51 protein-coding genes, 2 tRNA genes and 1 pseudogene (2 of these 54 cut by a window edge) are annotated in these 56,714 nt (G+C 54.9%); 27 read left to right on the top strand and 27 right to left on the bottom strand.

Features of this window, described 5'->3' with window-relative positions:
- The 4 genes from ACR0NA_RS04115 to fabI form a co-directional block, all read right to left on the bottom strand.
- On the bottom strand, positions 1–344 hold the start of the coding sequence (locus ACR0NA_RS04115) for a peptidyl-prolyl cis-trans isomerase (RefSeq protein ID WP_480726294.1). Its footprint begins 1,501 nt before the window's first position; only the first 344 of its 1,845 coding nucleotides appear in the window; the start codon lies at positions 342–344; its stop codon lies off the left edge, out of view.
- Between the two features lie 79 nt (positions 345–423).
- Positions 424–1,599, bottom strand: a complete 1,176-nt coding sequence (locus tag ACR0NA_RS04110; protein ID WP_480726292.1) for an aminotransferase — start codon at positions 1,597–1,599, stop codon at positions 424–426.
- 71 nt (positions 1,600–1,670) lie between these two features.
- Positions 1,671–2,180 (bottom strand): xanthine phosphoribosyltransferase, encoded by a 510-nt coding sequence (gpt, locus tag ACR0NA_RS04105; protein ID WP_480726289.1) that lies wholly within the window; start codon positions 2,178–2,180, stop codon positions 1,671–1,673.
- A gap of 5 nt (positions 2,181–2,185) precedes the next feature.
- Positions 2,186–2,992, bottom strand: a complete 807-nt coding sequence (gene fabI / locus ACR0NA_RS04100) for an enoyl-ACP reductase FabI (protein WP_480449426.1) — start codon at positions 2,990–2,992, stop codon at positions 2,186–2,188.
- Positions 2,993–3,126: 134 nt separating this feature from the next.
- Here fabI and pdxH point away from each other — a divergent pair, with 134 nt between their 5' ends.
- The 4 genes from pdxH to ACR0NA_RS04080 all read left to right on the top strand — a co-directional run bounded on the left by pdxH (position 3,127) and on the right by ACR0NA_RS04080 (position 4,978).
- A complete protein-coding gene (pdxH, locus tag ACR0NA_RS04095) occupies positions 3,127–3,732 on the top strand; it encodes a pyridoxamine 5'-phosphate oxidase (RefSeq protein WP_480726286.1) in 606 nt (201 codons plus the stop codon).
- 142 nt (positions 3,733–3,874) lie between these two features.
- Positions 3,875–4,381: a cold-shock protein gene (locus ACR0NA_RS04090; protein ID WP_480449430.1), complete on the top strand. Its 507-nt coding sequence runs from the start codon at positions 3,875–3,877 to the stop codon at positions 4,379–4,381.
- Between the two features lie 9 nt (positions 4,382–4,390).
- Positions 4,391–4,858, top strand: coding sequence for a DUF192 domain-containing protein (locus tag ACR0NA_RS04085; protein WP_480726282.1), 468 nt, complete (start codon positions 4,391–4,393; stop codon positions 4,856–4,858).
- 43 nt (positions 4,859–4,901) lie between these two features.
- Positions 4,902–4,978, top strand: a tRNA-Pro gene (locus tag ACR0NA_RS04080).
- Positions 4,979–4,986: 8 nt separating this feature from the next.
- Here ACR0NA_RS04080 and ACR0NA_RS04075 read toward each other — a convergent pair.
- Positions 4,987–5,421 (bottom strand): hypothetical protein, encoded by a 435-nt coding sequence (locus ACR0NA_RS04075; protein ID WP_480726279.1) that lies wholly within the window; start codon positions 5,419–5,421, stop codon positions 4,987–4,989.
- Positions 5,422–5,951: 530 nt separating this feature from the next.
- Between ACR0NA_RS04075 and ACR0NA_RS04070 the strand changes: the two genes are divergently transcribed.
- A complete protein-coding gene (locus ACR0NA_RS04070; RefSeq protein ID WP_480726277.1) occupies positions 5,952–9,581 on the top strand; it encodes a vitamin B12-dependent ribonucleotide reductase in 3,630 nt (1,209 codons plus the stop codon).
- A 555-nt stretch (positions 9,582–10,136) separates the two neighbouring features.
- Positions 10,137–10,382, top strand: coding sequence for an EF-hand domain-containing protein (locus ACR0NA_RS04065; protein WP_170655742.1), 246 nt, complete (start codon positions 10,137–10,139; stop codon positions 10,380–10,382).
- A gap of 63 nt (positions 10,383–10,445) precedes the next feature.
- Here the strand turns inward: ACR0NA_RS04065 and ACR0NA_RS04060 are convergent, their stop codons facing one another.
- Positions 10,446–11,990 (bottom strand): trimethylamine methyltransferase family protein, encoded by a 1,545-nt coding sequence (locus tag ACR0NA_RS04060; protein WP_480726275.1) that lies wholly within the window; start codon positions 11,988–11,990, stop codon positions 10,446–10,448.
- A 496-nt stretch (positions 11,991–12,486) separates the two neighbouring features.
- Here ACR0NA_RS04060 and ACR0NA_RS04055 point away from each other — a divergent pair, with 496 nt between their 5' ends.
- Entirely contained in the window at positions 12,487–13,005 is a 519-nt protein-coding gene (locus tag ACR0NA_RS04055; protein WP_480449436.1) for an outer membrane protein, read from the top strand.
- Positions 13,006–13,028: 23 nt separating this feature from the next.
- On the opposite strand, the gene ACR0NA_RS04050 is transcribed toward ACR0NA_RS04055, so the two are convergent.
- Together ACR0NA_RS04050 and ACR0NA_RS04045 are read right to left on the bottom strand one after the other, a co-directional pair.
- A complete protein-coding gene (locus tag ACR0NA_RS04050) occupies positions 13,029–14,216 on the bottom strand; it encodes a pyridoxal phosphate-dependent aminotransferase (RefSeq protein ID WP_480726272.1) in 1,188 nt (395 codons plus the stop codon).
- A 59-nt stretch (positions 14,217–14,275) separates the two neighbouring features.
- Positions 14,276–14,620 carry an MmcQ/YjbR family DNA-binding protein gene (locus tag ACR0NA_RS04045; RefSeq protein WP_480726270.1) on the bottom strand — a complete coding sequence of 115 codons (345 nt, stop codon included), beginning with the start codon at positions 14,618–14,620 and terminating at the stop codon, positions 14,276–14,278.
- Positions 14,621–14,832: 212 nt separating this feature from the next.
- Between ACR0NA_RS04045 and cysS the strand changes: the two genes are divergently transcribed.
- Genes cysS through ACR0NA_RS04030 form a run of 3 tightly spaced genes read left to right on the top strand, consistent with a single transcriptional unit; the run spans position 14,833 to position 18,631 of the window.
- On the top strand, positions 14,833–16,203 hold the full coding sequence (gene cysS, locus ACR0NA_RS04040) for a cysteine--tRNA ligase (RefSeq protein WP_480726268.1): 1,371 nt from the start codon (positions 14,833–14,835) through the stop codon (positions 16,201–16,203).
- A complete protein-coding gene (cimA, locus tag ACR0NA_RS04035; protein WP_480726266.1) occupies positions 16,203–17,852 on the top strand; it encodes a citramalate synthase in 1,650 nt (549 codons plus the stop codon). Before cysS ends, cimA begins: the two co-directional genes overlap by 1 nt.
- Complete coding sequence (locus ACR0NA_RS04030) at positions 17,804–18,631, top strand: phytoene/squalene synthase family protein (protein WP_480726264.1); 828 nt, start codon at positions 17,804–17,806, stop codon at positions 18,629–18,631. The genes cimA and ACR0NA_RS04030 overlap by 49 nt, the downstream gene beginning before the upstream one ends.
- An 8-nt stretch (positions 18,632–18,639) precedes the next feature.
- Here ACR0NA_RS04030 and ACR0NA_RS04025 read toward each other — a convergent pair whose 3' ends face one another.
- Positions 18,640–19,851 (bottom strand): MFS transporter, encoded by a 1,212-nt coding sequence (locus tag ACR0NA_RS04025; RefSeq protein WP_480726970.1) that lies wholly within the window; start codon positions 19,849–19,851, stop codon positions 18,640–18,642.
- A 100-nt stretch (positions 19,852–19,951) separates the two neighbouring features.
- Between ACR0NA_RS04025 and ACR0NA_RS04020 the strand changes: the two genes are divergently transcribed.
- The 3 genes from ACR0NA_RS04020 to ACR0NA_RS04010 are packed head-to-tail and all read left to right on the top strand — an operon-like array spanning position 19,952 to position 21,737.
- Positions 19,952–20,584: a DNA-3-methyladenine glycosylase family protein gene (locus ACR0NA_RS04020; protein WP_480726262.1), complete on the top strand. Its 633-nt coding sequence runs from the start codon at positions 19,952–19,954 to the stop codon at positions 20,582–20,584.
- Positions 20,581–21,246 carry an alpha/beta hydrolase gene (locus ACR0NA_RS04015; RefSeq protein WP_480726260.1) on the top strand — a complete coding sequence of 222 codons (666 nt, stop codon included), beginning with the start codon at positions 20,581–20,583 and terminating at the stop codon, positions 21,244–21,246. Before ACR0NA_RS04020 ends, ACR0NA_RS04015 begins: the two co-directional genes overlap by 4 nt.
- Before the next feature lie 2 nt (positions 21,247–21,248).
- On the top strand, positions 21,249–21,737 hold the full coding sequence (locus ACR0NA_RS04010; RefSeq protein WP_480726258.1) for an N-acetyltransferase family protein: 489 nt from the start codon (positions 21,249–21,251) through the stop codon (positions 21,735–21,737).
- Here the strand turns inward: ACR0NA_RS04010 and ACR0NA_RS04005 are convergent.
- Both ACR0NA_RS04005 and ACR0NA_RS04000 read right to left on the bottom strand, forming a co-directional pair.
- On the bottom strand, positions 21,734–22,159 hold the full coding sequence (locus tag ACR0NA_RS04005; protein ID WP_480726255.1) for a VOC family protein: 426 nt from the start codon (positions 22,157–22,159) through the stop codon (positions 21,734–21,736). The genes ACR0NA_RS04010 and ACR0NA_RS04005 overlap by 4 nt on opposite strands.
- Before the next feature lie 31 nt (positions 22,160–22,190).
- The gene (locus ACR0NA_RS04000) at positions 22,191–22,796 is read right to left on the bottom strand and encodes an rRNA large subunit pseudouridine synthase E (protein ID WP_480726252.1); all 606 of its coding nucleotides are present in this window, start codon (positions 22,794–22,796) and stop codon (positions 22,191–22,193) included.
- A gap of 213 nt (positions 22,797–23,009) precedes the next feature.
- Between ACR0NA_RS04000 and ACR0NA_RS03995 the strand changes: the two genes are divergently transcribed.
- Entirely contained in the window at positions 23,010–23,597 is a 588-nt protein-coding gene (locus tag ACR0NA_RS03995; protein ID WP_170655718.1) for an HNH endonuclease, read from the top strand.
- 2 nt (positions 23,598–23,599) lie between these two features.
- On the opposite strand, the gene ACR0NA_RS03990 is transcribed toward ACR0NA_RS03995, so the two are convergent.
- From ACR0NA_RS03990 to ACR0NA_RS03975, 4 genes are all read right to left on the bottom strand, one after another.
- The gene (locus ACR0NA_RS03990; RefSeq protein WP_480726249.1) at positions 23,600–24,064 is read right to left on the bottom strand and encodes a disulfide bond formation protein B; all 465 of its coding nucleotides are present in this window, start codon (positions 24,062–24,064) and stop codon (positions 23,600–23,602) included.
- On the bottom strand, positions 24,061–24,639 hold the full coding sequence (locus tag ACR0NA_RS03985) for a YqaA family protein (protein ID WP_170655714.1): 579 nt from the start codon (positions 24,637–24,639) through the stop codon (positions 24,061–24,063). The genes ACR0NA_RS03990 and ACR0NA_RS03985 overlap by 4 nt, the downstream gene beginning before the upstream one ends.
- A 479-nt stretch (positions 24,640–25,118) precedes the next feature.
- Positions 25,119–25,442: a hypothetical protein gene (locus ACR0NA_RS03980; RefSeq protein WP_480726244.1), complete on the bottom strand. Its 324-nt coding sequence runs from the start codon at positions 25,440–25,442 to the stop codon at positions 25,119–25,121.
- Positions 25,443–25,527: 85 nt separating this feature from the next.
- Complete coding sequence (locus ACR0NA_RS03975; protein ID WP_480726240.1) at positions 25,528–27,672, bottom strand: pentapeptide repeat-containing protein; 2,145 nt, start codon at positions 27,670–27,672, stop codon at positions 25,528–25,530.
- 382 nt (positions 27,673–28,054) lie between these two features.
- Between ACR0NA_RS03975 and ACR0NA_RS03970 the strand changes: the two genes are divergently transcribed.
- Complete coding sequence (locus tag ACR0NA_RS03970; protein ID WP_480726237.1) at positions 28,055–28,513, top strand: hypothetical protein; 459 nt, start codon at positions 28,055–28,057, stop codon at positions 28,511–28,513.
- A 370-nt stretch (positions 28,514–28,883) separates the two neighbouring features.
- Positions 28,884–28,969, top strand: a tRNA-Leu gene (locus tag ACR0NA_RS03965).
- Positions 28,970–29,073: 104 nt separating this feature from the next.
- Here the strand turns inward: ACR0NA_RS03965 and ACR0NA_RS03960 are convergent.
- The 3 genes and pseudogenes from ACR0NA_RS03960 to ACR0NA_RS03950 form a co-directional block, all read right to left on the bottom strand.
- Positions 29,074–29,195: pseudogene (locus tag ACR0NA_RS03960) on the bottom strand (IS5/IS1182 family transposase); the annotation flags it as partial.
- 109 nt (positions 29,196–29,304) lie between these two features.
- Positions 29,305–30,300 carry a hypothetical protein gene (locus ACR0NA_RS03955; protein ID WP_480726235.1) on the bottom strand — a complete coding sequence of 332 codons (996 nt, stop codon included), beginning with the start codon at positions 30,298–30,300 and terminating at the stop codon, positions 29,305–29,307.
- A gap of 1,097 nt (positions 30,301–31,397) precedes the next feature.
- Complete coding sequence (locus ACR0NA_RS03950; protein ID WP_480726233.1) at positions 31,398–31,640, bottom strand: site-specific integrase; 243 nt, start codon at positions 31,638–31,640, stop codon at positions 31,398–31,400.
- A gap of 321 nt (positions 31,641–31,961) precedes the next feature.
- On the opposite strand from ACR0NA_RS03950, the gene ACR0NA_RS03945 reads away from it, so the two are divergent.
- The 5 genes from ACR0NA_RS03945 (at position 31,962) to ACR0NA_RS03925 (ending at position 38,106) form a co-directional block, all read left to right on the top strand.
- Entirely contained in the window at positions 31,962–33,896 is a 1,935-nt protein-coding gene (locus ACR0NA_RS03945) for a PrkA family serine protein kinase (protein WP_480726231.1), read from the top strand.
- Between the two features lie 15 nt (positions 33,897–33,911).
- Positions 33,912–35,234 carry a YeaH/YhbH family protein gene (locus tag ACR0NA_RS03940; RefSeq protein ID WP_480726229.1) on the top strand — a complete coding sequence of 441 codons (1,323 nt, stop codon included), beginning with the start codon at positions 33,912–33,914 and terminating at the stop codon, positions 35,232–35,234.
- Entirely contained in the window at positions 35,227–36,711 is a 1,485-nt protein-coding gene (locus ACR0NA_RS03935; RefSeq protein WP_480726227.1) for a SpoVR family protein, read from the top strand. The genes ACR0NA_RS03940 and ACR0NA_RS03935 overlap by 8 nt, the downstream gene beginning before the upstream one ends.
- Before the next feature lie 478 nt (positions 36,712–37,189).
- Complete coding sequence (locus tag ACR0NA_RS03930; protein WP_480726225.1) at positions 37,190–37,666, top strand: hypothetical protein; 477 nt, start codon at positions 37,190–37,192, stop codon at positions 37,664–37,666.
- Positions 37,667–37,704: 38 nt separating this feature from the next.
- Positions 37,705–38,106 carry a ribonuclease E inhibitor RraB gene (locus tag ACR0NA_RS03925; RefSeq protein ID WP_480726223.1) on the top strand — a complete coding sequence of 134 codons (402 nt, stop codon included), beginning with the start codon at positions 37,705–37,707 and terminating at the stop codon, positions 38,104–38,106.
- Between the two features lie 27 nt (positions 38,107–38,133).
- Here ACR0NA_RS03925 and ACR0NA_RS03920 read toward each other — a convergent pair whose 3' ends face one another.
- Both ACR0NA_RS03920 and ACR0NA_RS03915 read right to left on the bottom strand, forming a co-directional pair.
- Positions 38,134–38,928, bottom strand: coding sequence for a carbon-nitrogen hydrolase family protein (locus ACR0NA_RS03920; RefSeq protein ID WP_480726221.1), 795 nt, complete (start codon positions 38,926–38,928; stop codon positions 38,134–38,136).
- A 2-nt stretch (positions 38,929–38,930) separates the two neighbouring features.
- Positions 38,931–40,088 (bottom strand): M24 family metallopeptidase, encoded by a 1,158-nt coding sequence (locus ACR0NA_RS03915; protein WP_480726219.1) that lies wholly within the window; start codon positions 40,086–40,088, stop codon positions 38,931–38,933.
- 140 nt (positions 40,089–40,228) lie between these two features.
- On the opposite strand from ACR0NA_RS03915, the gene ACR0NA_RS03910 reads away from it, so the two are divergent.
- Positions 40,229–40,915, top strand: a complete 687-nt coding sequence (locus ACR0NA_RS03910; protein WP_480726217.1) for a GntR family transcriptional regulator — start codon at positions 40,229–40,231, stop codon at positions 40,913–40,915.
- Positions 40,916–41,274: 359 nt separating this feature from the next.
- Here the strand turns inward: ACR0NA_RS03910 and ACR0NA_RS03905 are convergent, their stop codons facing one another.
- Complete coding sequence (locus ACR0NA_RS03905) at positions 41,275–42,285, bottom strand: sulfotransferase family 2 domain-containing protein (protein WP_480726215.1); 1,011 nt, start codon at positions 42,283–42,285, stop codon at positions 41,275–41,277.
- Between the two features lie 752 nt (positions 42,286–43,037).
- Between ACR0NA_RS03905 and ACR0NA_RS03900 the strand changes: the two genes are divergently transcribed.
- The 4 genes from ACR0NA_RS03900 (at position 43,038) to ACR0NA_RS03885 (ending at position 49,006) form a co-directional block, all read left to right on the top strand.
- Positions 43,038–44,006, top strand: coding sequence for a TAXI family TRAP transporter solute-binding subunit (locus ACR0NA_RS03900; RefSeq protein WP_170655692.1), 969 nt, complete (start codon positions 43,038–43,040; stop codon positions 44,004–44,006).
- 108 nt (positions 44,007–44,114) lie between these two features.
- Complete coding sequence (locus ACR0NA_RS03895) at positions 44,115–47,132, top strand: TRAP transporter permease (RefSeq protein ID WP_480726212.1); 3,018 nt, start codon at positions 44,115–44,117, stop codon at positions 47,130–47,132.
- Complete coding sequence (locus ACR0NA_RS03890; RefSeq protein WP_170655688.1) at positions 47,129–47,560, top strand: universal stress protein; 432 nt, start codon at positions 47,129–47,131, stop codon at positions 47,558–47,560. Before ACR0NA_RS03895 ends, ACR0NA_RS03890 begins: the two co-directional genes overlap by 4 nt.
- Before the next feature lie 57 nt (positions 47,561–47,617).
- Positions 47,618–49,006 (top strand): alpha/beta fold hydrolase, encoded by a 1,389-nt coding sequence (locus ACR0NA_RS03885; RefSeq protein ID WP_480726210.1) that lies wholly within the window; start codon positions 47,618–47,620, stop codon positions 49,004–49,006.
- A gap of 43 nt (positions 49,007–49,049) precedes the next feature.
- Here the strand turns inward: ACR0NA_RS03885 and ACR0NA_RS03880 are convergent, their stop codons facing one another.
- From ACR0NA_RS03880 to ACR0NA_RS03870, 3 genes are read right to left on the bottom strand one after another with little or no spacing between them, the layout of a single operon-like run.
- The gene (locus ACR0NA_RS03880) at positions 49,050–50,087 is read right to left on the bottom strand and encodes a lipocalin-like domain-containing protein (protein ID WP_480726208.1); all 1,038 of its coding nucleotides are present in this window, start codon (positions 50,085–50,087) and stop codon (positions 49,050–49,052) included.
- Positions 50,077–52,491 (bottom strand): FtsX-like permease family protein, encoded by a 2,415-nt coding sequence (locus ACR0NA_RS03875; RefSeq protein ID WP_480726206.1) that lies wholly within the window; start codon positions 52,489–52,491, stop codon positions 50,077–50,079. The genes ACR0NA_RS03880 and ACR0NA_RS03875 overlap by 11 nt, the downstream gene beginning before the upstream one ends.
- On the bottom strand, positions 52,488–53,135 hold the full coding sequence (locus ACR0NA_RS03870; RefSeq protein ID WP_480726205.1) for an ABC transporter ATP-binding protein: 648 nt from the start codon (positions 53,133–53,135) through the stop codon (positions 52,488–52,490). Before ACR0NA_RS03870 ends, ACR0NA_RS03875 begins: the two co-directional genes overlap by 4 nt.
- 189 nt (positions 53,136–53,324) lie before the next feature.
- Between ACR0NA_RS03870 and ACR0NA_RS03865 the strand changes: the two genes are divergently transcribed.
- Entirely contained in the window at positions 53,325–53,759 is a 435-nt protein-coding gene (locus tag ACR0NA_RS03865) for a potassium channel family protein (RefSeq protein ID WP_480726968.1), read from the top strand.
- On the opposite strand, the gene cls is transcribed toward ACR0NA_RS03865, so the two are convergent.
- The 3 genes from cls to ACR0NA_RS03850 all read right to left on the bottom strand — a co-directional run.
- A complete protein-coding gene (gene cls, locus ACR0NA_RS03860) occupies positions 53,756–55,168 on the bottom strand; it encodes a cardiolipin synthase (protein ID WP_480726203.1) in 1,413 nt (470 codons plus the stop codon). The two genes, ACR0NA_RS03865 and cls, sit on opposite strands and share 4 nt — an antisense overlap.
- A 22-nt stretch (positions 55,169–55,190) precedes the next feature.
- The gene (locus ACR0NA_RS03855; RefSeq protein ID WP_480726201.1) at positions 55,191–56,165 is read right to left on the bottom strand and encodes an HAD family hydrolase; all 975 of its coding nucleotides are present in this window, start codon (positions 56,163–56,165) and stop codon (positions 55,191–55,193) included.
- Between the two features lie 74 nt (positions 56,166–56,239).
- Positions 56,240–56,714 carry the 3' end of an arylsulfatase gene (locus ACR0NA_RS03850; RefSeq protein WP_480726199.1) on the bottom strand. The gene runs 1,034 nt beyond the window's last position, so the window shows 475 of its 1,509 coding nt (coding positions 1,035–1,509); its start codon lies beyond the right edge, outside the window; it ends in the stop codon at positions 56,240–56,242.

Below are 56,714 nucleotides of genomic sequence, written 5' to 3'. Positions count from 1 at the left end.
ATCTCTTTCTGCAGGTTCTCATCGCCGATCGAGATACCGATCTGTCCAACTTCGCTGTCCAGAGCGGCCAGTGCGACAAGGCGTGACAACGCGAGTTGATCAAGGCCAAACTCCCGCGCCTGAGACATTTGCAGCGGTTGCCCAGTCTGAGCTTCGATGGCCCGAATTTCGCGCTGAAGCTCCCGGACATAATCATCGATGCTGACGGATTCATCACCCACTTCGGCCACTGTTGTGACAGTTCCCGAGAGATTGACGGCACCAAACCCTGCTAGGCCCACGATCAGCAGACCCATCAGGATCCAGACAAAGGTTTTTGAAAAGCTTTTCATGCCTGCGGCCATGGTGCCCTCTTGTTTTGTGGCTGGTCTCTGCCCTGTCGATTGCGGCCCTGAATACGACGCGCGCCGCCGGGGGGCAAGCTCAGAAGGACAACGCCTGAAGACGCATGAACATTTCTTCGATTCCCGAACGGTCCAGATTGGCGAACGCGATGCGAACCTGTCTTTGTCCCATGACGTCATGATCCGGCATGAACATCGTGCCAGGGAGCAGCAGAATGCCTGCTTCACTAACCAACCTGCGGGCCAGTTCGTCCGAAGGGATGTCAAACGGATGCTCGAGATAGGCAAAATACGCGCCGAGCCCCAGCAGCTTCCAACCTTTGGACTGCAGCGCGGGCATGCCATCGGAAATAGCCGCGCGGCGGTCAAGTATTTCAGCCCGTTCACCGGCCAGCCATTGGGAAAGGTTCTGTATTCCCCAAAGGGCCGCAAACTGGCCAATCTGACCGGGGCAGATGGCGACCGTGTCCAGGAATTTTTCGATTTCGGCCAAAAGGCTAGGGCTTGTTGCGACGGCGCCGACCCGGTGGCCGGTCAGCCGGTAGGCTTTGGAAAACGAATAGAGATGAACCAGCGTGTCATCCCACTCATCAGCCGTGAACAGCGAATGGGGCGCACCATCGCGGCTGTCAAAATCCCGATATGTCTCATCCACAAGCAGGCGAATGCCGTGTTCCCGGGCCAGATCAAAGAACGCCAGTACCAGCTCCGCGGGATACTCAACACCGCCGGGATTGTTCGGCGTTACCAGAGAGATGGCACGCGTCCTGTCAGTGATAAGCGCTCGTGCCTTGTCCGGGTCGGGCAGCAGATCGTCACCAGTTGGCAGGTCAACCGACCGCACACCGGCCATGTCGAGCCACATCTTGTGGTTAAAATACCAGGGCGTCGGCAGAATAATCTCGTCCCCTTCACCAGTGATGGCTGAGATCACTGCCGAAAAGGCCTGATTGCAGCCCGAGGTAATGGCAACTTGATCAGCCTGAACAGTGGCATGATAGTGTGCGCCAATCTGGTCTGCCAATTCCACGCGCAGGTCATCATTGCCCAGAACCGGACCATAAAGATGCGCGCTGTCCTGAGTTACGGCGAATTCAGCCATGGCCTGACGCAGGGCCAGTGGTGGTGGATCAACCGGAGCGGCCTGACTGACATTGATCAGAGGGCGATCAGCTGAAAACGTAACGCCATCAACCCAGCGGCGCGCTTCCATCACGGGCGGGGCGAAGGTGGCGGCAGTGCGGGTCAGGGGCATAAGAAATCCGTGCAGTTCGTGCGAGGCTCTGCCTCACGCTCCGAGGTGTCTATTTTAAGCAGACGAAGGGATCAGTCCGTGCCGCGATATGGCTCGACGTATTGCAAGGCCATATCCCATGGGAAAAAGATCCATGTATCTTGGCTGACCTCGGTGATGAACGTATCCACCATTGGGCGTCCCTTGGGTTTGGCATATACCGTTGCGAAATGCGCCTTGGGGTACATCTGGCGCACAAGGTCCAGCGTTTTGCCGCTGTCCACCAGATCGTCGATGATCAGAATGCCGGTGCCGTCACCCATTAATTCCGAATCCGGTGATTTCAGTACTTCTGCCTGACCCTGCTCCTGGTGGTGATATGAACGAACACTGATGGTGTCGACGGTGCGGATGTCCAGCTCTCGGCTGACGATCATCGCTGGTGCCATGCCACCGCGGGTGATCGCCACCACTGCACGCCAGGCGCCGTCGTCTGGGCCTTGTCCGTCCAGCCGCCAGGCCAGCGCCCGCGCGTCGCGGTGAATCTGATCCCAGCTGATGTGAAAGCCCTTTTCGTGGGGCAGGCGATCCTTGGCGCTCATCTCGGTTATCCTTTTTCTACATCCGGCGCATCGACGGCCTTCATGCCGACGATATGATAGCCCGAATCCACGTGCAGATTCTCACCTGTCACGCCGCTGCTGAGATCGGACAGCAGGTACAAAGCCGAGTTGCCGACGTCATCAATGGTTACATTGCGGCGCAGCGGCGAGTTGTACTCGTTCCATTTCATGATGTAGCGGAAATCACCGATGCCACTGGCGGCCAGTGTCTTGATCGGCCCTGCCGAGATAGCGTTGACGCGAATACCGTCCTTACCAAGGTCTTCGGCAAGATATTTCACCGACGCTTCAAGTGCGGCTTTGGCGACGCCCATGACATTGTAATGGGGCATCACCTGCTCGGCACCGTAATAGGTAAGAGTGATGGCGCTGCCACCTTCGGTCATCAGCTTTTCGGCGCGTTGCATAACAGCAGTGAAGGAATAAACCGACACATCCATGGTCAGCTTGAAGTTCGCGCGCGACGTATCGACATACCGGCCACGCAGCTCGTTTTTGTCGGAAAAGCCGATCGCGTGCACGATAAAGTCCAGTTTGCCCCACTTTTCCTCCAGCGAGGCGAAAAGGGCGTCGATCGATTCTTCATCGCTGACATCGCAGGGCAGCACGATCTCGCTCCCCAGTTGTGCCGCCAGCGGATCGACCCGTTTTTTCAGAGCGTCCCCCTGATAGGAAAAAGCCAGTTCAGCTCCGGCCTCGGACAAGGCGCGGGCGATTCCCCATGCGATTGATTTGTCATTGGCCAGTCCCATGATGAGGCCGCGTTTGCCAGCCATCAACTGATTTGACATGTTCGGTTCTCCGCCTTCGTCGCGTTATGTTGAAGTGGTTTATGCCATTGATTGACCTGCTTCAAGGTCACGCGCTCTTGCCCGGCGCGGGTTCTCGCCGTAGGGTCGGGCACAAATCGTTCCAGGGGATGGAAATGAGCGAGAGAGATGGCATCTTTGCCGGTGCCGACCCGTTTGTGATTGCGGGGCGTTGGCAGGCCGAGGCTGAACAGAGTGAACCCAACGATCCCAATGCGATTGCCCTGGCGACCGTGGATCCCGATGGCATGCCTAATGTCCGGATGGTGCTGCTAAAGGAAATCGAGCCCGACGCGTTCGTGTTTTATACGAATTACGAAAGCGCAAAGGCCGCCGAACTTGACGGTGCAGGTAAGGCCGCGTTCGTCATGCACTGGAAATCTCTTCGCCGTCAGGTACGAGTTCGCGGGACAATTGCACGCGAAGATGGTATAAAGGCGGACGAATATTATGCATCAAGATCGTTAAAAAGCAGATTGGGGGCCTGGGCATCGCGCCAATCACAGCCGCTGTCCAGTCGGACGGCCCTTATGGCCGAAGTGGCCAAAGTGACCGCCAAGTATGGAACTAATCCGCCGCGCCCTGATTTCTGGGGTGGCTATCGGTTAACGCCGACTGAGATCGAATTTTGGGCCGACGGCGCGTTTCGCCTGCATGACAGGTTTGTTTGGCGGCGAGAGGAAGTTGGAATGGAATGGCAAGTGCAGAGGCTGAATCCATGACGTTCACGTATCGCGAATTGCAAGGTGCTGAAAACAAACGCTCTTTTCAGCTTGAATTTGTCCGCCAATATCCTACACATCAACCCCTTAACGACCTGTTAAAAATCGTGATGGGAAAACCGTGCCAGAAGACTTGAACAGCATGTATCGCGTTCGTGGACACGTAAAATGGTTCGATCCCGCTAAGGGGTTTGGATTTGTTGTGTCCGAGGAGGGCGGTCCGGATATTCTGTTGCACGTGAACGTGTTGCGCAATTTCGGTCAGAGTTCCGTAGCTGACGGTGCGAGAATCGAAATCATGACTCACCGGACCGATCGGGGTGTTCAGGCTGTCGAAGTCGTCAGCATCGAACCGCCCGAGCGGACCGACACGATGATGCTTGCAGATTTTGCCGAGCTTGATCCGGCGGTCATCGAGCAGGCGCCGCTTGAGGCGGCCCGTGTCAAATGGTTTGACAAGGGTAAGGGGTTCGGTTTCGCCAACGTGTTCGGCCGTGGCGAGGATGTATTCCTGCATATCGAGGTTTTGCGCCGCTCGGGTTTGGCAGACCTTCAGCCCGGCGAAGCGCTGGCTATGCGGGTGATTGACGGCAAGCGCGGGCGTATGGCCGCTCAGGTTCTTGCCTGGGAAGCAGCTCTGACTGACTGATTTGGCGACATGAAGAAAACCCTCGCGATTCCGGCCATGCTTGCACTCATGATGACCGGAGCCGTCGAGGCGGCGTGTCGACCGGATGTTGTCGATCTAAAAAACGAACAAACGACAATCCGCTTCAACATTGAGTTGGCCGCCACCCCGCAGGAACGGTCACGTGGATTGATGTTCCGCGACTCGCTCCCGAACAGGTCGGGAATGCTGTTTGTATTCGATCCGCCACAGCGTGTTGCGTTCTGGATGAAGAACACCCTGATTCCGCTCGACATGATCTTTCTGGACCAGACCGGTACCGTTGTTCATGTGCATCAGGGTGCGGTGCCGGGTGATCTGACCCCGATCGAAGGGGGGGATGACGTGTTTGCCGTGCTCGAAATCAACGCAGGCCTGTCCAGCCGCTATTCGATTCGGACCGGGACTGTCATGCGCCACGAAATTTTTTCGCAAGGTACCGCAATCTGGCCCTGTTAGGGCTTTTCAAATCAGAAACACCCCGTTAGGAAGGCGCACGGTCCGGGGCGTGGCGCAGTCTGGTAGCGCACCTGTTTTGGGTACAGGGGGTCGTGAGTTCGAATCTCGCCGCCCCGACCACTTCCACATCACTTTGGTGTACCGCCGGCGACGCGGTAAAGGCGGGTCAGCTTCCTGTCCAGCGTCTGGCTTTTCACAGGTATGCGTAGGGTGGTGCCATCTTTTTGTGGCACCGTTAGGAACAGATCCGCATCGACCTGAAACCCGACCTGATTCTTGGTCGTCGTAAGCTGAATGACGCTTTGGGGTAGTTTCAGCGTATAGCCATCGAAATTCAGGATAAGGTATGCGGTTGTCTCAGGTGGCAGGAACTGCCTGCATTCGCTGGTACTTGGGCCAATTTTTCGAAACTCCTCACCAGGATCCGTGCATGATTCTTCGAAGGCGTCGAACAACTTTTCAGGATATTCCGAAAATTGAGCACTACGAGAAACAGGGCCTGTTTCCTGTGGTGTACAGGCCACGATCATGACCGAGGCGAACAAAAGATGGAACAGGCGCATAGCCAGATTGCTCCAATTCAGAATGCTTGATGCATTTACCCTAGGCGATCTGTCGCGTTCTAGCGACCGTGATTCTTTGATGGGGGCAGAAACCGGGATCAGGGTCAGGACGTTCTGGTAACTGTGCCACAAAAAAAGGGAATTCCTGTCCGGACTAAATCCGGTGATCCGTATCAGACCATGGACAAGTCTGTGGAGGAATCGAAATTCCGTACGATGGCCCGGCAGGTCAACACAAAAGATATCAAAATCCGCGAAATTTTGCCGTTGACCTCGTAGGGGTCTATACGCCAAATTGTGTGGGCCGAATGTGCTGCCACTAAATCTGGTAGGTGATGACCAGAAAGGCAGCAGGCGAGGGACAAAGGCACAGCTATAGTTTCGTGCGACCATTCAGATGGTTTCGACCGCATTTTGCGGTGACGGGATCACTGCGCCCTAAAGTATTCGGTGCGCCGGAAAGCAGCAAGCTTACGGCATTTGTGGCGGATTGAGCCAGGTATTGAATTGGTGAAGCTAGGGCGGCGGACATGAAGATTGAAAGAAAATTTACCAAACCGGGGCAGGACGCATACGCGGAACTGAACTTTGTGTCGGCAACGTCCGAAATTCGTAACCCGGATGGAACGATCGTATTCCGCCTTGAAGGTATCGAAGTCCCTGAACGTTGGAGTCAGGTTGCCAGCGATGTGATCGCGCAAAAGTACTTCCGCAAGGCCGGTGTTCCGTCGCGCATGAAGAAGGTCAAGGAAAAGGGCGTTCCGGAATTCCTCTGGCGGTCCGTTCCCGAAGAAGGTGCCGAGTTCATTGGTGAAACATCGTCCAAGCAGGTGTTCGACCGGCTGGCGGGCGCGTGGGCGTATTGGGGCTGGAAAGGCGGATATTTCTCGACCGAGGAAGACGCGCGCGCCTATTTCGACGAGATGCGTTACATGCTGGCGACCCAGCGCGCCGCGCCGAACTCACCTCAGTGGTTCAACACCGGTTTGCACTGGGCATACGGCATCGACGGACCGGCGCAGGGGCACCACTATGTCGACTACAAAACCGGCAAGCTGACCAAATCGAAATCTGCTTACGAACATCCGCAGCCGCACGCGTGCTTTATCCAGTCCGTCGATGATGATCTGGTGAACGAAGGCGGCATTATGGATTTGTGGGTGCGTGAGGCGCGCCTGTTCAAATACGGCTCGGGTACCGGGACCAACTTCAGCCATCTGCGCGCAGAAGGCGAAGCGCTGTCGGGTGGCGGCAAGTCCTCGGGCCTCATGGGCTTTCTCAAGATCGGCGACCGCGCCGCTGGCGCGATCAAATCAGGCGGGACAACCCGTCGGGCAGCAAAGATGGTAATCGTCGATGCAGATCACCCGGACATCGAGCAATTCATCGAATGGAAGGTGATCGAAGAGCAGAAGGTGGCCTCGATCGTTGCCGGATCGAAGATGCACGAGAAGATGCTGAACGGCATTTTCGAGGCCATCCGCAGCTGGGACGGTGCGCAAGACGATGCGTACGATCCCAACAAGAACGACAGCCTGAAGAAAGCGGTTCGCGAGGCGAAAAAGGTCGCGATCCCAGAGACTTACATCAAGCGCGTGCTGGACTATGCCAAGCAGGGTCACGACAGCATCGAATTCCCGACCTATGATACGGACTGGGATTCGGAAGCGTATAGCTCGGTTTCGGGCCAGAACTCGAATAACTCGATCCGTGTAACCAACGCGTTTCTGACGGCTGTTGAAAAGGACGCCGACTGGGAGTTGATCAACCGCACCGATGGCAAAGTCGCCAAGACCGTCAAGGCGCGTGATCTGTGGGAGAAGGTCGGCCACGCCGCATGGGCTTGTGCCGATCCAGGCATCCAGTTCCATGACACCGTCAACGAGTGGCACACATGCCCCCAAGACGGTGAGATCCGGGGCTCGAACCCGTGCTCAGAATACATGTTCCTGGACGACACAGCCTGTAACTTGGCGTCGATGAACCTGCTGACCTTCCTCAAGGATGGTGAGTTCCAGGCAGCAGATTATATGCACGCTTCGCGTCTGTGGACCCTGACGCTGGAAATCTCCGTGACGATGGCGCAATTCCCGTCGAAGGAAATCGCGCAGCTATCTTACGACTTCCGCACGCTGGGTCTGGGCTATGCGAATATCGGCGGCCTGCTGATGAACATGGGCTACAGCTATGACTCGGACGAGGGGCGGGCGATCTGTGGCGCGCTGACGGCGATCATGACCGGTGTGGCCTATGCGACTTCGGCGGAAATTGCTGGTGAGCTGGGGCCGTTCAAAGGCTATGAGCGCAACGCCGACCATATGCTGCGCGTCATCCGCAATCACCGCCGCGCTGCGCAAGGTGTGACAGAGGGTTATGAGAAGCTGGCGGTCAAGCCTGTGCCGCTGGACCACGGCAACTGCCCCGACAAGCGTCTGGTCGATCTGGCCATGACGGCCTGGGATGAAGCGCTGAACCTTGGTGAACAAAACGGCTACCGCAACGCGCAGGCCACCGTGATCGCACCGACCGGCACTATCGGTCTGGTGATGGATTGCGACACAACTGGGATTGAGCCGGACTTTGCTCTGGTCAAATTCAAGAAGCTGGCCGGTGGCGGTTACTTCAAGATCATCAACCGCTCGGTTCCGTCGGCGCTGGAAAAGCTGGGTTATTCTTCGGCTCAGATCGAAGAGATTGTGGGCTACGCGGTCGGCCACGGCACCATCGGCAACGCGCCGGGAATCAACCACACGTCGCTGACCGGCCACGGCTTTGGCCCGAACGAGTTGGCCAAGGTGGACGCCGCGCTGGAAAGTGCCTTCGATATCCGGTTTGTGTTCAACCAATGGACACTGGGCGAAGATTTCTGCACCGGTGTTTTGGGCATCCCGGCCACCAAGCTGAATGACCCAACCTTCGACCTGCTGCGCCATCTCGGCTTTACCAAGGCGGATATCGACGCGGCCAACGACCATGTCTGCGGAACGATGACGCTTGAGGGTGCACCGCACCTGAAAGAAGAACACTATTCGATCTTCGACTGCGCCAACCCGTGCGGCAAGAAAGGTAAGCGTTTTCTTGGTGTTGACAGCCACATCACCATGATGGCGGCGGCGCAGAGCTTCATCTCGGGTGCGATCTCGAAGACGATCAATATGCCGAATGACGCAACCATTGAGGATTGTCAGAAAGCCTATGAACTCAGCTGGTCGCTGGGTGTAAAGGCCAACGCGCTCTATCGTGATGGCTCGAAACTGTCTCAGCCTTTGGCTGCGGCATTGGTCGAGGATGACGATGAAGCAGCCGAGGTTCTGGAAACAGGATCGGCGCAGGAAAAGGCGGTTGTTCTGGCCGAGAAGGTCATCGAAAAGGTTGTGGTCAAAGAAGTTATCCGCAGCCATCGCGAAAAGCTGCCGCATCGCCGCAAGGGATATACTCAAAAGGCGATCGTAGGCGGGCACAAAGTTTATCTGCGCACCGGCGAGTTCGAAGACGGTCAACTGGGCGAAATCTTCATCGATATGCACAAGGAAGGCGCGGGCTTCCGGGCGATGATGAACAATTTTGCTATCGCAGTGTCGGTCGGTCTGCAATACGGCGTACCGCTGGAAGAATTCGTGGATGCCTTTACCTTCACCAAATTTGAACCGGCAGGGATGGTACAGGGCAACGACTCGATCAAGAACGCGACGTCGATCTTGGATTACATCTTCCGCGAACTGGCTGTTTCTTATCTGGACCGCACTGATCTGGCGCATGTCAAACCCGAAGGCGCTGCGTTTGACGACGTTGGGCGTGGCGAAGAAGAAGGCGTGTCGAATGTCGCCGAGATCAGCGACAGCGCTGCAACCAAGTCGCTGGAGGTTCTGAAGCAGATCAGTTCGACCGGCTATCTCCGCAAGCGTCTGCCTCAGGACCTGATGGTGTTCAACGGAGGCCAGACTGAAATTGGCGGCATGTCAGAATCCTCGGTCGAATTCCAGACACAGACTGAAACTGTTGTCGTCAGCGAAGCCGCGACCGGAATGGATGCCCGCACAAAGGCGAAGATGCAGGGATACGAAGGGGACCCGTGCGGCGAATGCGGAAACTACACGCTGGTGCGTAATGGCACCTGCATGAAGTGCAACACATGCGGATCCACAAGCGGATGCTCGTGATCCGAAACTGAAAACGCACTGGCAACGGTGCGTAGGGGCCGGGGTATCCCTCGGTGATCCGGTCCCGACGAATACGGGGCGAGGCAATGCCTGAGACTTACCCAAGGCGCCTTGTCTCACTCGGTGAACATGCCCGTGTTCACCGGGAACAGGGTGGGGCGGAATATATTGCTCCCTCCCACTCTCTCACGGGGCGGGTGCGCTCGTCCCATGCGACGTCCAGGCCGCAGGCAAAAAAACACCGGGCGGTCAATGAAATGAGCCTGGACGGCGAAACTGACAGGGGGCTTCGGCCCCCTTTCTTTTTCATCAGCGAGTCGCACTGGTTGAGCAAGGTATTGCCATTTCACCCCCTGGGTGTCGGACAAGACCGGCCGAGTTGAGATCTGATGATTTGGCCAAGCGGCAGACCGCATATGGAAAGCGTCGAATCGCGCGGGCTTTGGCGCGAATTGCTATGTCATCGGTCAGGTTGGTGACACAGGGCAATGATTGGGTGTTTCTGATGCCTGTCCGGACGCAATAACCCCCTCAATTCAATCAGGAGTATCCATAATGAAACCGAACAAAGTAGCCGTTGTCGCAGCAATCGCATTTGGGCTGCCCGTCGTGGCCTTCGCCCAATCAGGAGCGGATGCCAACGGCGATGGCGTTCTGACCATAGATGAAGTTCAGGCGGTTGTGCCTGAAATGGATGCCGATGGCTTCTCGCAACTGGATGCAAACGGGGACGGGGCGCTGGATCAGGCCGAGATTGCAGCAGCCCAAGAAGCAGGCTTGCTGCCCGCAAGCAACGGCTGATCCTGCATTGCATCCAAACGGCGGCCCGAGGCACTTCGGGCCGCCACTTTTGTTTTCAATGTGTTACGCGGGCAAGTGAATGTGAAACTTGGCGCGCAATTCTGCATCCAGCAGCGGGTCGAACCGGGCCGGCGAAGGATTTGAAAGGATTTCCTCTTTGCGGGCTGTGGCCTTTTCCAGCAGATCGGGCTTGCCCAGTTCAGACCATTCCTTAGGTGAAGTTCGATCCCCGAGTGTCGGATAAACGTAATCCACCTGCATCCGGCTGAGCGTCGCGTCCGTGCCCAGGTAGTGTCCGGGCCCACCCAGACAGACCTCGGCGATCTGATCCAGCGCCAGTGTGTCGTCGTTAACTTCGATCCCACGGACGCAGCGAAGAGCCTGACCAATCAGGTCGTCGCTGAGGATCAGGCTTTCAAAGCAGAACCCAAGAAGCGAGGAATGCATACCGGCAGATTCATAAACCATGTTCAGTCCCGACAATCCGGCCATGACGTTCGAGCACATCTGTTCCCACCCGGCTTGCATGTCGGGCAGTTTGGAATCTGATGCCCCCGCAGCAGCGCCACCGGGCAGGCCGTAAAATTTGTGCATCTGAGCACAACCGGCACTCAGTAAGGCCTGTTCGCCAGACCCCACCGACATCGCGCCGGTCCGCAAGTCCAGACCAAAGGGCCAGGTGCCAAAAATCGCGGGTGCACCGGGCTTTACGGCATTTACGTAAACCAGCCCCGCAAGGCATTCGGCAGTGGCTTGGGTGATGGCACCTGCAACCGTTGATGGTGCAGTTGCTCCAGCCATACCGGCTGACAGCAGCAGCACCGGCATCCCGGCCTTGATGCATTCTTCCATCACTTCGCAGCTTTCGGTTGCGAATTTCATGGGGGGAACGACGAAGCAGTTCGAGTTGGAAACAAAAGGCCGTTCGCGCCATTTGTCTTCTCCTCCCGCGATCATGTGCAGCATTTCCATCGCAGGCGCGACATAGCTGGGATCGGTGAAGGAAGTACCGATGTGTTTGTACGTTCCCGAACAGCACGCATAGATCGTGTTCAGGTCCATTTCCTGATTGTCCAGAATGTCACGACACACCATAGGGCGTTGTACAAAATGGATATTTTCCAGATTTTCGCAGATTCGGGACGCGTCATGCAGATCCTGAACCGTCGAATCGCGATATTCGCGCCCATGCACGTCGACCATGTGCACAGCAGCACCCGCCGTGCCATAGTGGACGCGGTGGCCTGACAGCTCCAGATCGGTCTTTCCATCGCGGCTGTACAGGGTGACCGAGCGGTTGGCCTTGGCCAGCATGTCCTCGACCAGCGCGCGGGGAAACCGGATGCGGCCGTCATCGCCCAGTATGCAGCCCGCTCCAACCAGATAGTCGATACCGCTTTGCGGTGCGTCGGCCAGACCGATGGTTTCCAACGCGGTCAATGCGGCGTTATGAATACGCTCCATATCCTGTTGACTGAGAGGTTTGTATGTGCCGCCCTCCATGCCGGGGCGTACAGGGCGCAGATGTTCGGGCAGGGCTGCGGCCCGTGCCGCACGGCGCGCAGAGCGCCCGCCGCTACGAGAAGAGCTTCGGGATTGATCGTTCATGAGAGTGTTCCGAATTTTTGAACTTGAAGAGGTGGTGAATTCTCAACAAGAAAAAGGGCGACCACGCGCAGCGCGCCCGCGGTCGGCACCGATGGTACGGCTTACCAAACGGATCTTCCAAAAATCGCCGTGCATTCGGCCCCTCTAACATTCTCCGGTCTAGATTGGCATCTTGTCCGGATTCGATCTGTTCTGTTTGCGACCTGAGTTCAGTTGTTTTTTGGGCAACGGAATCAACGCTGATCCAACAGCGTTCCTAACTTGAGTTTTAACGATTTTTCGAGCGATTGAGAGCGCTTGTGATCAGTGCAAAAGCATGCGTACCAAAGATTTTTTCCCGTATGACGAGAATTTTGCTATACTCACTTCACATTCGTTAGAGAAGGGCATCCGTTAGGTTGAAGCATTCAAGATGTTATTCCATATCAATTACTAAGGTCCGGGCTGTTCTACCGATCGAAATGGTCTGGTTGTTTCCGATTTTCGGAGTCGCAATATGGCAAAGTTGATTTCAGTATTGGTGGCCTTTTCGGTTCTCGTTTCGACCCCGGCGTGGGCTGAGGACTGGACCGGGCCATATGCTGGTTTCAGCTTTGGATATTCCGATGCGGATGGGCCGGGTGGTCTTGGCGGTAGCGGAACAAATTTTGGCCCGCATATCGGGTATGACTATGATTTCGGTAGCCTTGTTCTGGGTGGAGAGCTGGAATTCAACTGGAATGATCTGGATTTGGGAACAGGCGGCGGCAGCATCGACGATATCACGCGTCTGAAGCTGAGGGGCGGATATGATTTCGGTCCGGCACTTGGATACGTGGTTGTTGGTGCCGCACGTGCTGGCGCTTCGGGTGACAGCGATACTGCCGCGGTTTACGGGATCGGCGTCGCCTATCCGGTAAACGACCGATTTGTCATCAGCGGTGAGGCGTTGCGCCAGAACTTCAGTGATCTGAACGGACAATCCGGCGACGCCGATACCAACACATTCAATCTCAGGACGACCTTCAGGTTCTGACAGAACGCTCGACGGCTCATCCGCTACTCTGCAGCGTGCTGGTCGGCCAGACCTGCAGCAAAGTCGCACAGTGTTTGCAATGCAGTGGCAAATGCATCGTCTTCAATTGTCATGGCGACGCGGACGTGTCCGGCAGCAGACGTTCCAAAACTTTCGCCGGGCATTACCGCGATTGAGTGTTGGTCCAACAGCGCATTTGCGAACTCGTCGCCGCTGAGGCCAGTGGCCCGCACGTTCAGCATCAGATACATCGCGCCCCCTGCCGGAATAAGTCCGACGGTGTTTTGACGCGAAAGGATGCCCATGGCCAATGCGCGCCGACGACGAAATGGTTCGGCGATGGTTTTTTCTAAATCGGTGCCGGTGCTGAGCGCATAACTGGCTGCATCCTGAACAAATCCCGGAACGCCGTATGTGGTGTGCGTGGCAAGGTTGATCAGATGCTCGATAATCTCCTCGGGTCCAACGATCCAGCCACAGCGCGACCCGGTCATTGCGTGTGATTTCGACATAGAACCAACAACCAGGGTCCGCTCGGTCATGCCGGGCAACGCGCGGGGTGAAATGTGCTCGCCTTCCCAAATTTGCGTGTCGTAAACTTCGTCCGAGATCAGCCACAAGTCGCGTTTTCGGCAAACCTCGGCGATGCCTTCCAACGTTTCACGCGGATACACGACCCCTGTGGGGTTGTTCGGTGAGTTGATCAAAAGCGAAACGGCGCCATCCGCAGCACTGTCGATGTCGGCAGGTTGCGGTAAAAAGGCATTTTTTGCCCGGGTGGGAACGGCCTTGGCAATAGCTCCGACCCCGCGAATGGTGCCGGGATAGGTCGCGTAATACGGATCAAGATACAACGCTGTATCGCCTGCGTCGCAGGCAGCCATGTGTGCCGCGAAAAGGGCAGCCTGACCACCGGATGTGATCAAAACATTGTCGCGCTTCGTCGGAACCCCGGTCCGTGTCTGAACGCGCGCGGCCACAGTGTCGCGCAGCAAGGCCGTACCCGGAACCATCGCATACCCGGTGTGGCCGCCGCGGGCTGACGCATCCATCGCTGCCAGAATGGAGGGATCGGTACGAACGTCATGTTCACCAATCGTCAACTCCGTCACGGCGATGCCTTCGGATTTCATCCGGCGTGCACGATAAAACACCTCCCAGCCGTCTGATCCCCCGCTGGTCAGGTTTGTGATGCGATGCGACAGTTTCATCACTGGACTCCTTGGAACGTTCCAGCGCGGAGAGGGGCAGACGGATGACAGTTTGTCAATCAACTTCGCGGCGGCAAAGTCGCCTTTATCTTTTTCGTCAGAGATGCCCGTACGATGTCATACGATGAGACCACCCGATGCCGGATTTCTTCCTCGTCCGTACCCCATGGCAGGCGAAGCCAGCTGCGATGAAAATAGGGCGCTTTTGTTCCGACACCTGCGTCGACTAGCATCTGTGCGGTTTCAATATCGGGCGTCTTCACCGACACGCCGTCATTTGCTGTACCGATGCAGGCAAACATCTTACCTCCAACTTTCCATGCATCATGACCACCACCCCATGGGTCCGAAACTTCGGCCCCGGGGAGTGTTTTGCAAATTGAATTCACTATCTCTCGGCTCATTCATTCAGTTTGCACGGGTTCAACGATCACTCAAGCCTTGGCGTTGGTGCGGGCTCGTGATATGGCGGTTGGCATGAATCGGATGACTTGCATCATTATCTGCTGCATTTCCTGCTGAACTTTCAAGCGGGCCGGTTTCTTTCGTTTTCATCTCTGAGACAAGTTGCTAAGCCCGCGTCAACGCGCAAGCCCATGGCTTAAGGACCTGACCGATGACGACGATCAAGCTGCACAACACCCGGACCCGGACGAAAGAGGATTTCGTTCCAATCGATGCTGAAAATGTCCGGATGTATGTCTGCGGACCGACCGTTTATGACCGGGCGCATTTGGGAAATGCGCGGCCTGTCGTGGTCTTCGATGTTCTCAACCGATTGCTGCGCCACGTCTATGGCGCGGATCATGTGACCTATGTGCGCAATTTCACTGACGTGGATGACAAGATCAACGCGCGCGCAGCCGAAAGCGGACGGCCAATCAGCGATATCACCGCCGAAACCACGCAGTGGTTTCTGGATGATATGGGGCAACTTGGTGCGCTTGAGCCGGATCATATGCCGCGCGCCACGCAATATATCGAGCAGATGATCGCGATGATCGAAATTCTGATCGATAAGGGTCACGCCTATGCCGCCGAGGGTCACGTTCTTTTTGCAGTGGATTCGTGGAAAGAAAAATACGGAAAGCTATCCGGTCGTTCCGTCGATGACATGATTGCCGGTGCGCGGGTCGAAGTTGCGCCCTACAAAAAGAACCCGATGGACTTTGTTCTGTGGAAACCCTCGACGGATGACCTGCCGGGATGGGATTCGCCATGGGGCAGGGGCCGTCCGGGCTGGCACATCGAATGCTCGGCCATGGCATATGAGCTGCTGGGTGAGAGTTTTGACATCCACGGCGGCGGTAATGACCTGATGTTCCCGCATCACGAGAACGAGATAGCGCAAAGCTGCTGCGCGCACCCGCATGGCGAGTTCGCCAAAGTCTGGATGCACAATGAGATGCTACAGGTCGAAGGCAAGAAGATGTCCAAATCGCTGGGCAACTTCTTCACCGTGCACGATCTGTTGGAGCAGGGCGTGCCGGGCGAGGTGATCCGCTTCGTATTCCTGCAAACACATTATCGGAAACCGATGGACTGGACCGAAAAGAAAGCGCGCGAAGCCGAGGCAACCTTGCGAAAGTGGCGGGCGCTGACAGCGGGCATCGAACCCGCTGCCAACGCGTCGCCCGCCGTCATCGCTGCGCTGGCCGATGATCTGAACACTGCGGGCGCCATCACGGAACTGCACCGTTTGGCGGCGGATGGCGATCTTGCGGGCCTGTTGGCGGGCGCGCAGTTGCTTGGCTTGTTGTCAGAAGGGTTGGGCGCGTGGGCTGAAACTGCTGAACTGGATTTGTCTTCGCATGAAGAGAAACTTGCAAGCGCCCGGGCAATTGCCATGGAAAGCAAGGACTTCGCCGAAGTGGATAGGTTAAAGGCTGCGTATCTGGAAGCCGGTCTGGAGGTTCGCATGAGCAAATCAGGTGTGGAGCTGGTTCCAGGCCCCGGATTCGACGCCGCAAAGCTGGAGGCGGTCTGATGGTATTGGAAAATCAGTCAAAGGAACGCCTCTATCTCTACGACACCACGCTGCGGGACGGGCAGCAGACGCAAGGCGTGCAGTTCTCGACCGCTGAGAAGGCGCAGATCACGCAGGCATTGGACGAGTTGGGCGTTGACTATGTCGAAGGCGGCTGGCCCGGTGCGAACCCGACCGACAGCGCATTTTTTGACGCGGCACCGGCAACGAAGGCGCGCCTAACCGCTTTCGGCATGACCAAGCGATCGGGGCGGTCGGCGGAAAACGACGATGTGCTGGCTGCGGTAATGAATGCCGGTACACAGGCAATCTGTCTGGTCGGCAAAGCGCATGACTACCATGTCACGCAGGCGCTTGGCATCCCGTTGGAGGAAAATGTCGAGAATATCCGAGCCTCGATGGCCCATATCACCAGTCAGGGGCGTGAGGCGTTGTTCGATGCCGAGCATTTCTTTGACGGTTACAAGGACAACCCGGAATACGCCATTGCAACCTGCCGTGCCGCGCTGGATGCGGGCGCGCGGTGGGTGGTTTTGTGCGACACCAATGGGGGCGTTTTGCCTGCCGAGGTCGGGCGGATCGTGCGCGATGTTATTGCCGCCGGACTGCCGGGTGATCGACTGGGCATCCACTGCCACAACGACACCGAGCAGGCGGTAGCTTGTTCGCTTGCCGCAGTCGATGCGGGTGCGCGGCAGATTCAGGGCACTTTGAACGGGCTGGGCGAGCGATGTGGCAACGCGAACCTGACAGCGCTGATCCCGACGTTGTTGTTGAAGGAACCTTATGCGTCGCAATTCAATATCGGTGTAAGCCGCGAAGCTCTGTCCGGGCTAACACGTATCAGCCGGATGTTGGACGATATCCTGAACCGCGTACCAAGCAAGCAGGCGGCGTATGTGGGCGCCTCGGCCTTTGCGCACAAGGCGGGCCTGCACGCCAGTGCCATCCTGAAGGATCCGACAACCTATGAACATGTTGAACCATCAACTGTAGGTAACAGCCGCATTATCCCCATGTCGAACCAAGCGGGTCAGTCGAACCTACGCAACCGGCTGGCTGAGGCGGGAATTGTGGTCGAAAAGGGCGATCCGGCTCTGGGGCGCATTCTTGAGCGGATCAAGGTGCGCGAGGGTGAGGGGTATTCCTATGACACCGCTCAGGCCTCGTTCGAATTGCTTGCGCGGGATGAACTGGGCCAGTTACCGCAGTTCTTCGAGGTCAAGCGGTACAAGGTGACGGTCGAGCGGCGCAAGAACAAGTACAACAAGATGGTCAGCCTGTCCGAGGCGGTCGTCGTGGTGAAGGTGGATGGCGAGAAAAAACTGTCTGTCAGTGAATCGCTGGATGACAGCGGAAGCGATCGCGGTCCTGTGAATGCTCTGGCCAAGGCGCTGGCCAAGGATCTGGGGCGATATTCAGAAGTGCTAGATGACATGCATCTGGTGGACTTTAAGGTCCGCATAACTCAGGGCGGGACCGAAGCCGTCACGCGCGTCATCATCGACAGCGAGGACGGTACAGGACGGCGATGGTCTACTGTTGGCGTCAGTGCGAACATAGTTGACGCGTCATTTGAGGCTCTGCTGGACGCAATTCAATGGAAACTGGTGCGCGATTGCGGGGCACAGGCCACAGCGGCGGAATAGCGGTGCAGTTCGACGATGACTTAAGAGCTTGTGCCGAGCTGGTGCAACGGGCCGACCCCGATAGGTTTCTTGCCACCATGGCGGCCCCGGTTGCAGCCCGGGCCGTTCTGTTTCCGTTGTATGCCCTGAATGTCGAAGTTGCGCGGGCGCCATGGGTTACACAAGAGCCGATGATTGCCGAAATGCGGCTGCAGTGGTGGCGCGATGCCTTGCAGGAGATCGCCGAAGGAAAGACAATTAGGCGGCATCAGGTTGTAACGCCACTTGCACAGGTTCTTTCCTCTCATCTTGCCGGAAAGCTAGATGAATATGTCGCCGTAAGGCGTTGGGATATATACAAAGAACCCTTTGAGAATAGCGAGCATTTCGACAATTACATCGACCAGAGTTCGGGCACTTTGACACTGGTTGCCGCACAGGCGATGGGTGTGTCAGAGGAAAGCGTTCTGCGGGATTTTGGCTATGCGTTGGGCGTTGCAAACTGGCTTCGTGCAATTCCGGAATTGGAAGCGCGAGGTCGAATTCCGCTTTTGGACGGAACACAGGACGGTGTTCGTCAATTGGCAGGCAAGGCCATGGAGCGATTGGCGCGCGCCCGTTCAAAGCGCACCTTGATAAGTGCTGAATCACGGCCTGCGATGTATTGTGGCTGGCAAACCGGTGAGATCCTGCGCCAAGCGACCGCAGACCCCTTAAGGGTGTCGGGCGGGACGCTGGGTCAAAGCGAATTTCGCCGCCGCGTGGATCTGATGGCGCGTGTAGTGACGGGGCGGTGGTAGGTCGGCCGTCAGGCTTCCTTCGGGCGCATCGTCAGCCACATCAGGGCTCCGCCTGCCAGTGTCAGCAACGGAACCATCGCCAGATTGACCGCCGTCCATCCCTCGACTGGTGAACCGCCCGAGCAGTTCATCAACCCGCCAGAGGCCAGCGACGCCATCGTCACCCCACCAAACACCAGAAGGTCGTTCAGGCCTTGCATCCTGCCGCGTTCGTGAATCTCATGCTCGCTGGCCAGCATTGTGGTTGCTCCGATGAATCCGAAATTCCAGCCAATGCCCAACAAAATCAGCGCAATAAAGAAGTTTCCAAGCTCAACACCTTGCAGCGCAACGACGCCCGCACCCGCCAAAATGGCCAGTCCAAGGGCAACGATTTTTTCGACCCCGAACCGGGCGATCAGGTGGCCGGTGAAGAAACTGGGGACGTACATTGCCAGCACATGGCTTGTAACGACATCGGCCGCGTCACCTTCGGTATAACCGCAGCCGACGACGGCCAGTGGAGTTGATGTCATCACCAGGTTCATCAGCGCATACGAGACCATCGCACAGATGATGGCGACTGCGATACGCGGGGTTTTGAGTAATTCCAGACGACTCCGCCCTTTAGGCGCGTCGGCCTGAGGGCGAGGAGGTTTAGGGATATCGAGGAAAAAGAACAGTCCTGACCCCACGACATTGACCGCGATCACCGCAAAATACGTGCCGAGAAATGGAATCACGTAAGATTGCGAGGTCAGCTTGACGATCTGAGGACCGATGATAGCAGCCGCCAGACCACCCGCCATGACATACGAAATTGCCTTGGGGCGAAACTCGTCCGAGGCTGTATCTGCAGCGGCAAAGCGGTAAAATCCGTGTGCGCTCATGTAGATGCCGGTCAGCAGGCTGCCCAGCAGAAATATTGGGAACGACCCGAGGTACAGGCCATAAGCGCCCACCATGCCACCGAGTGCCCCCGCCGTGGCACCCACCAGAAATCCGGTGCGCCGTCCCCATCTTTGCATGATGGCTGAGATCGGAGTGGCGGCCAGCATTGAGCCAAGGACAATCAGCGATATCGGCAGGGTGGCAAGACAGGGATTAGTTGCCAGCGACTGTCCGGCCAGCCCGCCAACCGTGAAAATCATCGGCATCTGCGCGCCGAGAATGGCTTGCGCAGCAACCAGAACGGCAACGTTGCGTTTGGCCTGACTGTTGTCGGGGGCGGTCGAGATCATCGTCATGCACGCATGGGTATCGGTGAATTCATTTGCGCACAAGCGGGTTGCATATGCGGCAAAGGGGCCTAACGTGCAGGCATCCACGGAAGGGGGGAATATGTCCGTAGGTCGGATTATCGAGACACCGGATTGCGTGACCGAAGGCGCCACGTGGCTGGCGGGTGCCTGCCCGCGCATGGCCTATGCGATGGAACAAACCGGCCCCTTACCGTTGCGACGTCGACCGGACGGATTTGCGCAATTGCTCAGCGCGATCGTCAGTCAGCAGGTCAGCGTCGCGTCGGCCAATGCCATCTGGAAAAGGATGCAGGATGCAAAACTGACCGGGCCTCGAAAAATTATGTGGGCCACGGACGAGGATTTGCGAGCTGTTGGACTGAGCCGACAAAAAATACGATATGCACGGGCGTTGGCTGAGGCTCGTATAGATTACAAAGCGTTACGAGATGCTTCTGACAAAGAGGTCGTCGCGATCCTCACTGAGGTGCCGGGAATTGGCGTCTGGACCGCTGAAATCTATGCGATGTTTTCTCTTGGCCGTGCGGATGTCATCGCACCGGGCGATTTGGCCCTGCAAGAGGCGGCGCGCGTTCTCTACGATTTGCCAAAACGCCCCACCGACAAGGAACTGCGGCAAATGGCCGAAGCATGGTCACCTTGGCGTTCGGTTGCGGCCCGCGTCCTGTGGGCCTATTACCGCGTGGCCAAGGACAGGGAAGGGATCAGATGACAAGGGTTTTGAACGCGCTCCGGAAAGAACCGGTTTCGGGCGACACGCGCTCGGTCGTGGTATTCGTGCACGGTTATGGTGCCAACGGGGCGGACCTGCTGGGGTTGGCCGATGTGCTAGGTGAACATCTGCCTGACACACTGTTTGTTGCCCCCGATGCGCCTGAGCAAATTTCCGGTATGCCTAACGGGTTTCAGTGGTTCCCGATTCCGTGGATCGATGGCTCATCCGAGGAAGAGGCCCGTCGAGGCATGGAAATGGCTGTTGAAGACTTCAATGCCTTTCTTGATGCCCTGATGGTCGATGAAGATGTGCTGCCGGAACAGGTTGTTCTGTTCGGATTCTCGCAGGGCACAATGATGAGCCTGTTCGTCGCCCCACGTCGCGAAGACCCAGTGGCTGGCATCGTCGCGTTTTCCGGGCGTTTGCTGGAACCGGACCTGTTGGCTGATGAGGTAGTCAGCCGGATGCCAATTTTGCTGGTGCATGGCGATGCCGATGATGTGGTACCGCCCCAATCGCTGCCGGAAGCCGCTGAGGCCCTGCAGACTGCTGGTTTCAAAGAAGTTTATGCGCATGTCATGAAAGGCACAGGGCACGGCATAGCACCTGATGGGCTGAGCGTGGCGCTGGCATTTATGCGTGACAAATTGAGCCTCTGAGCATGATCGCTGTCCGCCCGATGATGCGCGAGGATGTGGCGGATGCTTGCTGCATCCTCAACCAGATCATTGCCATTGGCGGAACAACGGCGTTTGAGATCCCGTTCTCGGAACCTCTGTTCGCACAGAGTTATCTGGGTGGGGCAGACAAGATTTGCTGTAACGTTGTGTTGGATGAGCAGGGTGAAGTGGCGGGATTTCAATGGCTTGGCATACATGAAGCACTGCCCGATGATTGCGCGGACATCGCCACCTTCACCAGACGTGATCCAGTCCTGAAAGGGGCAGGGCGCGCATTGTTTTCTGAGACAGTCAAGGCGGCAACTTCGTTGGGATTTCAATCGATCAACGCCACAATCCGCGCCGATAACGCACCAGGCTTGAGTTACTATGACAAGATGGGATTTCGGGATGTGTCAATCGCTTACGGCGTACCGCTTCGCGACGGGACCCCGGTGAATCGGATTTCGAAGCGGTTCAACCTGCGTTAATCCCACAGATGCCCCTCGGCGAATTCGACCGAGTTGCCGGCAGGGTCGCGGACATACAACGACCTTACGCCACCGGGCCAGTCGAATTCGGCATCAAGCGGAATGTTCCAGTCCAATAGATGTTTGCGCATGATTGCGATCTCATCCCGAGACAGAACAAGGCAAACATGCCCTGCACCGCGAGCTCCGTGCGGGGGAACGGGCAGATCGGGGTTATTCGGCGGTTGTTCTGTTTGGTCCGGGTTGAACAGCAACAGGACCGAGCTGCCGACCCGATAAAAAACGTGTCGGTTCTCGACGCGCTGTATTTGGGTCAGCCCTAGAATTTCGCCATAAAACCGCTCGGCGGCATCCAGATCGTCCACATAGAGGGCAGCTTCCAGAATGGCGGAAGGGGCCGGTATGTCCGGTGTGACCTTCATGCATTCAGTTTAGCCACTGTAACGCCTTCTGTCACCGGCGGGGGCGTCGGTCGCGTTTGCGCTGAGGTGCGCTGTTCAGATTCGGCAGCGGAAGGCTTTCCCATTGACCGGGTTGCAGCCCATCCAGTGACCAGTCGCCAATACGTGCGCGGATCAGGCGTAGTGTAGGGTGGCCCACAGCGGCCGTCATCCGGCGCACCTGGCGGTTGCGTCCTTCGCGCAACGTCAGTTCGATCCAGCTATCGGGAACCGTATTGCGCACTCTGATTGGTGGTACACGTTCCCACAGATCAGGTGGCTCATCCATGAGTTGCACTTTGGCGGGGCGGGTCAGACCGTCTTTTAGCTCGACACCTTTTCGTAAAGCGTTAAGTGCAGCAGCATCAGGTTCACCTTCGATCTGAACCCAATAGGTCTTGGCCATTTTGTGCTTCGGGTCCGAGATTTGCGCCTGCAGGCGCCCGTCGTCTGTAAGCAGCATCAAACCCTCGCTATCCCGATCCAGACGACCAGCCGGATATACGCCAGGCAGGTCGATAAAATCCGACAACGTAGGACGTGGCGAATCCGAATTTGCCCGGTCAGTGAACTGGGGTAGGACATCATAGGGTTTGTTGAAACGGATAAGCCAGGACATGAAACCGCCATAGCCCGTTGAAGGGCCACAGTGCAACCTGTGGATAACTGTCACGTATCTGTTACGGATTCGGCTTACCCAGTCTTCGACATATTGTGTAAACTCAGGGCTTGTCAGAGTTTTACCACGATATATAGTCATAGTAAGACCGGGGCGGGTGCTCCCCGCTCTGATGTCACAAAAGGGCAGTACAGAGCGAGGAGAGATTCTGTAATGGACGGAGATTTCAGGACTGAATTTGTCAGAGAGCCGGGTGCGCTTAAACATCATCCGGCGTTGGTTCTGAATGCTGACTACCGCCCACTTTCGTATTATCCGCTATCTCTCTGGCCCTGGCAGGAGGCGATCAAGGCTGCATGGCTGGATCGCGTGGACATCGTTGCCGAATATGACGAAGTAGTCCGCAGCCCCAGCACTCAGATACGAATACCGTCGGTCGTTGTTCTGAAAGACTATGTAAAACCCAGAAAGCGCGTGGCCTTCACGCGCTTTAATTTATTTCTGCGGGACGAATTCTGCTGTCAGTATTGCGGCAGCAGGGGGGATCTAACCTTTGACCATGTTGTCCCTCGCGCGGCGGGCGGCGTAACAAGCTGGCAGAACGTTGTTGCGGCTTGCAGCCCCTGCAATCTTCGCAAGGGCTCAAAGTCGTTGCGACAGGCTGGAATGGCCTTACGCAAACCGCCGAGGCAGCCCGAAGCAGAAGAACTGCAAAATGTGGGCCGCAAATTCCCGCCCAACCACCTGCATGAGAGCTGGATGGACTTTTTGTACTGGGATGCTGAACTGGACGCGCAGTAGCTTCAGTTACTTTTCCAGGCTGCGATCCACACAAGAACCAAGCCCATTGAAACCAGCGCATTCCAACCGGCCATCGACACTCCAAACAATTCCCACGGAATTTCGTCGCATCTGACCAGCGGCGCCGCCAATATCTGATCCATTAACTGTTTCGGTGTCAGTCCGCCAATATCACCGGACGTGCATGTGGACGGGCCTTCCCACCAGCCACGTTCCACACCTGCGTGAAACAGCCCCACCGCAGCGGTGGTCAGCGCAGCAAGCGCGCCCAGAGCGGGCAAAATCCGGAGTTTCGGCACCGCCAGCGCGACAACGCCGATGACGGTGGCGGCTGCATGCGGATAACGCTGCCAGATACACATCTTGCACGGCGCAAGACCACCTAGGTATTGAAACCCCCACGCGCTCAGCAACATCGCGGCAGAACCCAGCGCCGCAAGCATAACCAGCTTATTTCGATTTGTCATAGGTATCGTACCACCGCGAAGCCTCCGATCAAGAGGACGATGAAGACTGTAAAGACCAAGCCCAGACGCTTTTCAATGAAGTCGCGGATAGGCTCTCCGAAACCCCAGAGCAATCCTGCGACAACGAAGAACCGGAGTGCTCGGGCCAGGATCGAAGTCGCGACAAATGTTCCAAGTGGCATTCCGGTCCACCCGGACATGATCGTGATGACCTTGTAGGGGAATGGCGTTACCCCGGCGGTTAGAACAGCCCAGAACCCAAAGTCGTTAAAACGCTCATTGAATTCTTCCATAGCGTGCGCCTTGCCCATCGACTCGAGGATGGGCTGGCCGACGCTTTCATAGAAAAACGCCCCGATCGCATATCCCAAAAGCCCGCCCAGAACCGACGCGACCAAAGCGACGGTCGCTATCAACCACGCTTTGGACGGACGGGCGAGAATCATTGGAATCATCAGCACGTCCGGAGGAATCGGAAAAAATGAACTTTCGACAAAAGCGACGACAGCCAACGCCCACATGGCGTGTGGATGCTCGGCCAGACGAATCGTCCGGTCATAAAGTGCTCGCAACATCTGAAGCGCAATCCTTGAAACTGTTGCGTTAAGCCAAATCATGAGGTCAGCAAAGCGTCAACCACTCTGGATCGAAATCAGGTCTGAATTCTGTGCTTTTGCCTCTGGACCTTACTGCCTGTGGGCGCTAATCCAGTGGTCGTGGCCCAAGTGGCGGAATGGTAGACGCAGGGGATTCAAAATCCAAGGCGCACCCACTTAAAGACATTCCCGCTTGTGCAGATAATCCACGCTCACTCCACGGAAAACGCCGGTAAAGCTCAAGTTTTTATGGGTTTCAATGGCTCTCCTAGAACCGGGAAAGTCCCGCCAATGCAACTTTCCCGCATGTGCAGGTCACCGAATACAGTGACTTGGATAGAGAGTGTCCGTCACAGGTTGTTGGCGAGCGGCTGGTCACCCAATGTCACTCTCGCGTCACCGATGGTGACAAAGTGACGTTGTAGCAATTTGAGTAAATTTAGATGCCGCTTGATACCTCAATCTAAGAAAGATGAGTCGCGCGCTGAGTACTCGACCTTTGGTTGATCGCCCACAATTGTACGGGCAAGAATAAAGACCATTGGAACAGGGAGGAGCAGTCCTTCGGGCGGCTTTTTAGAGGTATTCAAATTGGAAAGAAATTCGGAACACCTGCGGACGATATGGAAGCAATCGGCCACGCCGGTCATTTTACGGCGAACAGGGAAGGGCGAATTACTAAGAATGCGAACTCCGGGTGGCATATTTGACGACCGGTGGCTTACACCCGCTGGATCAATGGTCAGATGGCCGATAAACAATTTATGGTCAAAATCGCACATGGCGTTGATCTCTCCGTTTACCCGGTCCCGGAAACCTTTGCGGGTGATGCTCTGAGATAAGTGAGCTTGGGGGGTGGGAATGGTATCATTCGGATAGGGTGTTTGAGACTTCGACCGGCCCTCGATCCAACGGTTCCCAGTCTGAGTCGATTTCCCAGGGCGGCGGTAAGTCCAGCGGCCAAGGTGTGCCAGTCTTCTGAGGGATCGCGCCAGATTGGCAAATGAATTCTGCGCGAAGTTCATCTTCTGATGCGAATTCGTCAACAAACGTCTCAACCAGTATATGCCACGATTTTGGCTCTTTCGCCCAGCAGGAGGGGATGAATAAGGGCTGTCCTGTGTCAGGGTTCAGTTGGTCGGGTAATAGAGTGTGCGAGTTTCCGACTAGCGACAAAAGGCGGTCTTGTGTAAAGTCGAGGCTCCCTCTGAAATCCGTAAAATGGGCAGGTGAAACGTTAACCGCACCGTCCCATTTTACGGATTTCATCAGTGCGCCTTGTAGATTCACCCCTTCCATCTCCGCGCTGCGTAGATCCACACCTTCCATCTGCGCGCGCCTTAGATTTGCCCCTTCCATCTGCGCGCCGCTTAGATCCGCCCCTTTCATCCGTGCGTCTTGTAGATTCACCCCTTCCATCTCCGTGAGGAATAGATCCGCCCCTTCCAACTGCGCGCTGCTTAGGTCCGCGCCTTTCAATTGCGCGCCGCTTAAATCCGCCCCTTCCATCTGCGCGAGGAATAGTTTCGCTCCTACCAACCGTGCGTTGCGTAGATTCGCCCCTTCCATCTGCGCGAGGACTAGATTCGCCCCTTCCATCTGCGCGAGGACTAGATTCGCCCCTTCCATCTGCGCGCTGTTTAGATCCGCCCCTTTCAATTGCGCGCCGCTTAGATTCACACCTTTCATTTGCGCGCCGCGTAGATCCGCCCCTTCCATCTGAGCGCCGCTTAGATCTACCCCTTCCATCTGTGCGAGGACTAGATTCGCCCCTTCCATCTGCGCGCCGCGTAAATCCGCCCTCGGCAACACGGCATTCGCCATATCAGCATTGCGGAAATCCGAGTTGCGCGGGGACCAACGTTCCAACGTTCTCAGTTTCGCCAGCCGTTCGGTTTTCCAAGCTCGATTGAATTGCGTTTCAAGATCTAAAAAAAATCCTGCGCATTTGGCTTGCGAAGTATAGCGATCTTGGTCGCACCATTTTTTGCGCGCGGTATTGTTGTGTTCTTTGAGAAAGCTATCATGCTCAGTTGGCCCGCAAATCTCCGGATCAATGCCTTGTTGGGCACACCATTGAATGCGAAATTGTCGTCGATTGTCCTCGTAACCTAGCCAGTTTGCAGGAATAGACACGAACTCGACCTCCCTCAAATCAGCCGACGCAATCTGAAGGGCATAAGGATTTGCGCCATCGTTAGGGGATAAAGGCTCAGCCAAGAGCCCAATCTCAACTAAAACGCGATATGTCCCCGAATGGGCTTTTTCGGTCGCTACGCGAAGTAGCCCTAGTCGCTCAGGTCCGTCGGTTTTTATGACAGTTAAGGATAATGCTGGGAGCACAATAATTAAAGTTGGGACAATAGCCATCAGGTGCCACCACCCGCCTCGGTAGGTCCAGCCATAGCGCAATCGTGTGATGGCTGTGAATAGGCTCGACAGCATGGTCATTGTTGTTAACGTGAAGAGAAGCGCATTGAAAATTGAAAACCCAAGTTCGTGAGCGGGCCAATAACGTACCCAGAAATATCCGATCACAACTGGGCCGACGGCAAAGACCAGCAGGAAAGTCACAATATGTGATAGCCAATCCATCGGACGGCGGTGAAATGCGTTGTCCCGGCGAAGCGCAAGCCCGAGATCGTTGATTAGCCAAGGAGTGACCTGCAGCGATAACGCCTCACCCTTTGGTCGCGGCGGAGCCTCAGCCAGGGCTTCCCACAATTTCAGGAGATAGAGATGCAGGTAAACAAATAGTGCGGTACCGAGAACTGGACCGAAGATAAAGAAATCTCGGGTCGGTATATCGACTCCAACCAGTGGCAGTGTCGTTTGACGGCTTTCAATAAAGAAATCGGCGTCCTGAACCCCCAAGAGAGTGATACCAGCAAAGGACAAGTATGCCAGAAGACCGAACCAATTGGTCCGCGCAATCTTTGATAGCTCATTAATCCGGTCAATCGCGGAAGTGTCCGGAGACTTGGGACGATTTATGTAAACTCGGCGGCGCATGAAATATCTCTAAATACCAGCATATTATCGTGAATACACGCATCGCGCAATTTTGGCATTTCGGTCAAGCTAGTAAAGGACTTGTTTGGTGCACCGATTGGTGGTGAAACCACCATAGGTTCAAAAGCCATTCGGTCACATAGCATCGATCTCAAACTTCGTGCGCTTGACGTATCTATGAGCAGGATAAACTCTGCTGCCTGCATTGCAAATGTACTGAAATGGGACGCCGGTAATAGAAGTATCGCATGGGCAGCAAACCTGCGTTCAAAACGCGCCAGATGGACATGACTGTCATGTCGTTCCGCTCATTATTACCGTCTATACGAAGCAGCTTCTGGCTGGCGTTAACGCCCGTGATTGGGAAGCCTTCTCGGCTGCTATGACGTCCATGTTCTTCGGGGACCTGTTCTATGTAGGTCAACAGGTTCTCAACGCGCAGGGCCGACCGGACAAGGAAGAATGGCTGAAGGAACGCCTCTCGACCGCATCCATCGGTAAGGCTGCCTTCCAACGTGCTGCGTTCTCGTCCTTCATACCCATGGGTGTGGACTTCGTGTGGGGCTTCGGAGGTGGTGAACCTGTCTTCGACTACCGTTCCAGCGGCCTTCGCAGTGGCGGCGGTCTAATGAACTCTTTCATGTCCAATCCAACTTTTGATCTAGCACGGAAAGCTCAGAGGGCAGGGCAGGGCGTCACAGCAGCTTTCCTCAACCCGAACTATGACTTCAGTCCGCGGGACTGGAAGGCATTGACCTCGACGTTCTTCTTCCAGAACGCATTTATAGTCCGCATCGGACTACATATGATGGGTTCGGGTCTTCCTCGCTACTCGCGTTGAGCAACTGGTGGCCGCCTTCGGGTGGTCACCGCCAAATTGTTTCAGTAAACTCGTTCAAGGACAGCCATATTGGAGGACATTTTATGGTTGAGCGACGGGAATTTGACACGATAGCCTTGCAGCAAAGTGCATTGACCTCGCGGCTTGTGGAGGAAACAGATAAGCTGACTAGAATGAACGTCTATCTTCAGATTGCAGGAGGCGCTGGTGCTACAATCACTTTTGTTGCCTTGCTTATTTTGATCTTAAAGATGTGGTACTAATACTGCGACCGAAACAGCGGTAAGCGTTTCTAACGGTGGCCGTTGGCCTCTACATTTACAGACCCTATTGACGACCCCTGACGGGTCGCCTAAACGACAACCTTAGTGCCCTTCTGGTGGAATGGTAGACACGAGAGATTCAAAATCTCTTGCCCGCAAGGGCGTCCCGGTTCGAGTCCGGGGAAGGGCACCATCTTGCTTTCAGACGTAGAGAAAAACCTCAACCCCTCGTAAGGTAGGGTAATTTCTCCGGTTCGAAGTCCCTCTTTCCGCATGTGACCAACGGTGCTGAAATCGCCAACGCAACCAATTGCTTTTGAAAAAGTAATCCCGCTGAACTCCCGTTTGTTATCAACCCGAGGCTTGCCGTGCGACTTCGGGAAAAAAGGGGTGAGCTTGGCTATCTGCTCGGTGGTCAGTCAATAAAGGTCGCACATATCTCCGCTCCGTTTTTAGAGCCGTGAAACACGGAGCGAAGCGAAAATCAATGTATCCTGACCCTAGCCAAAAACCGACAAATGATGTCAGTTACAAGCGGATTCTGCGTCGTGATGTCGGTAAACTAGCCATATACTCCTCCAGAAACTCTTCCGGAATCTCCTCATCCACAAATTCCCTTGGCATAGGTGTCCGAGTTTTTAGCTTCGGAAGTGGCAATAATTTGTACTTCATAGAGTTCGTACTTGCCTTTTCGTGGGCCGAACTTGCTTCCACATCCCGAAGATCATCGTCTTGGTATCGATGAATAAATCTATTGAACAGGTCATCGTGATTTGGATCGTAGAACTTCAAATTCATTGAAAATGCATAGTAAATGGCGTCGTTTCCTCTGGCGGTCGCGCTTACTAAGATTGGAAGCAAGTCGTCCGTTAGCTCTGCTTTCTCAATGGCCTTAAGAGCAGCAAGTATTTCCCAACAATAACTGTCCCTGTAGGCGCTCATGATCTCGTTGGTGAAACGCAATCCACGCCGTGCCAGTTCGGCTGCGCGTTGGTTTTCTGCTTCGCCCAAACGCTCCATAGCGTTCAAGGCAGATCTAATTCGAGTTTTGTGAATTGTCGTTTCGTCGCTAAAATTTCCCGGATTGATTACTCCGCCTGAACGAACGATTTCAATCAGCCGAAACGCTCTATCTTCAAGTGTTCTTTTCGTGAGTTCATTTTCGGTCGCAGTGTTTAGGCTTGCTTGAAGGTTGAGTGTTTGTTGGGCAAGATTCCGTTCCTCTCGTACGAGTTTCAGTTCCTTCCGTTGGTGAAGCATTGCTACAAAGAGCCCTAAGTAGGCCGTTCCGGTGAACACCGAAGTGACAAAACCGAATGAATCACCGAATTCACCAGTACCCCAACCACCTTGGCCCGTGTAAGTGAATTGCGCGTTTGCCAAAAACAGTGTGGCCAATAGCAACCCGAAACCTGCTATTCCTACTATCGCGAAAAAGACGTACAGCGTCGTCAGAAACAACGACTCGCGTTCGTCAGAAGATTGCGTGCTTTCAGTGTCTTCAGATGGATTGTCTGGTGTCATTTTGGTTTTCGGGATTGATGGTTGCAATGTATGGAAGGTGCCGTTGCGGTAGATCAGTTTCGGTGATCGAGTCGATAACCCAAAGTCCACCTGTTCAACGCAATGTAGGTTTTAGGCGCTCACCAGTGTTCGGCTAATTGAACCAAATGCGAGCTAGTTGGAGAGCGCGCTGTAGAATCTGGTGTTCATATTGGAAGCGAGGTTAAGGTAGGTAATATCCGCACACATAAACGGTGAAGCGTCATTCACCTCTAAAAATGAGGGAATAAGGTTCTTTCCTGAAATGTCACTAATTTGCCAAGGTTCAAATCGGATGGGGCAGCCAACAACTGCATTGGCTTTCCTGACTCCCGTAAAAATAGTGTCAGACAAACTGCTGTCGCGTAAGGTGTAGGCTACGAAAGCCGAAGGTTTTTCTGTGTGCATGTTGGCTGCTCGAATTTTTTTCCACCACTTCAGATAGAATGGCAAAATCGAGTAGGGGCGGCAAGCGTCGACCACAGTTTTTTTGTTGTGGAGTACGAACTTACGCGAGGGCCTTAGCTTACACGTGAGTACCCTAGTCAACGGCGAAAATACTACCGCCGACGACCAGAGTTCGATTTGCCACGCACCCAAATACCCCGCTTTGCATTCGGCCTTGAGTGCCGCTTCCTAATGGGCAAACGACTGGAACAAGAGATTCGAGGTTTCTGCCTTTAGGCGCACCACCACCACTTCTAGACAAGCAAAACGTCCGTGACAAAATTTCGAGACTACGAGTGGTTGCGTGTAAGTCAGTGAAAAAGTCCGCAAATGGTTACGCAGCAGGACATCCTATGGCATGACAGATTCCTACCCGACATCGGTGACGCCGTTTGGTGACATGAAAGTGACGAGGTGACGTGGGTAAATGCGTAAAAACAATATCTTACAATCCCGGCGTCGGATTCAAAATCCCCCGCCTTCACGGGCGTGAGAGTTCGAGTCTCTCCTTGGGCACCACTGATTTTAATGGGATAGTCGCATTTTCCGCTCTAGTGAGTTTAGGGGCGATTACATTTACTAACACTTTCACGTCCTAGTCCCGTTCTGTTCTAGCCTCAGATTCGGCGTGTCTACGCGACCTTTGACAACCAGCGACGATCCACCTTGTAGCGATAGTAAGCGACCATTTGGGCACTTTGGTTTGTGACGGCCTGATTTTCAGCTTCTGAACATCCAGCCTCGGCCAGCCGGATAATCGCGGGTTTTCGCAGGCCACGCAGAACATAAGGTTTAGCGTTGGCCCCCAGATCCTTACGCCAAGCGCGAAACGCTTTTTCAACGGCATAGTAGCCCAACGGCTCGCTTCGGTTCACCGCTAAATGTCTCGACTGAGCCTGCAGCCAGTTCAAGTGCAATCCAAGCTTCCGGGGCTGTCAGGGCGTCAGGACACGGCGTCTGCTTACTGGTCGGGGCAAACCCATAACGAGGGTAGAACATCGGCGCGACCAAGGCGGCAAAAAAGGTCGCGCAGTGGCGGCTATTGCAGGCTTCAAGGAGCACTTGTTTCAACAGGACAACGGGCGGGAAACAAATTGTGATTAGAAATTAGACAATTACGGACCAATTTTGTGGTAGACTAGGATGAACTTAGCGCGCTGGGACGAAGGAGAACGAAACCTAGAGGAACTTTTAATATGGAGATTTTCGAGCAGTTTGCAGAAGAGTATGGGCGAACAAAGCTCATCGAAATGACATTGCAGGACTATTTGCTGGAATGTCGTGAAAATCCAACGATGCGGGCTACCGCCGCCGAGCGGATGGTCGCCGCAATTGACGAACCAGAGCTTGTCGATACCAGTCAAGAGGCTCGGCTCAGTCGCATTTTTCTTAACCGTACAATCAAACGATACAAACCCTTCCAAGACATCTATGGCGTCGAGGAAACCATTGAGAGAATAGTCGGTTTTTTCCGCCATGCCAGCCAGGGCCTCGAGGAACGCAAGCAAATCCTCTATCTGTTGGGTCCGGTCGGTGGGGGCAAATCAACACTTGCCGAGATCCTCAAGAACCTTATGGAGCGGCAGCCGATTTACGTGCTGAAGGCGGGTGACCAGATCAGCCCAATCTTTGAGTCTCCGCTTGGCCTTTTCGACCGTGCGAGGATGGGGGATCTGCTGGAGAACAAGTACAATATCCCCAAACGGTTGTTGAACGGATTGATTTCGCCCTGGGCTGTCAAACGCCTGCAGGAGTTTGACGGCGATATTTCCCAATTTTCGGTTGTGAAACTCTACCCGTCGAAACTGCGCCAGATTTGCGTTGCGAAAACCGAACCGGGCGATGAAAACAATCAGGACATTTCTTCGCTTGTCGGGAAGCTCGATATCCGCAAGCTGGAGGAATTCAGCCAGAACGACCCGGACGCTTACTCCTATTCCGGCGCTCTGAACCGCACCACGCAAGGCTTGATGGAATTCGTGGAGATGTTCAAAGCGCCAATCAAGGTGCTGCATCCCTTGCTGACCGCTACGCAGGAGGGGTCTTATGCGGGCACAGAGAACATCGGTGCTTTCCCCTTCCAGGGGATAATAGTCGCGCATTCGAACGAAGCAGAATGGCAGCAGTTTAAAAACAACAAGAACAACGAGGCCTTCCTGGATCGAATCAGTCTGGTTAAGGTTCCCTATTGCCTGCGTGCCTCCGACGAAGCCCGAATTTACGAAAAGTTGCTCGAGGAAAGCAGCCTTGGCGAATCCCCCTGTGCGCCGGAAACGCTGTCCATCCTGAGCCAGTTCAGTGTTTTGACACGGCTGAAAGAACATGAAAACTCACCAACATTTTCCAAGCTTCGCGTCTATGACGGTGAAACCCTGAAGGATACCGATCCAAAAGCGCGGTCAGTGCAGGAATATCGGGATGTTGCCGGGGTGGACGAGGGGATGACGGGCACATCCACCCGCTTTGCGTTCAAAGTACTGTCCGAGACCTTCAATCACGACACCGAGGAGGTGGGTGCCGATCCGGTTCATCTACTCTATGTTCTTGAACAGGCGGTGAAACGCGAACAATTCCCCGACGAGGTTGAAAGCCGGTACTTGTCTTTCATGAAAGACGATCTGTCGCCGCGCTACGCGGAATTCATCGGTAACGAGATCCAAAAAGCCTACCTGGAATCCTATTCTGACTTTGGTCAGAACCTTTTCGACAGATACATCGCCTATGCTGATGCCTGGATCGAAGATCAGGACTTCAAAGATCCGGATACTGGCCAGATTCTCAATCGCGGCGTTCTGGAGCAGGAGCTTGAAAAGATCGAAAAACCGGCCGGAGTTTCCAACCACAAGGACTTCCGAAACGAAGTGGTCAAATTCGTGCTGCGTGCGCGGGCCAACAATCGCGGTCGCAATCCGGATTGGCGCAAATATGAGAAGCTGAGACGCGTGATTGAAAAGCGTATGTTCGGTCAGATCCAGGACTTGCTGCCGGTCATCAGCTTTGGCGCCAAGCGGGACAAGGAAACCGAAGCCAAGCATAACGAGTTTATTGATCGCATGATCGGCCGCGGCTACACGCGCCGTCAGGTCAGGCGCCTGGTTGAATGGTACATGCGGGTCAACAAGGCAGGATGAGGAGTCTATGCTCAAATGGCCCATTTCATCGACCGAAGGCTAAACCCCAAGGATAAGAACCTCGGGAACCGTAGGCGGTTTTTGCGCCGGGTTCGTTCCGCCGTCAAAGAGGCGGTTGACGAAAGCGTACGACGCCGGAAAATCGCCGATGTCGGCCAGCAGGAAAATATCTCGGTACCATCAGAAGGGATCGGAGAACCGCATTTTCAACATGACGGCAAAGGTGGTTCCAGACACCGGGTTCTGACCGGAAACAAGAAGTTCAAGGCTGGTGACCGGCTCAAGAAACCTCCATCGGGTCAGAGTGGACAAGGTGGACGTGAGGGTGCGCCGGATGGAGAGGGCGAGGACGAGTTCATGTTCGTTCTCTCGCGGGACGAATTTCTCTCCCTGTTTTTCGAAGATCTCGAACTGCCCGACATGGTCAAACGCAGTCTGAAAGAGGTTGCGGTCTCCAAACCGCATCGTATGGGCTATACCGCCGCCGGGACACCCGCCAACCTCAGTGTTTCGCGGACGATGCGCAATGCGTTCGGTCGACGTCTTGCTATGCGGCGCCCAACAAATGCCGAGATACAGGCTCTCACGCTACAGGTTGAAGAACTAGAGGCGCAGGAAAAGCCAAATGCGGCGCGAAAGGCGGAAAAGCATTTGCTGCGTGAGCGGCTCGACAAGATGTTAAGGCGGCGCAAGATCATTCCCTACATTGACCCGCTGGACGTACGTTACAAGTATTTCGAGATGCGCCCCGAGCCGGCGGCAAACGCGGTGATGTTTTGCTTGATGGACGTTTCAGCCTCTATGGGAGAGCGGGAGAAGAGCCTTGCTAAGCAGTTCTTCGTCCTGCTGCATCTTTTCCTCAAGCAACGCTACGACAAGATCGAACTTGTGTTCATCCGCCACACCCAGATCGCCGCGGAAGTCGACGAAGACACTTTCTTTCACTCTCGCCAAACCGGCGGTACGGTCGTGAGCAGCGCGCTCAATGAGATGAAAAAGATAATCGAAGCCCGCTACCCGTCCGCACTGTGGAATATCTATGCCGCGCAAGCATCAGATGGTGAGAATTTCAGCGGAGATTCGCAACTGTGCGCCGACCTGTTGAACAGTGATCTGATGAAGGGCTGCCAATACTTCGCCTATACGGAGATCGTCGACGAGACCGAAGCCAATCTGATGAACAGCGAAGATAATGGCATGGAATTGTGGCGCTCGTACCGGCAGGTCGCAGAGGCCTGGCCGAACTTCGCCATGAAGCGGATCGCGCGCGCCAGTGACATCTACCCGGTTCTGCACGAGCTGTTTGCGCGCAAGACGAACGGAGTTTCCAATGGCTGAGCGGGCAGAAGCTAGGACGCCATTGTTTGAAGGCGCGGAATGGGATTTCGATACCATCCAGCGCAGCTTTGACGCGATCGAACGTGTGGCGATTGATGATCTCGAACTTGACGTCTATCCCAACCAGATAGAAATCATCTCGTATCAGCAAATGCTGGATGCCTATTCGTCGACCGGGATGCCGCTCATGTATCGGCACTGGTCCTTCGGCAAGCGTTTTGTTCACGAAGAGAAAGCCTACAGCAAGGGCGCAAACGGTCTTGCCTATGAGATCGTCATCAATTCCGATCCCTGTATTTCGTACTGCCTAGAAGACAACACGATGGCGCTTCAGGTCCTTGTGATTGCCCACGCGGCCTTCGGGCACAATCATTTCTTCAAGAACAATCATCTGTTTCGCCAGTGGAGCGATGCGCAGGGTATTCTCGACTACCTCGACTACGCACGTGGTTTTATTGCCCAATGCGAAGAACAGCACGGGGAACGCGAGGTTGAGCAACTACTCGACGCTGCCCACGCGCTTATGCCATCGAGCGTTTTCCGACACAGGCGCCCCCCCCACTCATCGCTTGCGGACGAGAGAATCCGACAGCGTGAGCGGCGCATCGAAGAAGAACGGGCGGTACATTACCTGTGGGACGCTTTCGATCACCCCACACAGTCGTCGAAAACCGATGAAGAGGCGCAAAAACGTAAGCGAGAAATGGGGTTGCCAGAAGAAAATCTGCTCTATTTCGTCGAACGTCACAGCCCGGTTCTGAAGTCTTGGCAACGCGAGGTTCTGCGCATCGTTCGCAACATAGCACAGTACTTCTACCCGCAGCGCCAGACCAAAGTGATGAACGAAGGATGCGCATGCTTCGTCCACTATTATATCACCAACGAGTTGCACCGTGCCGGTCTGCTAACGGATGGCGGCATGCTCGAAATATTGCACAGCCATACCAATGTGCTGACGCAGCCCGACTTTGACGCCCCGAACGCAATGGGGATCAACCCTTATGCGCTGGGTTTCGCGATGATGCAGGATATCAAGCGTATCTGCACCGACCCAACCGAAGAGGATCGGGATTGGTTCCCGGACATTGCAGGCAGCGGCGCGTGGCGGGATGTATTGAAGGATGCCTGGGCCAACTATCGGGACGAGAGTTTCGTGCAGCAGTTCCTCAGCCCCAATGTTATGCGCCGATTCCGCATGTTTTCGCTGACCGATGAAGAGGGGAAACCTTTCTACACCGTCGATGCAATTCATGACGAGCGCGGTTATCATAAGGTGCGCGACACCCTGGCGCACAGTTTCGACGTTTCGGAACACGATCCCGATATTCAGATTGTTGACGTGGACTTGATGGGCGATCGTCACCTCAGGCTTAATCACTCCGTGCGCAACGGTGTGCCGTTAAACAAAAAGGCGTCGGAAGCGACTTTGGGCTATCTGCAGCAAATCTGGGGTTTTGATGCGGCGTTTGAAAACTAGGTTTGGGACCCATTGATATCCGTTTTACGGTATGATTCATCATTCGAAGAACGAGCGGTGAAATGTCTGATCGTCTCTGGCTGAGCCATACGCAGATGGCGCATTTGTAGACCTGTTTCCCAAAGTCCTACGGCAAGCCGCGTGCCGATGACTGGGGCTCTGTTATATACTTTTTGCAATTGACGGTCTCGTGATTGGTGAGGTCTGTCTTTACCCCACGTACACATAATATTTTTTGCCGCTGCAAGTTCGCTTTTTGGGAACTTTCTCAAAAGAAACTTCCGATCTGACATTTGGTAGCACAAGGACTCCCGAGTGCTTGGCTTCAAATTGGTGAGGTGCACGGCACGAATAAACTAAAATCTCTGATTGAACTCAGTTTGGTCGTTCGCCGCGGAGTAACGGGCTAAAGTCAATTGAGTGTTTGCTTCGCGCTCATCGCAGATATTCGAAAGTTCACAATAGGGAGGAAAACCAGTTGTCAAAATTCATTGTTATTGCAACTTTTATTACGACAAATCTCTTTTTCTATTCGCTTGCTCAAGCACAGCAAGGTCCACTTGGGTACGTAGATATCGGTGGAGTTCCGATGCACTGTACGTCAAGTTCAGGGCAAAGGGTGGCGATCTTCATCGACCCCAATGTTGACCACAACATCGGGCGTGCAATGAACAATGGCTACCCGATAATCGTTTTGGGCCCGGGATTTTTTAACCGCGTTCCGCCTTTGGTGGGTCAGTTTTGGTTCTTGCATGAGTGTGCCCACCATGTTGTCGGCGGAAATGAGGCGGCAGCTGATTGCTTTGCAATTAGGAACCTCCGCGATTTGGGTCTGATCCGGCACCCAAGGCAAGTAGACGAATTGCTGTATCAGATTTCTCAGATGCCGGGATCATTCAGGCACCTGCCTGGCCCGCCGCGCGCTCAGAACATTTTCTTTTGCCTCAACAGTTAAATTCGATTGGAATGCGGTTCCAAGAAAGGAGTGGAGTGATGGCTTTTTGGTCGCTTATCCAGGATCGGTTGAGCACGATTCAGGATCACTTTTTTAAACCCTCAGATGAGCAAATGTTGAAGTCTGCAGAAGAACATGGTCTCGACTTAACGCAACCTGCTCCTTTCACGTTTTACCTTGCCTTCAAGAGTCGGCGGGATGCGGATATTGCGGCAAAAGAATTGGCTGAAAAAGGTTACGTGATCACACAGGAAACCGATGAAGAGGGCGATCAATATCCTCATGAGATCGAAGCCGAGGTGAGCTTCATCCCTAGCGGGTCAGAGATCAAAAAACATGACGAGCTATTCAAATCTACTGCTGCGCAATATTCAGCGAGGTATGATGATTACAGCATCGGGTTTGGTTCTGATTTACCCTTCTATCAGGGTGACGGCTGAGCGGACGAAGCTGACGTTCGGCAAGAGTTAGAGAACGTCTGGTCCTAGCGCTTCGCGGTCCACTAGATAAGGAAGCCTTGCTTGTGCGACTGACACTTTGTCTAGGTGCAAAGCACCGTAGATGATATCGGGTTGCGCCTTTGCGCGTGCCAGTTCCCGCCCATCTGGGGTTGCAATAAAACTTTGGCCCAGAAAGGTCATGCCGTTTTCGCTGCCAGCGCTGTTGGCGTACGTAAGATACACACCGTTCTCAAAAGCGCGGGTTGGAATCATGCGTTGCGCGACCCACTCCCACTGAGCGCCTAGTGCGGTGGGCACGATGACAAGCTCTGCTCCAATCGAGGCCACGTGCCGCACCGTTTCCGGAAATTCTGCATCATAGCAAATCAGCGTCGCAATCCGTACATCTCGGTAAGAAAAAAGCGTACACCCTCGACCGGGTGTGAAGTAATTTCTTTCGAATCCCGGCGGAATGACGAGCTTACGGTGCCCGCCCAATCGTGCACCGTCCGGCCCGATGCATTGTGCCGCGTTAAAGATCGTTTCCCCGTCAGCTTCAGGAAATCCATAGTGGATTGCGAGGCCGTGTTCCTTGGCAAGTGTCGCAATGGCCTGAGAAATAGGACCGTCAGCAGGTTCGGCCCGCGCGACGACCTGATCGCCGATATGATAGCCACTGGCAAAAAGCTCGGGCAGCACCAGAAGGTCAGCTTGCTCGGCGGCGACCTCGGGCATCACCCTCGACAGCCAATCCAGTCGATCATGCACCGTAGCCAATTCTGCTGGCGATTGTCCAACCGCAAGTCGGAACACACGGTCCATCCTTAGTTGTCCGTGACCAACAATGTTCGGGGATATTCGGTGATGTAGTCAAATCCCGTCTCCGTCACCACGACGGAATCGCCGATACGCCCCGCGGTCACCCCATCGATAGAGATGCCCCCATCCACTGCAAAGGTCATGCCCGGTTGCAGAATGGTGGTGTCGCCGGTTTTAAGCTCGGGCGCCTCAAGATAGGCCACACCAATCGATCGCCCCGTGCGGTATCCGGTCTCATATCCCCGTTGGGCATAGATCTCATTGGCGGCTGCAGCCACTTGTTGCGCTTCGACCCCAGGGCGAATAGAGGCGATTGCAGCTTGTTGGGCGTCAATGGCGGCTTCTTGAACACGGGCGGCGTCATCGCGCACTTCACCGATGTGGAACATCCGGTCGAAACCCAGTTTGTATTGTTTGAACTGCGCCATGTTGCAAAAGCAGAAATAGACCGGATCGGCGCGCTGATATCGACGCACCGAGGCGCGGCGGTGCACCATGGATGTGTCCTTGCCGCTTTGCAGGATTTGCAGGTTGTGGATCATGGGCGAGACAAATCTGTCCCAGCCTTTATCCGTAAGAAACGTGGCAGCCTTGCGAGATCCGGCCTCAATAACGGCCAGTGCACTCTCATATTCCGGAGCACCCTCCTGCAAGCTGTCATGAGCGGCTTTCATCATTGCGCCAGAGATCTGGCCTGCTTCTTTCATCACCTGAATTTCAAAGGGAGTTTTGATCATCCGCATGGCCCCCAGTATCGGTGAGATGTCTTTGATCGGCACCCCCGGATAGGTCTCATCCAAATGATTGCGCACAATTGCGGGGATGCTGCCGCGCTCCACCCAGATGTCACCCGGATTATCACCTAGGGCGCTGGCAAGGGCGCGGCCCCATGTGCGTTGCCCCATATCTTCCCAAGTCCGAACATCCTCGACCCAGGTCATCGCGCCCACCAATTCGCTTTCCATCAGCGGGGTGATCACGATTGGCGCCTCATCGGCATTTACTACTAACATTGAGGGGCGGCCAAATTCGATACCCAAATAGCCCCAAAACCCCGCGAGGTAAGCGATGGAGCTTTCATCCGTAAATACGGCCCGCTGGATACCCAGATCTTTCATCCGGGCCTGAAGGGTGAAGGTGCGGGTTTTGGCTTCGTCTAGCATTTGCGTTTCCTCGAATGGGGGCTGGAGAGGTATCTCCAAACGCTTAAGCTGTACACAGCTAAAGTGTCAAATTTATAATGCACCCCAATTATTGCCGTCAATTCGCCATTGGTGTATGCACCTTATGCAAAGGAGATCATATGCCCCTCTCTCAAAATGCCACCGCAAGAGAAATCAAAAGTACGGCCGAAGCCATCCAGACCGAAGTTTTGAAGCGGATTTGTTTTCTGGAATACCCGCCAGGCGAACAACTAAAAGAGGCTGAACTGGCTGCTGAATTTGGCGTCAGCAGAACTCCGATACGCGATGCGATCAGCCGGATCAGTCATCTGGGGCTGGTGGAAACCCGTAATGGGGTAGGTACGGTCGTGGTCGCACTGTCAGCTGCGCAAATCCGTCATGTTTATGACATGCGGCTGGAGCTTGCGCCGTTGATCGGCACCATGTCACCCCGCGTCATCACCGAGACAGATTGCGAGATCGGACAGACATTGCTGCAGGACGCGAAAGCGTTGTGCAGTGCTTTCGATTCCCGGCGATACATCGAGATCAATCATTGCCTGCATGTGCTGATCACCAGTCTGATCGGCAACGGTACGTTAAGGTCATTTTGGTGGCAGACCTATTGTCAGGCGGCCAGTACCTGGAACCGGGTCGGCAACCAAAGAGGCTCGGAAATGGCACTGGCGCTAGTAGCGGAACTTAGCGAGATCAACACCGCGCTGAACCTAGGCGATGTCACTGCCATCGGGTTTATCCAGCGAACCCATATCGGATATGGCTACCAACGGATTAAAACCCACTTACTGTCGACTGAAGCGGAATGACGAGCCTTTGTCGTGTGGTCGATGTTATGATGGTATTGCCGGAAGACCACTACCGGTATCGGGAAGGGCTAAGAAGCGCTTTCGGATCCTTCAAGGACAAGCAGGCCGAACACATTAGGGGAACACCCGAAAGAGAACGGCTGACCAATTCTTCGGCGTTGCCCCCGGTGCAATTTCTCTCTGCAGTCAGGACCGGTGACGCTCTGATGGCCGGTGCCCGTCAGTTTAACAGCGATCACAATAAGACTTGGGCTGTTGCAAAAAACGCTCGAAGCCAGCGCGTGGATGGATCAAAGGCCAGCAGTCGATTTTGACCGCTAAGTTCAGGCTGATCAGCCGACTAATATGCCAATTTTAGCTTACGAAGAACGTTTCAGGCGAAGCTTCGCGGCGTGACTTAGATTTTTCCAAGGGTATCTTTTTGCGTGGTCACGCTCTGCAGTCACTCTGTCACGCTCTGCCGCTGCCTTGTCACGCTCTGCCTTGGCTTGGTCACGCTCTGCGGTTGCTTTGTTGCGTTCTGCAGCAGCTTTGTTGCGCTGTGCTACAGCTATGTCACGCTCATTGGCAGTTTCTTCCTGCTTTTTGGAAATGGCTTGTACCAACTTCAATGCATCTTCGCTGAGGCGAACAAAAAACTGCTTCTTGGCGTAGTCATAGAGTTGATGATCCAACTTCGTAAGCCGGTTGAGTTCAGCTTCGATATCTTCAGTTATTTCATAGCGTTTAGTCGCCGAGGCTTCAGCTCCTGACGCTATCTTGCCGGCCTTTTTTGTGCTTGGGTTTACCTGGAGATGTTTCAACCTATCCGGATGTTCTAAACCCAGCGATTGAAAAATTAGTGCAGCGGAAACATCGTAATACTCAAATATTCCTATTGCGCTTAACTTATCAACTTTGTCGAATGCGTTTTCGACTTTTTCGCTGTCCGACATGTCCTCGTAGGTTGCCCCTGACGGAGGCACGACAATTGCACGCGCCATTGTGTTGCACAAATTGTCGTCATCCTGGATCTCACGCAACCAAGTCAGGAGATCGTTCTCTTTTGCTCGTTTGGCGCGTTCTAAACCGCGTTCTTCTATGAAATCCCAACTAAGGGAACGATGGTAGTAGTAGGTGGAAAGCAGTCGATCCCTCGGGTTGCGAAAAATCGAAACTATATCCTGATCTCTAAGCGCTGCAGGTATCTCTGCCAGCTTATAATGCCCCGAGAAGAACTGGTATTTGGAAAGATCACCATCCTCTAACGTCATCAGGTCATTGACCCGTTTTGGGCATACCTGAGCTGCGTCAAAGTGATTGGAAAGCATAGAAGTTAGACTTGTACCACCCGTTTTGGGCAGGTGAAGAAAAATCAATTTTCGATGCATTGAGCGCTTTCATATTTCTGGCAATCTTCGGGGACGATAAGCACGTCTGCGCCGTATCTGTCAGAAAGTCGGTGTCAGAAGCAAGGCGCTTGGGCTAAAAATGCCGGTACCCGGCACAGAGTTGCCATGCCTTTTCGCCGGCGTAGAAGGCGTGAATGGCACGGGTGCACTAGCCACCATCAGTTTGCGTGATGCCCTGATAGTTAGAGTTTGAATATGGTGGTTGTTCCGTTGATATCGATGCTTCCGATTTTGGCCAGACTGACGTGCTTGAAGCTGCGTAGAACGAACACGAGTACCCATGTTAAGCGCGTCACCTTCAAGTGAAACACAGCGATCCCACTGTTTGGAATTGTCTCTGCATTGCGACGCTTCTTTGATCACCAATCGTGTCGCAATAGACAAAACAGATGGCTCTAGGCAACAAAGCATGTCTTGCCTGAGTTGCGCGCGCAATATGGGTGTATTTCTGTTTGGCGCTTTGTTTTGATACCTGTCAGGTCGGGAGGTTTCGGGGGGAATGTTCCTGCCTCTTCGTCAAATCTGCTTCTTTGGGCGGTCTGCGCTGGTCCGAGCCTTGACAATGCAGGTATCTGAATGAAACCCTTGAACTGTCGGGAGAGAAAGGAATTTCAGGCGTTTGCGCCATTGAACGGTGCGCGTTTGATCTGTATTGGCCTCCATCTCGGATGGGTCGGACAGGTCGCAAAGTCGTTCTTCCGTCCACTGAATAAATACCTGGGAGTACATAAATGAAAAATAGCAGCAAGCTTAGCCTCGGCGCCATTGTAACGGCGGCGTTCATGGCACCGGCCGCTTACGCGGAAGAGTTCATCACCATCGGTACCGGCGGTGTGACCGGCGTTTATTATCCGACCGGTGGCGCTGTCTGCCGTCTGGTCAACAAGGGCCGAAAGGAACACGGCGTTCGCTGTTCGGTCGAATCGACAGGGGGATCTGTCTATAATATCAACACCATCCGCGAAGGTGAGCTGGAGTTTGGTGTGGCACAATCCGACTGGCAGTTCCATGCTTATAACGGCTCGTCCAAGTTTCAGGATGCGGGCAAGTTCGAAGACCTGCGCGCCGTGTTTTCGATCCACCCTGAACCCTTTACCGTCGTAGCGCGTGCCGATTCCGGGATCACAACCTTTGATGACCTCAAGGGCAAGCGGGTGAATGTCGGCAACCCCGGTTCCGGTCAGCGTGGCACCATGGAAGTGGTGATGGGTATGAAAGAGTGGGGCATGCAGGACTTTGAGCTTGCAACCGAACTCAAGGCTGCCGAACAGTCCGCCGCTCTGTGTGACAACCAGATTGACGCCATGGTCTACACCGTTGGTCACCCATCGGGTTCGATCCAGGAAGCAACCACTGCCTGTGACTCGGTTCTGGTCAGTGTTGAAGGTGCCGGAATCGATCGTCTGGTCGATGAAAACACATTCTACCGCAAAGCCACCATCAAAGGCGGCACCTATCGCGGCAACCCGGATGACGTAAGCACATTTGGTGTTGGCGCAACGTTGGTGACTTCGGCGAATGTATCGGACGAGGCGGTGTATACGCTGGTTTCGTCAGTCTTTGAAAACTTCGACGACTTCAAGAAATTGCACCCTGCGTTTGCCAACCTGACACCGGAAGAAATGATCAAGGATGGCCTTTCGGCCCCACTGCACCCGGGTGCTGAAAAGTACTATCAAGAAAAAGGCTGGCTGAACTAAGCCACCCATTAAAATTCTACGAGGCGCCTCCAAAGGGCGCCTCGTGGCAACCCGGTAAACCGGGGCAATAATGCCGGCACAACGGCCGCTGGACGGGGAGATACGTTGATGAGCACTGACCAACAGGGCAATCGTCCTTTATCCGAAGAGGAACTACAGGAGCTGGTTGCCTCCTCGGACGCCGGTGCCCGTGATCCGGCTGGCATGGTTGGGCTAACGCTTGCGATCATCGCAGTGAGTTGGTCGCTTTTTCAGGTTACTCTCGCATCTCCGTTGGCTAACTACCTTTTGCCGGGTGCGGTAAGTAACAACTCACGTCTGATCCATCTAGCCTTCGCGCTTATGCTTGGTTTCATGGCCTATCCGGCTATGGGGCAGGAAAGCAGGAACTTTCTGAAGTTCTGGTTGAGTCATTTGGGCACTGCTCTGGGACTGGGTAGCTTTGCACTTGCTCTGTTTATGGCGGTGTCTCCCGATCTTACCGCGCTTTTGGGTCTCCCTTCCGATCTCAGCCTTGGGGTGTGGGTTGCACTTTCAGCCATCATTGCGATTGCGTTGATTGCTCCGACGTTTCTGAATGGTTCCGGAGAGCCGATGGCGCTGGAACGGGTATTTAGCGCGGTTGGTCTTTTAGCAGCGATCGCGACCCTGACTTATGGGGCCATGGCAATTTTGGTCCAGTACGCCACGGACAGCTTTTCAAGCACGGCGCAAGTGGCGTGCATTGTCATAGGCGTGGTAATTGGTGCGCTGATTGCGGGTAGGTATCTTCTAAGGGAAGAATACGACGGCAGCGGTTTCATTCCGGTTCAAGACTGGGTTCTTTGCGGGGCAGGGGTGTTCTCGGCGCTGTATGGCTTTTTGTTCTATGAGAAAATTGTTGATAGCGGTGGATTGGCCGACGATGTAGACAAGTTCTTTGCACTTGCAGGCTTGTTGATCCTGTTCGAAGCGGCGCGCCGGGCCCTGGGTCCCGCAATGGCGATCATTGCCACCATTTTCCTCGCCTACGTATTCTTTGGGTCTTCCGAATGGGTTCCTGACGTCATCCGTTGGAAAGGCGCGAGCCTGCAAAAGGCGATGAGCCATATGTGGATCACCTCCGAAGGAGTTTTCGGCATCGCTTTGGGGGTGTCAACCAAGTTCGTTTTCCTGTTCGTCCTGTTCGGCGCATTGCTGGAAAAGGCAGGGGCAGGGAATTACTTCATCAAAATGGCGTTCGGCGCTTTGGGTCACCTGCGCGGTGGTCCGGCGAAGGCTGCTGTGGTGGGGTCGGCTGCAACTGGCCTGATCTCAGGCTCATCGATTGCAAACGTGGTTACAACCGGCACCTTCACCATCCCGCTGATGAAGCGCGTGGGCTTTACCAGTGAACAGGCCGGATCGGTTGAGGTTGCATCCTCGGTCAACGGTCAGATCATGCCGCCGGTGATGGGCGCCGCGGCCTTCCTTATGGTGGAATACGTTGGCATCTCATACGTCGAGGTGATCACGCATGCCTTCCTGCCCGCCGCGATTTCTTACATCGCGCTGGTTTATATCGTTCACCTGGAAGCGGTGAAGCGGAACATGCCGACGCTGGGGGATCGAGAAGTTCACCTGGCCCGAACAATCGTGGGAATGTTGTCATTCTTCGTTGTATTCGCAGGACTTTGCTACAGCTCTCAGTTCCCTGTCGAGGCAATCACGCAATGGGCGCCATCGCAGGCGGGTCTGATCCTCAGTGCGATTGTCTGCATCGTCTATGTCGCGTTGGTGTATCTCGCCGCGCAGGTGCCGGATCTTGAACCCGATGATCCGAATGCCAAGGAAGTTTCCCTGCCGATTATCAAGGACATCTACAAGGCTGGTCTGCATTATCTGCTGCCGATTATCGTTCTGGTCTACTTCCTGATGATCGAACAGAAGTCGCCGGGTCTGTCGGCCTTTTGGGCAACTGCGCTGCTGTTTGTGATCCTGCTGACCCAAAAACCGCTCAAGGCCGTATTTCGTGGTCAAAGCAACATGGCCGCGACCTTCATGGAAGGCGTCAGTGATCTGTGGCATGGCCTGATTGTTGGTGCGCGGAACATGATCGGCATCGCTCTTGCAACGGCAACCGCCGGGGTGATCGTTGGTACGGTGACCCTGACCGGTGTCGGACAAGTGATGGCCAATCTGGTTGAATTCCTTTCCGGCGGCAATTTGATCCTGATGCTAGTGATGGTTGGCCTGCTCAGCCTAATTCTGGGCATGGGGCTGCCGACGACAGCAAACTATATCGTCGTAAGTTCGCTGATGGCGGGTGTTGTTGTCGAGCTTGGTGCGCAGGACGGCCTGATCGTTCCGTTGATCGCCGTGCACCTGTTTGTTTTCTACTTTGGCATCATGGCGGACGTTACGCCCCCTGTCGGATTGGCAAGCTTTGCGGCTGCTGCTGTGTCAGGTGGCGATGCGATCAGAACTGGTTTCACAGCGTTCTTCTATTCGCTGCGGACCGTCGCGCTGCCATTCGTGTTCATCTTTAACACCGATCTGCTGCTGATCGATGTCACGTGGGTTGAGGGCATAATCGTCGCCATCTCGGCAACGATCGCGATCCTTGTCTTTACTGCCGGAACAATGGGCTATTTCATTTCGCGCAGCCGTATCTATGAAAGCGTCGCGCTGATCCTGGTTGCCTTTGCCCTGTTCCGACCGGATTTCTTAATGAACTATGTGTCGCCTCCTTATACAAACGTTGCGCCTGCCCAACTGGTGCAAACGGTAGGAGAAGCGTCACCTGGTGACGAAATCCGCATTGTCGCAAGCGGACCCGATTTTGATACCGGTGAAATGGTCGATACTACTGTCGTTCTGACCGTGGGCTCCGAGGAAGGCGGCCAGGCACGTGTTGACGCCATGGGTCTGCTGCTGATCGAAGAAGATGGCATGGTCAAGCTGGATGAGCCGATGTTTGGCACACCGGTGTCGGATGACATGGATATCTTTGACTACTATGGGGATGAGCCGGTTCAGCTCACTTCTGTCAGCGTGCCTGCAAGTCAGCCGCCGAAAGAGCTGATGTTCATTCCGGCGCTGATCCTTCTTGGACTCATCGCCTTTCTGCAACGCGGCCGTGCCGCCAGACAAGAGGTTCCCGCATGACAAATTCAGTACTCTGTGCAGTTGACCTCAGCAATGGTGATCACGACGCGGCGGTTCTGCGTCAGGCGGCAAAGCTTGCTGAGCTTGAAGGGGCGCAACTGGATGTTGTGACGGTTTTGCCGGATTTCGGTGAAAGCTGGGTGTCCGGTTTCTTTGAGCCCGGGTTCCACGAAAACGCGGTCAAGGAAGCTCAGGCAAACCTGCTGCGCCTTTGCGTTTCGACGCTGGGCGAGGAAAAAAATGCTTCGGTCCGGCATGTCGTGGCAACAGGAACGGCCTATCAGGAGATCCTGAACACGGCTGAGAATGCAGGTAGTGATCTGATTGTTATCGGGGCGCACAAACCCGAATTCAGGGATTACCTTCTGGGCCCGAATGCCGCTCGCGTCGTTCGCCACTCCACGGTTTCGGTCTACGTGGTTCGATAACGCACCGGTCTCGCGAGGTCGGCACAATTCTGCTATTGTGCGACCGGGGGAGACGAGATGGAACGTCGTTTGGCCGCCGTAATGGCATCCGATATGGTCGGGTACTCCAGGCTGATGGAACTGGATGACGAAGCTACGCTTGCGCGGCAAAAACGCCACCGCAAGGAATTGATCGACCCAACAATCGCGACCAACCGGGGCCGGATCGTAAAGACCACCGGCGATGGCCTTTTGGCCGAATTCCATTCGGCGCAGGATGCCGTGCGTTGCGCCGTGGATATCCAGTCCCAGATGAGTGAACGCGAATCCGGACAAGCGGATGATCGCAGGATCAAGTACCGGGTCGGAATCAATCTGGGTGATGTGATTTTCGACGAATCCGACATGTTCGGAGATGGCGTCAATGTTGCCGCTCGCCTTGAAGGATTGGCGCAGCCCGGCGGCGTGTGCATCTCGGACATCGTTCATCAGACGGTTCAAGGCCGTTACGCCGATGATTTTCGTGATCTTGGAAGTCAAAGGGTCAAAAACATCACGCGACCCATTCGGGTCTGGCAATGGGCACCGGAACAGCCAACAGAACGCCCCAAATCGCATCTTGCGCACAACCAACAGATCGAATTCTGCACCTCAGCGGACGGGACACACATAGCCTTTGCGAGTGTGGGACAAGGATTTCCAGTGTTTAGGGCGCCGCACTGGCTGAACCACATCGAGTATGAATGGCAAAGCCCTTTCATGTCCCCATTCCTGACCCGGTTTGCCGAAAACCATCGCTTTGTCCGGTTCGATCAACGTGGCAACGGTTTGTCCGACTGGGACGTCGACCGAATAGATGCCGATGCCATGATCGAGGATATGGAAGCTGTGGTTCAGGCTGCTGGCTTGGAAAAGTTCGCCCTGTTCGGTATTAGCCAGGGGGCAGCGTTCTCCATTAGCTACGCCCATAAACACCCCGAGCAGGTTGCCTGCCTGATCTTGTTCGGCGGGTACGCGCAGGGACGCCTTATGCGGAACGACCCTGAGGAAGTTAAATTATACGATGCAGCAAGGCTTATGATCCGTGAGGGGTGGGGATCGGACACGCCAATCTATCGAAACTTTTTCACCTCAGCCTTTCTGCCGGACGCGCCAATTTCCGTGCAGGAGAGTTTTGATGAGTTGCAACGTGTAACTGTCACCGCAGAAAACGCGGGTAAGATCTATGAAATGAATGGAAAAATAGATGTGCGGACGCTGGCATCCGAACTGAAAGTGCCCACAATGGTCTTGCATTTCACCGGAGATCGCGTGGCCCCACTGTACCAGGGGCAATTGCTGGCAAGACTTATCCCCGGTGCGCGGTTCGTAGAGCTGCCGGGCAACAATCACGTTGCTATCGAAGGGCAGCCGGGATTCGAATTGTACTTCGAAGCGGTTGAACCATTTATCAGCGAAAATTCGTAAATACTGCTCAAACTTAAGAGGATGCGAAGCGTTTACGCACCTCTCATTGATACCCTGTCATTTCCAGATATCCGCGACCGAGGTGACTGCCGGATACTTCGACAGGACCTTCCCAATAAGAAAAGGTTGTTCCCATCCATGCATCGGGGTTCATCGCCTGTACCTCTATATCCAGATTTCGTTCCGGCAGGTTGATCCGCCATTTGATTGGTATGTCACGATCGGCAACTGATGCGGATTGCAATGGTGTAAACGAAATTGCTTTATCGGGCAGGACGGTTGTGGTGCCATCTCTTGCAATCCATGTGGCCGAGGTGAAGTCTCCACGCCCGCCGCGCAGGCGAAATGCCATCAGGCGCTCGCCAGTGTCGAAGTTGAGCGAAAACCAATCCCACCCGGTCTGATCCTCAGCCAAAGGCTGCGACGACCACTCCCGATCAAGCCAAGCCTCGCCGGACACTGGAACTTCGCCATCAGGCAGATTAAGGGTTCCGGTCACGGAATACGCAGGTTGTGAATAGTAAAAACTTGCCTGTCCCGCGGCGGATTTGACCGAAAAACCAGCGTCACCATGAAAGACCAGTGGTCCTTGGGCCCGAAGGCTCAGGTCGTATCCAAATTCCTGCCCTCTAGCCGTCAGATGAATGGTGTTGATGTCGGGGCCTTTCATCTGCCACTCGTCTATCCATGCGGCAAACGGGGTGGCTTTGACACCAGCCTGACCGATGCCACCACGGGCGAGGCGTTCGTCAAAGTAGTGTTCGGTTGGTGTCGTAATCGCAGCATGCCCCATCCACAACTGCGGGCTTTGCCAGCCTTCCTGTTCAAAAGGCTTCAACGCCGACCGAAACAGGGTCCATTGAATGCCGTAGTCGTTCCCATCCTTGTCTTCCAATGTGGAAGTCACGTACCACCATTCAATCCGAAACGCTGGATGCGGGCCATGATCGGCGGGAAACTGGAACTCATAACCCGCGTAAGGGACGTCGAAACCTTCTGCGTCTCCACCCAACCCCGCAAACCCCTGAGCCAGAGCGGCGATAGGCGCCAGAAGAAAGGTAAGAAGCAGCTTAACGTTCATTGGCAAACACTTTCAGCAAATCAGCTGGCGGCAACCGACGCAGCCGCAGGGCGGGCAGTGCCGCCGCTATTGCCGCCGCAAGCAACGTCAGCAGCAACAAGCGAATCCAGTCCATGGGGAACAGGTGCATAGGAAGCCGCCATCCAAATGCCTCGACGTTTATGACCACAAGCAAAACCCAAGCGAGAACAAGGCCCAAAGGGAGCGCAAGGCAACAGGTCAGTGCGGCAAGCAACACGCTGCGTAGAATTTCCAGTGTTGCCAGCCGACTTCGGGTCATTCCCAGCGCCCAGACTGGCGCTACCTGCGGTAAGCGCTGTGTCCAAAGTGTAAGCAGGCTGGTCAAAATAGCAAAACCAGCAACGCCCAGTGTCAGGATATTCAGGGCCGAGGTCACAACGAATGTCTTCTCGAAGATGGATAGCGATTGCGCTTTCATGGCAGCCTGATGAACCACAGCCCGATCGGGGAGTTCGAATTGCTTACGCAGAGACCGGGCAAGATCGGTGGCGCGGTCTGGGGAAACGCGAATGCCAAACCGGCGATGAGGGCTAGTCGGGAAATGTGCGGTAAACTGATCCATCGAGACGATGGCTTGCCCGGTTGGATTGCCATAATCCGAATAGACTCCGGCGACCACCAGCTGCCAGTCGGGCGACAGCAAGATAGTTGAGCCCGGCCAAAGATCGGCCCTGCGCGCCAGTTGTTCATTGATTAGAACAGCGTTGCCTGAGGCCACCTTGTCCCAGGCATCAGGATCTGCCGCTATCAAGGGCCATTTTTCCCGATAAGTCTGATCGTCAACGACTCCGTATAGAAACAACGGTCCTGTCTCATGGCTCATTTCGACCCGCCTTATTGGCAGCACCGCATCCACCTGTGGACTTAACCACTGGGTGATTTCCAAGCCTTGCTGGTCGTTTACTGCCGTAACATAAAGCTCGGATGTCAGTCGCTGATCCAGCCAACCGGTGAATGTCAGGCGAAAACTTGATACCATGGTTCCGACGCCGATATTGGCCGCCAAGGCGAGAAGCAAAGCCATAAGAGCGAGCGACAACCCGGGTAGTTGGGCAAGCATATCCGCCCATATCCATTGAAAAACAGGGCTTTGCGCGCGTGTTTTAAAGCCTCGCAAAAAGGTCGAAAGCACAAGGGGCAGTAACAATGCCGCGCCGGTCAGAATTCCTCCAAGCATGAGGAAGCCCGGAACAAGGCCGCCAAAGCTCCAAAAGACCAAGATACCAGCTCCTATCAGCAGCAGGCCCAGATAGCCGGGCAGAGGGTTTGCAGTACCGCTGGAACTCCATGCCTGCACCCCGGGGCTCGCCAGTAGCGGCATCTTGGCTAAACGCCACAGGGATTGGCCACTTGCAAGCAGAGTACCACCCACGGCCATCAATAAACCCGCGGCCACCCAAGTCGGCCGGAGGGCGAGTTGCCCGTCAATCGGGGCGCCGTACAGCCCCCGCAGGGTTGCTGCTACATCCGGTAGCAAACCTCCGGCGATGAAAAAGCCCAACAACAATCCCAACACGCCGCCGACTAATGCCAAAAGCGTCAATTCCCCAAGGATCAGCCAGATCAGCAGACGCAGCGAAAGGCCAAGTGCGCGAAGTGTGCGGATCATGCTGCGACGCTGCGCGAAGGCAAGGCCGACCGTTCCGTGAACGATGAAGAGACCGACAGCAAATGACAGTAGACCAAATGCTGAAAGGTTCAGGTGAAAGCTGTCCGTCAGTTGCGCTGTGTCCATCTGTGACGATGCAGTGATCCGTTCCAGTTCAGGGGCGATTTCCGCCAAAGGCGGAATCCCTTTGGGCTGATTTGGCAGAACGACAAGACGAGATATCTGGCCGGGCTTGGCCAGCAACTTTTCGGCGACACTGATATCCGTCAGGATCAGATCAGGGGGCAAAGACGCTGACACAATGACCGGTGGTAAATCTTCCTGATCGCCAAGTACAGAAACCAGATCAGGACGGGCCAGTAATCGACCCGGAGGTGTCAGGATGTCCACTAGGTCAGGCGGTGTATCGCCCCGATCGGTCTGGGTCATTGCCGGTAATGCCGGATAAGCAATCATATCGACGCCCATTAGGCGCAAGGTGCGATCTCCGACCCTGAATGGCCCCTCAAGCACTGCCGCGACCTGCCATCCGGCTCGGCGAAGATCGATATATCTTTCCAGCGGGATAAGGCCGTTTCGGTCGCGCAACTCGTCGAACTGACCGATGGCAAGCTGGGCGTTAGCCCGGGCATAGCTGGCGCGGGCCTCGGCATTTATTGCCTGAACGGCAGACCACAGGCCGGTGGCAAGTGCAATGCCGATAAGCAATGTGGCCAGTTGCAGAATATGCGCCCGCCAATGCGACAGCAAAACCTGCAACGCCGGGCCGATCATGAGATCTTTCCGCCAGCCAGATGCGCGTGCCGGTCCAGTTGCCCGGCAATTTCACTTGAATGCGTGACCAGTAGCAGCGCGACACCTGCATCCCGCACCAGTTCCAGCATAAGCTTCATCACGACGCCACTTGCGGTTTCGTCGAGATTGCCGGTCGGTTCATCCGCCAAAAGTAGTTTGGGCTTTGCTGCCATCGCCCGCCCGATTGCGACCCGTTGTTGCTGGCCGCCCGACAGATGTTCAGGATAACGGTCGCCCAATTCGGAAAGGCCAAGCCGATGTGCCAACTCGTCGGTCCATTCGGCGTCAAAGCATCCGGCCAACCGCGCGTGAAAAGACAGGTTCTGCGATACGGTCAGCGAGGGAATCAGGTTATATTGCTGAAACACTAACGCAACGGTGCGGCGGCGCAGCTCGGCCCGTCCGGAATCGCCCAGACCGGACAGGCGAATACCGTCCAGCAGGATTTCCCCCTGATCAAAACTGTCCAATGCCCCCGCAAGGTTAAGAAGGGTGCTCTTGCCGCTGCCGCTTTCGCCTGTAAGGGCCAGTGTCTGGCCATGGTCCAAATTTAGGGACACGTCCTTAAGAACCGGTCTGCTGCCGGGATAGGTCTTAGTAACTTGATTTAACTCTAAAAGCATTCTGACGTTCACCTTGCGCCTGACACAATGTGCAGCCACCGCGCGCTGTGTCCAGTAGAGACATGTGGGGTATTGCCATTCGTCGCAGGGCAGGGCAGTGGAACGCACGTGCAGGGGTTGCCCCTAACAGGGCTGCGGGTCATTCTGACCGCGCAATTGGTGCGCTTTTTGGAACCGGGGTTTCGTGACATGACGTTGTCGCAGCAGATATTTTGGGGCAGCGTCTATCTGGGCCTTTGTTTCCTGATTGAAATTGGCCTTTTGACATGGTGCACCATCATGATCCGCCGCCTGCTGGACAGATGGGAAGGCAAAGGGCAAGTCCTTAGAACGGCCGGTCCGGTTTGCATGGCATTGGCGTTCATTGTTGCGACGCACACCATACAGGTATGGATCTGGGCGATTGTCTGGGTTTTGGGCGATGTGCTGCCGGATTGGAACTCTGCTCTGTACTTCTCGCTCGTTACATTCACGACCTTGGGGTATGGCGATATCGTTCTGGGTGAAGGATTGCGCATTTTTGGTGCGTTTGCTTCTGTTACCGGCCTGTTGGCCTTTGGTCTTTCTACCGCCTACATGGTTGCCCTGATGACCCGCGTGTTCGAAGAGCGGTTTCTGTCCTAAAGGATCGGGGCAAAAAGGCGCGCAATGGGCGCCCCATGCCGAATATAGGCCGGTTGTTGATGAAGAGAGCGCACAAGCTCGTAGCTTGAGTTGAAATCGTCTTGCAGCATCTGACTGATTGCAACTGCAGCTTCTTCATCAAAAAACAGGGCCATTGCTTCGAAATTGAGCCTGAAGGAACGATTGTCCAGATTGGTGGTGCCAACCGCACCCAGGGTTTCATCCACGACAAAAACCTTCTGGTGCATGAAGCCGTCTGTATAGCGAAACACCTTGGCGCCACAGTCCCGGATTTCATCGAAGTAGGCAAAAGCAGCCAGCCATGGAATACGGTGGTCGATCACTTCGGGCACCAGAATGCGAACATCGACGCCGCGCAGCGCTGCATGCTGCAAGGCGGTCATGATGTCGAGATCTGGAATGAAGTAGGGTGACGCAATCCAGATCCGTTCCTTTGCCGCCGCAATGGCGGAAAAAAACATCATCGCACCGGTTTCCGTGTCATCCCCCGGTCCCGTTGCAACTAGCAGGGCATTCATGTCCCGTTCTGCGTCGGAACCATTCCAGTCAACCAGATCAATCAGGTCTTCGTTCCGGGCCCAATGCCAGTCTTCGGCAAAAATAAGTTGCAACTGCCTAACGATCGGGCCGTGCAGTTGAACATGAGTATCGCGCCAAGGCCCGAATTTGGGATTTTGACCAAGATACTCGACGCCAACATTGTGTCCGCCGATAAAGCCGATCTCTCCGTCAACGACAACGGATTTGCGGTGGTTGCGATAGTTGAGTTGGAACCTGAAATTCGGTCCCCTCTGATCCCGCGGATCTGCGACATCAATCCCGTTTTGGCGCATCCGGTCAAAGTAGTCATTGGACAGGCCATAGCTGCCGACACCATCCGTCATAAAGCGTACGTGCACGCCCCGTTTCGAAGCGGCGATCAGACGGTCCTGAAGTTCCACGCCCAGTTCATCGTCGCGAATAATATAAAACTGAATCAGGATGTATTTTGTAGCCCTATCTATGGCGTCGAAAATGGCCTGAAAGGTCGCTTCGCCGTCGATCAAAAGATGGGCGTCATTCCCACGGGAAACAGGCAGGTGGGCCAGGGCTTCGAAAGGGCGGGGGTTTATCCGCATCGTGGCCGGGTCAGGTTTTGCTATATCGGCAAAGTTCTTGATCCCTTCGACAACCCGCTCGCTTTCCTTGCGGGCAATTCGATAGCCGCGGAAGCGATGATGGCCGAGGAACAGATATAGCGGCACCGCAAACAGAGGCGCGGACAAAAGAAATACCACCCACCCAACCGATCCCTGCGGTGTCCGTGACGTCTGAGCGGCGCGCACCGAGCAAAAGACGGCAGAGCCATAAAGCCCAATAACAAAAGCTGAAACGAGGGTGGTCCACATGATGGCCCGGCTTCCTGAATGATTACTTCGAGCCAGTGTAGATGCGAGACCAGTCTTTCTCCATATCTATGATTAACCAACCCATCCCGGGGCCTTTATCCAACCCGTCAACTAGGCGTCCAACGGCGCTTTCCCTATCATAGGCCCATTCACGATTTTCATCGGTATGGTGCACCAGAAGCCCCAGACGAGGCCCTTCTCCGGCGGTTGTCCATTCGAGCATCGCAAAATCCCCGTCTGAATTGCCGCCTGCCAATATGGGGCGCTTTCCTATGGTGCGCTCAATATTGATCGGCTTGCCTTCCTTGTCATCGACAAATGCAATGCCCGGAGTCTTGCTGATGGTCGGCACACCGTCGATCAGTGAATAGGTGCTGTTGGCATAGGTTCCGAGAACCTGCTCGGGTGGAATGCCATATGCCCTTTCGGCAAAGACACGCATGAAATGCACGCCACCGCCCGAGACGATATAGGTCTTAAACCCTTCATCGCGCAGGTATCTCAACAACTCGGCCATTGGCTGGTAAGTCATTTGATCGTAGGCCAGATCTGTTTCGCCGTGACGAGAGGTAAGAAGCCATTCTGAAACTGATTGCTGGAACTCGTCGACGGTCATACCCGCATGAGACGCGTTGACCACGTCCAGCAGGGCCTCCATTCCACCCGCCGCAATCGCTTCTAGATCGCCCCGGGTGGCGGCTTCGAGTGCGGGGCTTGTCACGATTGAAGGATCTTCCTGTGCCAGTTGGGCAACCTGATCCATGGCATAGATAAGCTGAAAATACACAGGCTTCTCGGCCCACAATGTTCCATCGTTGTCAAAAACCGCGATGCGGTCAGCCGGAGTCACATAATCCGGCGAGTCAGCGTCGGTGACAGATTCGACGAATTCAATAATCCGGGATTTGGTTTCAGTCTCATTCCACGAGGGCAGGGGATCGCCAGCTGCGGCGGATGCGGCAAAGAGTGCTGCCAGACAAATGCTTGCAATTTTCATCAAAACGCCTCCGTCAAAATGCCAGCGAGGGCCGCAACATACTTTTGCGGCCCTCGCCGATTGTATCAACAGAATCAATCGCCTATCGGCGACAGCATTTTTTCCATCACCTGCTCCAGATTAAAGCTGGCTGCCTTCTGGCGAGGTGGAAACTCCTGGAAGGTTGCCAGGAAATCGCCGACATACGCCTGCGCAGGCACCAGGAAATAGGCCCGGTCCAATAGCCAGTCATAATAGGTGTTCGACGTGCGGTAGGCCCGTTCATAAGGATCCCGGCGCAGGTTGATCATCAGCGGAATGCGCAATTCCGTCCACGGTTCCATCCACGCCCGCAATGTGCCCCACGCCTTTTGCTCAAGGAAAATCAGCTTCCAGTCGTCATACCGCAGCGCGGTCATGTCGCCGTCATCCGAAAAGTAGAAGATTTCCTTGCGCGGGCCCACTTCGACTTCACCCTTGAAATAGGGAAGGAAGTTATAGCCATCCAGATGCACCTTGTATTCGCGCCCGATGGCTTGAACGCCGCCCTGTTTCAATTCCTCTTTGATG

Source organism: Ruegeria sp. C11 (assembly GCF_056537725.1).
The sequence above is the reverse complement of the archived record's forward strand: the minus strand, read 5'-3'. Positions and strand labels throughout refer to the sequence as shown.

Excerpts from the sequence above, each read along its gene's own strand:
- ACR0NA_RS04110 (WP_480726292.1), bottom strand. The coding sequence starts at position 1,599 with ATGCCCCTGACCCGCACTGCCGCCACCTTCGCCCCGCCCGTGATGGAA.
- gpt (WP_480726289.1), bottom strand. The coding sequence starts at position 2,180 with ATGAGCGCCAAGGATCGCCTGCCCCACGAAAAGGGCTTTCACATCAGC.
- fabI (WP_480449426.1), bottom strand. The coding sequence starts at position 2,992 with ATGTCAAATCAGTTGATGGCTGGCAAACGCGGCCTCATCATGGGACTG.
- pdxH (WP_480726286.1), top strand. The coding sequence starts at position 3,127 with ATGAGCGAGAGAGATGGCATCTTTGCCGGTGCCGACCCGTTTGTGATT.
- ACR0NA_RS04090 (WP_480449430.1), top strand. The coding sequence starts at position 3,875 with ATGTATCGCGTTCGTGGACACGTAAAATGGTTCGATCCCGCTAAGGGG.
- ACR0NA_RS04085 (WP_480726282.1), top strand. The coding sequence starts at position 4,391 with ATGAAGAAAACCCTCGCGATTCCGGCCATGCTTGCACTCATGATGACC.
- ACR0NA_RS04075 (WP_480726279.1), bottom strand. The coding sequence starts at position 5,421 with ATGCGCCTGTTCCATCTTTTGTTCGCCTCGGTCATGATCGTGGCCTGT.
- ACR0NA_RS04070 (WP_480726277.1), top strand. The coding sequence starts at position 5,952 with ATGAAGATTGAAAGAAAATTTACCAAACCGGGGCAGGACGCATACGCG.
- ACR0NA_RS04065 (WP_170655742.1), top strand. The coding sequence starts at position 10,137 with ATGAAACCGAACAAAGTAGCCGTTGTCGCAGCAATCGCATTTGGGCTG.
- ACR0NA_RS04060 (WP_480726275.1), bottom strand. The coding sequence starts at position 11,990 with ATGAACGATCAATCCCGAAGCTCTTCTCGTAGCGGCGGGCGCTCTGCG.
- ACR0NA_RS04055 (WP_480449436.1), top strand. The coding sequence starts at position 12,487 with ATGGCAAAGTTGATTTCAGTATTGGTGGCCTTTTCGGTTCTCGTTTCG.
- ACR0NA_RS04050 (WP_480726272.1), bottom strand. The coding sequence starts at position 14,216 with ATGAAACTGTCGCATCGCATCACAAACCTGACCAGCGGGGGATCAGAC.
- ACR0NA_RS04045 (WP_480726270.1), bottom strand. The coding sequence starts at position 14,620 with ATGAGCCGAGAGATAGTGAATTCAATTTGCAAAACACTCCCCGGGGCC.
- cysS (WP_480726268.1), top strand. The coding sequence starts at position 14,833 with ATGACGACGATCAAGCTGCACAACACCCGGACCCGGACGAAAGAGGAT.
- cimA (WP_480726266.1), top strand. The coding sequence starts at position 16,203 with ATGGTATTGGAAAATCAGTCAAAGGAACGCCTCTATCTCTACGACACC.
- ACR0NA_RS04030 (WP_480726264.1), top strand. The coding sequence starts at position 17,804 with ATGGAAACTGGTGCGCGATTGCGGGGCACAGGCCACAGCGGCGGAATA.
- ACR0NA_RS04025 (WP_480726970.1), bottom strand. The coding sequence starts at position 19,851 with ATGATCTCGACCGCCCCCGACAACAGTCAGGCCAAACGCAACGTTGCC.
- ACR0NA_RS04020 (WP_480726262.1), top strand. The coding sequence starts at position 19,952 with ATGTCCGTAGGTCGGATTATCGAGACACCGGATTGCGTGACCGAAGGC.
- ACR0NA_RS04015 (WP_480726260.1), top strand. The coding sequence starts at position 20,581 with ATGACAAGGGTTTTGAACGCGCTCCGGAAAGAACCGGTTTCGGGCGAC.
- ACR0NA_RS04010 (WP_480726258.1), top strand. The coding sequence starts at position 21,249 with ATGATCGCTGTCCGCCCGATGATGCGCGAGGATGTGGCGGATGCTTGC.
- ACR0NA_RS04005 (WP_480726255.1), bottom strand. The coding sequence starts at position 22,159 with ATGAAGGTCACACCGGACATACCGGCCCCTTCCGCCATTCTGGAAGCT.
- ACR0NA_RS04000 (WP_480726252.1), bottom strand. The coding sequence starts at position 22,796 with ATGTCCTGGCTTATCCGTTTCAACAAACCCTATGATGTCCTACCCCAG.
- ACR0NA_RS03995 (WP_170655718.1), top strand. The coding sequence starts at position 23,010 with ATGGACGGAGATTTCAGGACTGAATTTGTCAGAGAGCCGGGTGCGCTT.
- ACR0NA_RS03990 (WP_480726249.1), bottom strand. The coding sequence starts at position 24,064 with ATGACAAATCGAAATAAGCTGGTTATGCTTGCGGCGCTGGGTTCTGCC.
- ACR0NA_RS03985 (WP_170655714.1), bottom strand. The coding sequence starts at position 24,639 with ATGTTGCGAGCACTTTATGACCGGACGATTCGTCTGGCCGAGCATCCA.
- ACR0NA_RS03980 (WP_480726244.1), bottom strand. The coding sequence starts at position 25,442 with ATGTGCGATTTTGACCATAAATTGTTTATCGGCCATCTGACCATTGAT.
- ACR0NA_RS03975 (WP_480726240.1), bottom strand. The coding sequence starts at position 27,672 with ATGCGCCGCCGAGTTTACATAAATCGTCCCAAGTCTCCGGACACTTCC.
- ACR0NA_RS03970 (WP_480726237.1), top strand. The coding sequence starts at position 28,055 with ATGACGTCCATGTTCTTCGGGGACCTGTTCTATGTAGGTCAACAGGTT.
- ACR0NA_RS03955 (WP_480726235.1), bottom strand. The coding sequence starts at position 30,300 with ATGACACCAGACAATCCATCTGAAGACACTGAAAGCACGCAATCTTCT.
- ACR0NA_RS03945 (WP_480726231.1), top strand. The coding sequence starts at position 31,962 with ATGGAGATTTTCGAGCAGTTTGCAGAAGAGTATGGGCGAACAAAGCTC.
- ACR0NA_RS03940 (WP_480726229.1), top strand. The coding sequence starts at position 33,912 with ATGGCCCATTTCATCGACCGAAGGCTAAACCCCAAGGATAAGAACCTC.
- ACR0NA_RS03935 (WP_480726227.1), top strand. The coding sequence starts at position 35,227 with ATGGCTGAGCGGGCAGAAGCTAGGACGCCATTGTTTGAAGGCGCGGAA.
- ACR0NA_RS03925 (WP_480726223.1), top strand. The coding sequence starts at position 37,705 with ATGGCTTTTTGGTCGCTTATCCAGGATCGGTTGAGCACGATTCAGGAT.
- ACR0NA_RS03920 (WP_480726221.1), bottom strand. The coding sequence starts at position 38,928 with ATGGACCGTGTGTTCCGACTTGCGGTTGGACAATCGCCAGCAGAATTG.
- ACR0NA_RS03915 (WP_480726219.1), bottom strand. The coding sequence starts at position 40,088 with ATGCTAGACGAAGCCAAAACCCGCACCTTCACCCTTCAGGCCCGGATG.
- ACR0NA_RS03910 (WP_480726217.1), top strand. The coding sequence starts at position 40,229 with ATGCCCCTCTCTCAAAATGCCACCGCAAGAGAAATCAAAAGTACGGCC.
- ACR0NA_RS03905 (WP_480726215.1), bottom strand. The coding sequence starts at position 42,285 with ATGCATCGAAAATTGATTTTTCTTCACCTGCCCAAAACGGGTGGTACA.
- ACR0NA_RS03900 (WP_170655692.1), top strand. The coding sequence starts at position 43,038 with ATGAAAAATAGCAGCAAGCTTAGCCTCGGCGCCATTGTAACGGCGGCG.
- ACR0NA_RS03895 (WP_480726212.1), top strand. The coding sequence starts at position 44,115 with ATGAGCACTGACCAACAGGGCAATCGTCCTTTATCCGAAGAGGAACTA.
- ACR0NA_RS03890 (WP_170655688.1), top strand. The coding sequence starts at position 47,129 with ATGACAAATTCAGTACTCTGTGCAGTTGACCTCAGCAATGGTGATCAC.
- ACR0NA_RS03885 (WP_480726210.1), top strand. The coding sequence starts at position 47,618 with ATGGAACGTCGTTTGGCCGCCGTAATGGCATCCGATATGGTCGGGTAC.
- ACR0NA_RS03880 (WP_480726208.1), bottom strand. The coding sequence starts at position 50,087 with ATGAACGTTAAGCTGCTTCTTACCTTTCTTCTGGCGCCTATCGCCGCT.
- ACR0NA_RS03875 (WP_480726206.1), bottom strand. The coding sequence starts at position 52,491 with ATGATCGGCCCGGCGTTGCAGGTTTTGCTGTCGCATTGGCGGGCGCAT.
- ACR0NA_RS03870 (WP_480726205.1), bottom strand. The coding sequence starts at position 53,135 with ATGCTTTTAGAGTTAAATCAAGTTACTAAGACCTATCCCGGCAGCAGA.
- ACR0NA_RS03865 (WP_480726968.1), top strand. The coding sequence starts at position 53,325 with ATGACGTTGTCGCAGCAGATATTTTGGGGCAGCGTCTATCTGGGCCTT.
- cls (WP_480726203.1), bottom strand. The coding sequence starts at position 55,168 with ATGTGGACCACCCTCGTTTCAGCTTTTGTTATTGGGCTTTATGGCTCT.
- ACR0NA_RS03855 (WP_480726201.1), bottom strand. The coding sequence starts at position 56,165 with ATGAAAATTGCAAGCATTTGTCTGGCAGCACTCTTTGCCGCATCCGCC.